Consider the following 55,533-nt stretch of genomic DNA (forward strand, 5'->3'; position numbering starts at 1 on the left):
CAGCCGCGGGCCGCAAAGCTGCACGTCGATGGGGTGCCGCATGCGCCGCAGGCGCATAGCCCACCTACGACACTTGCGCCGCCGCGGGTTCTCAGAGGCTTCCTGGCGAGGACGGCCCTGACGCCGTGTATTGGACATACATAAGTCAGGGCACCCACAGTCCAGGGAGCCTCTGAGGTTCCGCTACCCGCACCGCCACGCAAAACGAGGTTGGAAAAACCTCAATGGAAATTGCGGGGACCCCGGCGGGTGGTCGCGGCCGGTGAACTCTTCGGTAGGTTCGGGCCATGGCTACCGCACTCGTCACCGGCGCCACCGCGGGCATCGGGCGCGCCTTCTCCCGCCGACTCGCCGCCGAGGGCCACGACATGGTCCTGGTGGCCCGCGACGCCGGACGGCTCGCCGAACTCGCCGATCGCCTGCAGGCCCGGCACGGCGTCCGGGTCGAGGTGCTCCCGGCGGACCTCGCCCACCCCGAGCAGCGCGCCGAGGTCGAGCGGCGCCTCGCCGACCCCGACCGGCCGGTCGACCTGCTGGTCAACAACGCCGGGTTCGGCACGGCCGGGGCGTTCTGGGACACCACCGCCGCCGAGCTGCAGCGGCAGCTGAACGTCAACGTCGCCGCCGTGCTGGCGCTGACCCACGCCGCGGTGCGCGGGATGCGGGAGCGCGGCCAAGGCGACGTGATCAACGTGTCCAGCGTCGCCGGCTTCTTCCCGGTCGCCGGCTCCACCTACGGGGCGACCAAGGCCTACGTGACCGCCTTCTCCGAGGGCCTGTCGGTGTCGCTGACCGGCACCGGGGTGCGGGTCATGGCGCTGTGCCCGGGCTTCACCCAGACCGAGTTCCACCAGCGGGCCGGGCTGGAGATGGGCCGCCTGCCCAGGGCGTTCTGGCTGCAGGCCGACCAGGTGGTGCACGCGGCGCTGGCCGACCTGCGCCAGGGCAAGAGCGTGTCGGTGCCGGGCGTGCAGTACAAGGCGCTGGTCGCCATCGGCCGGCTGGTGCCGCAGAAGCTCCAGCGGATGATCGTGGCGCGCACCGTCCCGGGCCGCACCTGAGCATTCGAAGGGCGTCGGCCTGTGACCGCTTTGGGGTGCAACAGCGCCCCGGAACGCTCACGGACCCCGTCGCGGAAGTGGCCCGGAACCCGGCCGGTATGCTGAAAACTCGTGGTCAAAGTGGATGAACAGCAGCGCACCGAGCTCGCCCGCCTGGTCCGGGAGCTCGCCGTCGTGCACGGTCGGGTCACCCTCTCCTCCGGCAAGGAAGCCGACTACTACGTCGATCTCCGCCGAGCGACGCTGCACCACCAGGCGGCGCCGCTGATCGGCACGCTGCTGCGCCAGCTCACCGCCGACTGGGACTACGTCGCCGTCGGCGGCCTCACCCTCGGCGCGGACCCCGTCGCCACCGCGATGATGCACGCCGAAGGCCCCGGGCTGGACTCCTTCGTCGTCCGCAAGAGCAGCAAAACGCACGGCATGCAGCGGCTGATCGAAGGCCCGGACGTCACCGGGCGCCGGGTGCTCGCCGTCGAGGACACCTCCACCACCGGCGGCAGCGTTCTCACCGCCGTCGAGGCGCTGCGCGCGGCCGACGCCGAGATCGTCGGGGTGGCCACCGTGGTCGACCGCGACACCGGCGCGCGCGAGGCCATCGAGGCCGCCGGGCTGCCGTACCGCTCGCTGCTGAGCCTGGCCGACCTCGGGTTGGCGTGAGCGAGGAGCTCGGTCCCACCGAGTGGGGCACCACCGTCGGCGTCGGGCCCTGGCCGGGCCCGTGGCCGACGGACGAGCGCTACGACCCGGAGCTGCTGGAGCACGGCGACCGGCGCAACGTCGTGGACCACTACCGGTACTGGCGGCGCGAGGCGATCGTCGCCGACCTGGACCTGCGGCGGCACGACTTCCACGTGGCCATCGAGAACTTCCAGCACGACCACAACATCGGCACGGTGGTGCGCACCGCGAACGCCTTCGCCGCGAAGGCCGTGCACATCGTGGGCCGGCGGCGGTGGAACCGGCGCGGCGCGATGGTCACCGACCGGTACCAACACATCCACCACCACCCGGACCTGGAGTCGCTGCGCGGCTACGCGACCGAGCACGACCTGGCGCTGGTGGCGGTGGACAACACCGCGGGCGCGGTGCCGATCGAGCGGACGGCGCTGCCCCGCCGCTGCGTGCTGCTGTTCGGCCAGGAGGGCCCCGGCCTGCGGGAGGACTCGCGGCACGGCGCGGACCTGGTGGTGTCGATCGCGCAGTTCGGGTCGACCCGCTCGATCAACGCCGGGGTCGCGGCGGGCGTCGTGATGCACACCTGGATCGAGCAGCACGCCGATCTCGCCGACGCCTGGTGATCAGCGGCGCCCACCGATGAGTTCTCCGGCCGGGCGGGGTCTGTTCCGTTGTACCGCGAACAGACCCTGACCAGTTTGGGGAACCCATGACCAGCAACGCCCTACCGCCCGTCGTCGACGCCGAGACCTGGCAGCGCCGGCTCGATGAGCTGCGCGCCCGGGAGAAGGCCGCGACCCGGGAGCTCGACGCGATCGCCGCGCAGCGCCGCCGCATGCCGATGGTCGAGATGCCCGACTACACCCTCGAAGGCGAGGAAGGGCCGGTCCGGCTGGCGGACGTCTTCGACGGCGCGTCGCAGCTGATCGTCTACAACCACATGTGGTTCGCCGGCAAGGAATGGCAGTGCCCGGGCTGCACCGGGTTCACCTCGCAGTTCACCCGGCTGGAATTCCTGCACAACTACGACGCCCGGTTCGTCGTCGTCACCCAGGGCCCGATCGACGAGGCGCTCGCCTACAAGCGGCGCGTCGGCAACCAGATGACCTGGTACTCCACGGCGAACAGCCCGTTCGGCGCCGACGTCGGCGCACCGCCCGGCGGGGGATTCGCCGTCAACGTGTTCCTGCGCGACGGCGACACCGTCTACCGCACCTGGCACACCAACGGCCGTGGCTGCGAGCAGCTCAGCCACACCTTCGCGCTGATCGACCTGCTGCCGTACGGGCGGCGGGAGGAGTGGCAGGACTCGCCCGAGGGCTGGCCGCAGGAGCCCACCTACAGCCGGTGGGCCAGCTCCGAGGACATCGCCGCGCGCTACGGCGAGGCCTGATCCGGCCCGGGAAGCAGTTCGCGCGGATCCGGAGCACCGGATCCGCGCGAAGTGGCGACTGGTCAGCTCGCGGCGCCGCGGGCCTTCTCGCGGCGGCTCTTCATGTACTCGATGATGATCGGGACGACCGAGACCAGCACGATCAGGATGGCCATCGCTTCGAGGTTGTTCCTGATCCACGGGATGTTGCCGAGGAAGAAGCCGAGCACCGTCATGCTGACGGTCCACGCGATGCCGCCGATCGCGGAGTAGCTGAAGAACTTCTTCTGGTCCATCTGCGCGACGCCCGCGACGGCGGTGATGAAGGTCCGCACGATCGGCACGAACCGGGCCAGGATGATCGCGCGCGCCCCGTACTTCTCGAAGAACCCGTGGGTCTTGTCCACGTGCTCCTTCTTGAACAGCTTCGAGTCGGGCTTGTTGAACATCGACGGCCCGACCTTGCGGCCGATCCAGTACCCGGTCACGTTGCCCACGAACGCGCACACCGCCAGCAGCACGCACACCAGCCAGATCGGGGTGTCGATCGCGCCGGTGGCGACGAACAGGCCCGTCACGAACAGCAGCGAGTCGCCGGGCAGGAAGAACCCGATGAGCAGGCCGCACTCGGCGAAGATGATCAGGCACACGCCGATCAGGGCGAACGGCCCCATCGACTGGATGATGTGCTCCGGATCGAGCCAGTCCGGCAGCAGGGCGAGCGCGGGAGTGTTCGCGGCGGCGTCGACAATCGCGGGCAATTCGGTCGTCACGCTTGCCAACGGTACCGTGACCGCCCCCGCGCCAACCCCCGGGCGAGCAAGCCCGCCGAACACGCTGGGCAATCCCATGATCACCCGGAAGTGGGTATCGGCTCAGATCGCCAGGGGGAACAGCGTGAGCGCTCCGGCGATGGCTCCGGCCAGGAGCCCGACGATCAGCGCGAACAACAGCACGCCGACCACCGGGAGGCGCTTGCGCGGCGGAGCGGGCGGAGGCTGCGGAGCCGTGCCGGGGCTGCCCCCGGCCTGGGCGCGCAGCGCCGCCGACAGGAGGTGTGCTGGGTCGGGTCGGGTCACCCCCCGAGCGTAAGCGAGGGGCGACCGGCCCCACAGAGTTCCGGACGTGGGTGAACCCGCAGTTTCAATTGAAACTTCGGCCAGACCCCAGTTTCAATTGAAACTGTTATCGCGCTCTGAGCCCGGGACCGGAGGATGGGTCTGCCTCCAGTTTCAATTGAAACTGTCACCGGAACCGGAGCACCGGACCTGGGCACCGGGTGGTGCCCGTTCGGGTTACTTCGGTTCGGTCACCCAGGTGCCGTCCTTCATCACCGCGTCCAGCTCCAGGTCGGCGTTCAGCACGACCAGGTCCGCCGCGAGACCCTGGCGGATCTCGCCGATCCGGTCGCCGAGGCCGAGCAGCTGCGCCGGCTTCGTCGACGAAGCCGCCACCGCCGCCGGCACCGTCAGGCCGCAGCTGCGGACCAGGTTCCGGAACGCCACGTCCATCGTCAGCGTGCTGCCCGCCAGCGAGCCGTCCGCGAGCCGCGGCTCGCCGTCGGTCACCGTGACCGGCAGCTTGCCCAGCTCGTAGGTGCCGTCGCCCGCTTCGGTCGCGCTGATCGCGTCGGTGACCAGCACGGTCCGCCCGCTGCCCGCGTGCGAGGCGGCCAGCTTCACCACCGCCGGGTGCAGGTGCACCAGGTCGCAGATGAGCTCGACGGTCACCCGCTCGTCCTCCAGCAGGACGCCGATCGGGCCCGGCTCCCGGTGGTGCAGCGGGCGCATCGCGTTGAACAGGTGCGTGGCGACCGTCGCGCCCGCCTCCACCGCGGGCACAACCTGGTCCAGCACGGCGTCGGTGTGCCCGACGGCGGCGATCACGCCCTGGTCCACCAGCCGCCGGATGGCGCTCAACGACTCCGGCAGCTCCGGCGCCAGCGTGATCATCCGGACTGCTCCCCGCCCCGCATCCAGCAGCTGCTGGACGGCCGCGGCCTCCGGCGGGCGGAGGATCGCCGGGTCGTGCGCGCCGCAGCGCGCCGCCGACAGGAACGGCCCCTCCAGGTGGATGCCCGCCAGCGCGCCGTCGACGACCAGTTCGCTGAGCGCGCTGATCTGCTTGGCGAGGTCGGGCAGCGGCGCCGACACGAGGCTGGCCAGCATCGTCGTCGTGCCGTGCGCGCGGTGGGTGTTGATCGCGGCGTGCGACTGGTCGAGCTCGATGCCGGTGAAGGAGCCGCCGCCACCACCGTGGCAGTGGATGTCCACGAAGCCGGGCACCAGCCACCGGCCGGCCAGGTCGACGGCGGGACCGTCCGGCGCGGGGCCGCTGCCGACCGCGGCGATCTGGCCGCCGGAGACCCGGACCCAACCGCGGTCCAGCACTCCGTCGGCGGTGACGACCTGCCCACCGGCGAGGATCAGTTCGGGAGCGTTCACGTTGTTTTCAACCCTTCCGTCGCCAGCAGCGCTGCACCGAGGCAGCCCGCGGTGTCACCGAGCTCGGCCAATTTGAGGTGGGGGCGGCGGTGGTATGCCGCCAGCATGCCGTCCAACCGGGCGCGCAGCGGGTCGACGAGCAAATCGCCGGCCTGCGCGAACCCGCCGCCGAGCACGACGCACTCGGGCGCTGCGACCGTTATCAGCACCAGCAACCCCCTGGCCAGTGCGTCGATCGCGTCCTGCCAAACCGCCTGGGCGTCCGGATCGCCGGTCCGCACCGCGGCGGCGACGTCGGCGCCCGAGACGTCCCGCCCCGTCCGCGCCCGGTAGCGGCGGGCGACCGCGGCCGACGACGCCACGGCCTCGACGCAGCCGTTGCTACCGCAGCCGCACGGCTCGCCGTGCCCGACGTCGATGTGCCCGATCTCGCCGGCGAAGCCGCCGCCGGAGTAGAGCCGGCCGTCGAGCACCAGCGCCGCGGCGATCCCGGTGCCGATCGGCAGCACGACCACGTCGCGCATGCCGCGGGCGGCGCCCAGGCGTGCCTCGGCGAGCCCGCCGGCGCGGACGTCGTGGCCGAAGGCCAGCGGCAGGTCGATGCGGGCGGCGAGCCGGTCGCGCAGCGGCACGTCCCGCCAACCGAGGTTCGCGGAGAACACTCCGACACCGCGAGCCTCGTCGACCACACCGGGCATCACGACGCCGACGGCGTCCACCGAGTCCGCGCCGGAGCGCAGTTCGGACACCAGCTCGGCCACGGCCTCGACCACGAGGTCGGCGGTCGCTGCGCCGTCCGAGCCGCGCGGGGTCGGGCGGCGCGCATGGCGCAACTGCCGAGCGGTATCGCGGCCGACGGCCACCAGGGCGGCCTTCATGTCGGTACCGCCGACGTCTACGGCGATGGCGTGTGCGGTCACGCCGACGATCCTCCGCTACCAGCCACCCAATGGTCTACACCAAATCGGTGTGTCGTTCGACTGGGATTTCGCGGACCTCCCCGTCGATCAGTTGCCCATCAGCTTCTGCAGGGCCTCCAGGCCGCGGCTCGCGGTCGACTTCACGGTGCCCTTCGAAACGCCCGTGGCCTCGGCGATCTCCGCTTCCGTGAGGTTCCCGTAGTACCGCAGCACCAGCACCTCGCGCTGCCGGCGCGGCAGCTTGCCCAGCGACTCCACGACCGCCTGGTGCTCGGCCGTCAACATCGCCAGCGATTCGGCCGAACGGGCGTCGGCCTGGTGCGGCGGCTGGTACTCGCGGGCCGTCTTGCGGCGCCGCAGCACCGAGCGGCTGCCGTTGACGACCGCGGTGCGCAGGTACCCGATCGCGGCGCGCGCGTCGCGCAGCCCGGACCAGTTCCGGTACAGCCCGGTGAACGCCTCCTGCACCACGTCCTCGGCCGTCGCGGGGTCGTCGACCAGCAGGATCGCCAGTCGCACCATCCGCATGCGCTGCTGGCGGTACAGGTCTTCCATGGTCAGCGGTTGTGCCGTGGTGTCCACCGCCGCGCTGTCCAGCGCGCGCAGGTGTCCGAGGGTCTGCTCCACGCTCCGTGCGGTGCTGTGCGAATCACCGGCCATGATCGAACAACCTACCGGCTGGCCACTGGCGCGGATAACACGACCGGGTAGCGTCGATATCGATCGGTGATCTGCAGCGGAGGTGTCGGGAACATGGCCAAGTTCGTGGTCGAGCTGGTGTACGGCGAGGACGAGGAGCGCCGCCTCGAGGTGCGGCCCGCGCACCGGGAGTACTGCCGCGGACTCGCCGAGCGCGGCGTGCTGCTGGCCGCCGGCCCGTTCGCCGACAACCTCGGCGCCCAGCTGATCTACGAGGCCGCCGACGCCGACGAGCTCGGCGGGGTCCTCGCCGCGGACCCCTACACGGAGGCCGGCGTGATCGCCAAGACCACCGTCCGCGAGTGGAACCTGCTCACCGGCGCCTGGGCCTAGCCGCCACCAAGATCGAATCGGCGGGCTCCCTGGCCGCCGAACCTGCAGCGTGTGAGGATGTCCACAGGATTCGTCCCGTTCTGAATCCTGTCACCGGCTTTCCAAGACAGCCCCGTCTGGGGCACTGTGACGCGAAAGTGTGGCACCGGGCCGAACGGGCCCGCTGACAACGGGCATGAGCTCGTAGGATGCTGCGCGACTTCCCGTCACCAAGACCAAACTCCACCCCCGAGGAGGACGACCGATGCCCATCGCGACCCCCGAGGTCTACGCGGAGATGCTGGACCGGGCGAAGGCGGGCGAATTCGCCTACCCGGCCATCAACGTGACCTCGTCGGAGACGCTCAACGCGGCGCTGCGCGGGTTCGCCGAGGCCGAGAGTGACGGCATCATCCAGTTCTCGACCGGTGGCGCCGAGTTCGCCTCCGGCACCAAGGTCAAGGACATGGTCACCGGCGCGACGGCGCTGGCCGAGTTCGCGCACGTGGTGGCCGCGAAGTACCCGGTGAACATCGCGCTGCACACCGACCACTGCCCGAAGGACAAGCTGGACGGCTTCGTCCGGCCGCTGATCCAGATCAGCCAGGAGCGGGTCGACCGCGGCGAGAACCCGCTGTTCCAGTCGCACATGTGGGACGGCTCGGCCATCGACCTGGACGAGAACCTGGAGATCGCCCAGGAGCTGCTGGCCGCCGCCGCCAAGGCCAAGATCATCCTGGAGCTGGAGGTCGGCGTCGTCGGCGGCGAGGAGGACGGCGTCGCCAACGACATCAACGAGAAGCTCTACACCGCGCCCGGCGACTACGAGAAGACCGTGGACGCCCTCGGCAGCGGCGAGAAGGGCCGCTACCTGCTGGCCGCCACGTTCGGCAACGTGCACGGCGTCTACAAGCCGGGCAACGTCAAGCTGCGCCCGGAGATCCTCAAGCAGGGTCAGGACGTGGTGACGGAGAAGCTCGGCCTGCCGGCCGGCTCGAAGCCGTTCGACCTGGTCTTCCACGGCGGCTCCGGCTCGTTGCTGGAGGAGATCCACGAGGCGGTCTCCTACGGCGTGGTGAAGATGAACATCGACACCGACACCCAGTACGCCTTCACCCGCCCCGTCGCGGACCACATGTTCAAGAACTACGACGGCGTGCTGAAGATCGACGGCGAGGTCGGCAACAAGAAGGCCTACGACCCGCGCAGCTACCTGAAGGTCGCCGAGCAGGCGATGGCGGCCCGCGTCGCCCACGCCTGCGAGAACCTCAAGTCCGCGGGCCGCATGCTCGCGGGTTGATCTCTTCACCCGGAGGGCGCGCGACTTCGCGAGAAGTCGGCACCCATTGGACTGCGACGGCCCGTTCGCCTGGTGGCGGACGGGCCGTCGTCGTACCTGGAAGGATTGGGGCATGACGAGGAACCTGTTGGAACCGCCGGAGACCCTGCTGCCGGAGAACGAGGCCGCGCAGGGCGAGCTGGCCGCCGGCACCGACCCGGCCGAGGTCGCCGCGCACCACCCCACCTTCAGCGCCGCGTGGGCCGCGCTCGCGGAGGCCGCGCTCGACGCCGACGAGAACATCGCCGCCTACGCCTACGCCCGCACCGGCTACCACCGCGGCCTGGACGCGCTGCGCAAGGCCGGCTGGAAGGGCTTCGGCCCGGTGCCGTGGCGGCACGCCCCGAACCAGGGCGTGCTCCGCTCGATCGCGGCGCTGGCGAAGGCCGCGAGGGCGATCGGCGAGGCCGACGAGTTCGACCGCTGCCGCCAGCTGCTCGCCGACAGCGACCCGGCTTCCCTGGACGCGACCGGCCTGGCCTGAGCCGCGTGCGCGACCGGCAGCCAGGACCTTTCCGCCGGTATGCGCGGGTGAGCACGGGGCCGTGAGTCTTTTGGGCTGATATAGCAGCCCAAAAGACTCACAGCCCCGTTGCCGGCGGAAGTGCCTGCCGGGGCGTCCCGGAGGCGGTCGGCGCGCCCGGTCGCGCAGATCGAGCGAGGATCACTGCGGCGGCACTCGGATTGCGCCGCGATCTGTCGGACAATGTGGAGCGTGCACCGACTGCGCGAGGAACTCGTCCGCCGCTTGCGCCGCCTCATGCGCACCGGAGTTCCCATCGCCCAGTGCGCGATCGCGGCCGGTCTCGCGTGGTTCCTGGCCCGCCACCTGTTCGGCCACCCGGCGCCGTTCTTCGCGCCGATCGCCGCGGTCATCTCGCTCGGCGTCTCGCTGGGCCAGCGGATGCGGCGCGCCCTGGAACTCGTCGTCGGCGTCAGCATCGGCGTCGGGGTCGGCGACATCCTGATCTCGTTCATCGGCACGGGGAGCTGGCAGATCGCGCTGGTCGTCGCGCTGGCCATGAGCACCGCCGTGCTGCTGGACAGCGGCGTCGTGATCGTGCTGCAGGCCGCGTCGTCGTCGGTGCTGGTCGCGACGCTGCTGCCGCCGGCCACCGCCGGCGGGCTGACGCGGATGCTCGACGCCGCGATCGGCGGGCTGGTCGGCTTTATCGTCGCCGCGCTGCTGCCCGCCAACCCGCTCGCCGTGGCGCACCGCAACGGGCGGCTCGTGCTCGGCGCCCTCGCCGACGCGCTCCGCGGCGTCGGGAACGCGGTGGCGCGGCAGGACATCGAGCTCGCCGCCGACGTGCTGGCGAAGGCGCGCAAGAGCCAGCAGAACGTGGAGGAGCTCCGCGCGGCGCTGGAGGCCGGGCAGGAGATCGCGCGGTTCGCTCCTATCCGGTGGCGGCGGCGCGGCGACCTGGAGCGCTACGAGACCGCGGCGACGCCGATCGACCGCGCGCTGCGCAACACGCGCGTGCTCGCGCGCCGGGCGCTCGCCGCGTTGCGGGACGGCGAGCCGGTGCCGCGCCCGCTACCGGGGCTCCTGGAGGAGCTGGCGGGCGCCGTGGTGCTGCTGCGCGACGAGCTGGCCAGCGGCGTCGATCCGCTGCAGACCCGCGCGGCGGCCAGATCCGTCGCCAAGAAGTCCACAGTGGAACTCCTCGGCGAGGGGGACTTCTCGATGCAGGTGGTGGTGCTGCAGGTCCGCTCGATCGCGGTGGACCTCCTGCAGGCCACCGGTCTCAGCCGGACCGAGGCGATCGCCGCCCTGCCGCCCCTGCACCCGGAGGAGAAGCCGGGCTGAGCGTCAGCCCGCGGGGCGGTTCAGGACCGCGATCAGGGCGTTGTGCAGGGCTTCGTGATCGCGCGGGTCGTGGAGGTGGCAGTCGGCCGCCGAGAGCCGGTACCACTCCGCCGCGCCCGCGTAGCGGATCCACACCGTGACGTCGCCGTCGGCGCATTCGGTGGCCAGCTCCAGGTCGCCGGTGATGACCCCGACCTCGTCGGTCATCACCCCGCCCGGCGGCGCGGTCACCTCGGAGCGCCGCACCGCAGGCTCCGGTGCGGTCGGTTGATCCGGCTCTGCGTGGTCTGACATGGAACGGCCCTCCTCACGAGCTGCCCCAGTATGTCCCGTCCGGAGCGGCGCGGTCGGTCGCCGGTTTCGCGCGAGAACCGGCGGTGCCCCGCTCCCGCGCGGGGCACCGCCGGGCGGATCAGCAGCCGTCGAGGGCCTTCTGCAGCGCCGACTTCTCCGCGTCGGTGACGGTCAGGCCGTACTTGTGCTTGGTGCCGACCCACATCGACGCGTACGTGCAGTGGTAGCCGGCCAGCGGCGGCATCCACTCGTCCGGCGTCTGGTCGCCCTTCGCCTGGTTGACGTTGTCGGTGACCGCGATCAGCTGCGGGCCCTCCAGGTCGTTGGCGAACGCCTGGCGCTGGTCCTGGGTCCACTCCGCCGCGCCGGAGCGCCACGCGGCGGCCAGCGGCACGACGTGGTCGATGTCCAAATCGGACGGCTGGGTCCAGGTCTCGCCGTCGTACGGGCTGAGCCAGCTGCCGGAGGTCGGGTAGCAGTCCGAGCCGGTCTGGACGTCCTTGCCGTCGCGCTTGAGCACCGCCTCGCGGGTGTTGCAGCTGTCCGGGCCCTCGATCCAGTGCGGGAACTTCTCCCGGCTGTAGCCGTCCATCGAGCCCTCCGGGGCGACGGTCAGCTTCGACAGCTCGGACTTCGCCGTCGCGGGATCCGGGATGCCGGGCGGCTCGGCGCCGGCGGGCACGGCCAGCGCGAGGCCGAGGATTCCAGCCAGGGGTAGGGCGGTCAGGGTGGCGCGCAACGATCGGTGGCCTGTCATGGCTTCCCTCCGCATGGGCGTCTCGCCGATGTCCGTGCTGACCATTGCCCACGCAGTTGGCCGGGACAATGCCGGAGAGTGGCGAACGGGTGACTTGGCGTGAAATCGCCACCGATCGTGCCACTTACTGGTGAATTTCGCACCGACTGGAGCGGACGCGGCGCGTCTCCGATTCCAGGCAAAGATAAGAATCACATTTGCCGGGAATGGCGGATTTCGGCCGGGATCCGCCCGGGCGGTCAGCGGGCCAGTCGCAGGTCCTCGGTGTGCCGGTACCAGACCCACTTCTCCATCGGGCGCGGGTGGGCGACGCCGTCGTGGCGCACCGTCGCCGACCGGAACGACGCCTGCACCGCGCGCCCCCGCGCGACGGTGCGCCGGCTGCGCAGGATGCCGCGGCGGACGGTGGTGACGAGGATGCCGTCGGCGGCCGGGTCGAGCATGGCGTTCATCGGATCGGAGGTCGGCTCCGGCAGCGGCGCGGCTTCCGGGTCCGGCGAGATCGTGATGCTGGTCGCGGCGCCGTTGAGCACCTGCTCGTCGTCGCAGTACACCTGCCCGGTGATCGGCTCGATCGAGCCCTCGCCGAGCAGCACGCCACCCGAGTCGTCCCGGATCAGCGCCGCCGGCCGCGGCGCGGCGGTCAGCGCGCGGTCGAAGTCTCCGGGACGGAGCCCCCACAGCCGGGCGGCCGGCGAGTCGGCGACCGGGACGTAGCCGACGACCAGGTCGGCCAGCCGGTTCTTGCGGAGCAGGCGCAGCACCACCGATGCGAAGTCGATGTCGGTGCCGTGCACCACCAGCCGTTCCCGGGCGTCGGCGAGCAGCGGGTCCAGGTCGGCGCGGGCCGGTGCCGCCGGGACGTCGAACCATTGCACACCGTCACCGGACGGGCGCGCTGCGCGCTCGACGTTTCCGCAGGACAATGCGGTGGTACTCACGTTTCGCTCCTGGTTTACCCTGATCGACCGGCATACCCCGTGGTGGGAGCGGGCGAAGCGTGCGGTCACGCTGGCGACCACCCAGTCCAGGTTGGAGTTTCACATGCCGGCGATCGTGCTGATCGGCGCCCAGTGGGGCGACGAAGGCAAGGGTAAGGCGACCGACCTGCTCGGCGAGCAGGCGCAGTGGGTCGTCCGCTACCAGGGCGGCAACAACGCGGGTCACACCGTGGTGCTGCCGGACGGGCAGGACTTCGCCCTGCACCTCATCCCGTCGGGGATCCTCACCCCCGGCGTGACCAACGTGATCGGCAACGGCGTCGTCGTCGATCCGGGCGTCCTGCTGGAGGAGTTGGCCGGGCTGGAGGGCCGCGGCGTCGACACCTCGCGGCTGCTGGTCTCCGCCGACGCGCACCTGATCATGCCGTACCACGTGGCCATCGACCGGGTCACCGAGCGGTACCTGGGGAAGAAGCAGATCGGCACCACCGGTCGCGGCATCGGGCCCTGCTACCAGGACAAGATCGCCCGGGTGGGCGTGCGGGTGCAGGACCTGCTGGACGAGAAGATCCTGCGGCAGAAGGTCGAGGCCGCGCTGGACATCAAGAACCAGATCCTGGTCAAGGTCTACAACCGCCGCGCCCTGGACGTCGACGAGGTCGTGGACACCGTGATGTCCCAGGGCGAGCAGTTCGCGAGCCGGATCGCCGACACCAAGCTGCTGATCAACAAGGCGCTGGACCGCGGCGAGACGGTGCTGCTGGAGGGCTCGCAGGGCACCCTGCTGGACGTCGACCACGGCACCTACCCGTTCGTCACCTCGTCGAACCCGACCGCGGGCGGCGCCTGCGCCGGTTCCGGCATCGGCCCGACGAAGATCAACGCGGTGATCGGCATCCTGAAGGCCTACACCACCCGCGTCGGCGCCGGCCCGTTCCCGACCGAGCTGACCGACGAGGCCGGCGAGAACCTGCGCAAGCAGGGCGGCGAGTTCGGCGTGACCACCGGCCGCTCGCGGCGCACCGGCTGGTTCGACGCGGTGATCGCGCGCTACGCGACCCGGGTCAACGGGATCACCGACTACTTCCTCACCAAGCTGGACGTGCTGTCCGGGCTGGAGACGATCCCGATCTGCGTCGCCTACGACGTGGACGGCGAGCGGGTCGAGGAAATGCCGATGACGCAGACCGGCGTGCACCACGCGGTGCCGGTGTACGAGGAGATGCCGGGCTGGTGGGAGGACATCAGCGGGGCGCGCAGCTTCGACGACCTGCCGGCGAACGCGCAGGCCTACATCGCGCGGATCGAGGAGCTCGCGGGGGCGCGGATCTCGGCGGTCGGCGTCGGCCCCGGCCGGGACCAGACCATCGTCCGCCACACGATGGCGTGAGTTGAACCGCAATTTCAATGAGGTTTTTCCAACCTCGATTTGCGTGGCGGTGCGGGTAGCGGAACCTCAGAGGCTCCCTGGACTGTGGGTGCCCCTCCTGATGTATGTCCAATACACGGCGGAGGGGCCGTCCTCGCCAGGAAGCCTCTGAGAACCCGCGGCGGTGCAAGTGTCGTAGGTGGGTTATGCGCCTGCGGCGCATGCGACACCCCATCGACGTGCAGCTTTGCGGCCCGCGGCTGCGGGCCGGCCAGGATGAAAAACGCTCAATGGAAATCGGACCTCCGATTTCCATTGAAATTGCGGGAACCCGGGTCAGCGGTTGCGCCAGGAGCTGTCGATGGCGGCTTCCTGGAGGTCCAGTTCGCGCAGGACGCGGCGCAGCACCTCGTCGTCGACGTTGCCCGCGTCCCGCTCGTCGGCCATCGCCGACCGCTGCACCTCGATCAGTTCGCGGCGCAGGTCGGAGAACGCCTTGCTCGCCGTGTCCGCCCGTTCGTCGGGCGTGCGCCCGACCTGCTCCGCCGCGGCCATCCCCTGGTGCTCCACCAGGCCCTTCATCCGGCTGATCATCCGGTCGAAGTGCTCCGGGCTGGTGTGCAGGTCCTCGGGCGTGAGCCCGTCCAGGTAGCGCAGGGCGGCGTTGGTCGCGGTCACCCGCGCCTCCGCCTCCGCCTGGTCGTCGCGCGCGGCCTCCTCCGGGTCGGCGATGCCGAGCTTCCGGATCAGCCACGGCAGCGTGGTGCCCTGCAGCAGGATGGTGCCGACCGCGATCACGAACGCGATGAACTGGATCAGCTCGCGCGCCGGGAACGGCTCGCCGGTGCCGGTGGTGTGCGGGATCGCGCCCGCGGCCGCGAGCGTGACCACGCCGCGCATCCCGGCCCACGACAGCACGGCGGTGCGCCGCCACCGGACGCCACGCTTGGTGCTGGTGGCCAGCAGGTGCGCCAGGCCCGGCAGGTAGTTGGAGCCGAACATCCACAGGATCCGCACCGCGATCGTCGAGGCCAGGATGATCAGCGCGGACGCGAGCACCATGCCGAGGCTGCGCCCGGAGGTGACGATGGTGGTGATGACGGTCTGCAGCTGCAGACCGATGTAGGCGAACACCAGGCTTTCCAGCAGCAGGTTGATCGACGCCCAGACGGTGTGCTCCTGCAGGCGTCCGGCGGCCCGCGCCCGCGGCTGGTTGTGGCCGACGTACAGCCCGGCGGTGACCACCGCGAGCACGCCGGAGCCGTACAGCTGCTCGGCGGTGAGGTAGGCGATGAACGGCACGAGCACGCCCAGCACGGTCGCCACCTGCACGTCCGGCACGCGGGTCCGGGCGACCTGCGCGAGCATCCCGAACACCAGCCCGAGGCCGACGCCGACCACCACGGCCAGCACGAACACCAGCGCGCCCTGCGCCAGGGTCGGCGTGGTGCCGACGACCGCGGCGATCGCCATCCGGTAGATGGTCAGCGCCGCCGCGTCGTTGATCAGGCTTTCGCCGCCGAGGACCGTCATCATGCCGCGCGGCAGCTTCAGCTGGCGGCCGATCGCGGCGGCGGTGACCGCGTCCGGCGGCGCGATGACCGCGCCGAGCACGATCGCCGATTTCAGCGGCAGTTCCGGGATCAGCGTGAAGGCCAGCCAGCCGACCAGGAACGACGTGGCGACGACCTGCAGCACGCCGTGGTGCACGATCGGCGCGATCCGGGCCCGGAAGTTCGTGTAGGAGCTCTCCAGCGCGGCGGCGTACAGCAGCGGCGGGAGCACCACGGTCAGCAGCAGCTCCGGATCGATCTCCAGCCGCGCGGTGCCGGGGATCAGCGAGACGACCAGGCCGACCAGGACCAGCAGCAGCGGGGCGGCGATCTCGCGGCTGCGCGCGACCGCGGTGACCAGCAGTGCGCCTATCAGCACGAGCAGCAGTTGGGCCACCGGGCACCCCCGTCCATCATGGACAGGTTAGGCGTCGGAATGGCCCGGCGCGGCCGGCGGCTCGCGGCGGTGCCGACTGCAGTTTCAATTGAAACTGGCCCCGAAACCAGGGGGACCGCAGTTTCAATTGAAACTGCGGTCCCCGAGGGCGTTCGGAGCGGCCGTCAGCGGCCGGCGAACTCGTCGCGGGCGGTGACCGCGATGTCCGGGTGGTCGCTGAAGATGCCGTCGATGTCCTGCTCCAACAGCGCCCGGAAGAAGCCGAAGGCGTCGCCGAAGGCGGCCGGGTCGGCCGAGGAGCGGAAGTCCGCGGGCAGGAACTTGTTCTCCGCCCGGACCGTGTAGGGCACCACCTCGAGGCCGGCCGCGTGGGCGTCGGCCACGACGGTGGTCGGCGCGGTGAGGAAGCCGTCGGCGTTCACCGGCAGGATCACCTTGGTGTCCGGGCCGATCACGTCGGCGTAGGCCGCGATCTCCCGCAGGCCCGCCGGCTTGACCAGGTCGGCGTAGGTGCGCGGGTCGCCGGCCTCGACGAAGTCCTGCGGCGCGCCGGAGTTGCTGATCAGCTGCACGAGCTGCACCCGCAGCGACCGGTCGAGCTCCTTGAGGTTGGCCACCTCGAAGGACTGCACGGCGACCTTGGCGTCCGGCCGGTTCAGGCCGTTGCGGGTCAGCGCCTCGACGACGCCGGGCTCCAGCGCCAGGCCGAGCTTGGCGAAGTAGCTGGGGTGCTTGGTCTCCGGGGCGACGCCGATGTCGCGGCGGAGCTCCCGGGACAGCCGGGCGCGCAGGTCCAGGACCTCCTGGAACGTCGGCACCTCGTATCGGCCGTCGTAGATCGTGTTGTTCGGCCGGACGTCCGGGATGCGCTCCTTGGCGCGCAGCGTCTTGAGCTCCGCGAGGGTGAAGTCCTCGGTGAACCAGCCGGTGATCGAGCTGCCGTCGATGACCTTGGTGGTCTTGCGGCCGGCGAACTCGGGGTGCTCGGCGACGTCGGTGGTGCCGCCGATCTCGTTCTCGTGCCGCGCGACCAGCACGCCGTCCTTTGTGGACACCAGGTCGGGCTCGATGTAGTCGGCGCCCATCCGGGCGGCCAGCTCGTAGGAGGCCAGCGTGTGCTCCGGCCGGTACCCGGAGGCGCCGCGGTGCCCGAAGACCGCCACCTGGTCGGTGTCCTGCGGCCGGTTCGGTGCGGCGATGGCGGGCGCGGTGATCAGCCCAAGCGCCGCTGCGCCCGCGACGGACAGCGCCGTCAGGCGTACCCGGATGGTCATGTGCCCTCCTGTGTCTCGCGCAGCATGTCGATCAACGCTGCACATTCGGGCAAAACACTGACCGCCGCAATCGACCATTCGCGCAAGGCCGGGCGACCCCGCGACAACGGCCGGGTGAACTACCGGGATCGACCGGATGAGCTACCCCCGGCGAGGCATTCGCGCCAAAAAGGGCGGGGGCACCGCCGACGTGGCGTGCCGCACGCTCTACGCTCACGGCTTGTGCGAATCCTCGTGATCGGTGGCGGTGGCCGGGAACACGCGATCGTGCTGGCGCTGTCCCGCGACCCGTCCGTGACCGCGCTGGCCTGCGCGCCGGGCAACGCCGGCACCGCTGCGCTCGCCGAGACCTACGGCGTCGACGTCGCGAAGCCGGACGAAGTGGCCGAGCTGGCCACCAGGTGGAAGGCCGACCTCGTCGTGTTCGGCCCCGAGACGCCGCTGGTCGCGGGCGCGTCCGACGCCGTCCGGGCGGCGGGCATCGCCTGCTTCGGCCCGTCGAAGGCGGCCGCGCGCATCGAAGGTTCGAAGGCGTTCGCCAAGGACGTCATGCTCGCGGCCGGGGTGCCGACCGCGCACAGCGAAGTGGTCGACAACCCGGCGAAGCTGGACGCCGCGCTGGCCCACTTCGGCCCCACCTGGGTGGTCAAGGACGACGGCCTGGCCGCCGGCAAGGGCGTGCTGGTGACCGGCGACTTCGACGCGGCGCGCGCGCACGCGCTCAAGCTGCTCGACGGCGGGCACCCGGTGCTGCTGGAGTCGTTCCTGGACGGCCCCGAGGCCTCGCTGTTCTGCCTGGTCGACGGCACGACGGTGGTCCCGCTGCTGCCCGCGCAGGACTTCAAGCGCGTCGGCGACGGCGACGCGGGCCCGAACACCGGCGGCATGGGCGCCTACACGCCGCTGCCGTGGGCGCCGGACGACCTGGTGGAGGACGTGGTGCGCACCATCGTGCAGCCCACGGTCGACGAGCTGGCGAGCCGCGGCACGCCGTTCTCCGGACTGCTGTACGCCGGGCTGGCCCTGACCTCCAGCGGCCCGCAGGTGATCGAGTTCAACTGCCGCTTCGGCGACCCCGAGACCCAGGCCGTGCTGTCGCTGCTGCACACCCCGCTGGCGTCGTTGTTCAACGCCGTCGCGCGCGGTGAGCTCGCCGAGCAGCCGCCGCTGGAGTGGGAGCCCGGTGCCGCGGTGACCGTCGTGATCGCCGCCGAGGGCTACCCCGGGCGGCCGCGCGTCGACGACGTGATCCAGGGCGGCGACGCGCAGGGCATCCTGCACTCCGGCACCCGGCGCCGCGAGGACGGTGCGGTGCTGTCCGCCGGCGGCCGCGTGCTGTCGGTCGTGGCCACCGGTGAGGACCTGGCGTCGGCCCGCGAGGCGGCGTACCGCCGGGTCGCCGGCGTGCACCTGCCCGGCTCGCACTACCGCACCGACATCGCGCTCCGCGCGGTCGAGGGCGAGATCGCCATCCCGAACTCCTGACCAAAACGGAAACTTCGGCGAAAACCGCCCGGTGATGGGGAAATCCCGTCGCCGGGCGGTTTTTTCTGGTGTTCTTGCTCTGGCCGCGGGGAACCGCGGAGACCCGGCGCCGGAGGCGCGGGGGCGAGCACGAGGAGGCGTCTGTGACCCAGGCGGGCTACAACCTGGAAGCCATGGAGGACTGCCGGGCGTCGGTGGACGGCAAGGCCGGGCCGGTCGGGGCGGTGGGGGACGGCTTCGAGGGCCAGCACGTCGACGCCGCGATCTTCGGCGAGCTGGAGGCGGCGGGCTCGTTCGCCTCCGCGATCACCGAGTTCGACGCGACCGGCAAACGCGAGTTCGACGCCGCCGAGCAGCTGCTGCGCAGCGTCAGCGGCGCGCTCGACGCGGTGCGGACCACCGTCGACGAGACCGACCGGGCGAACGTCGAATCATTCCGCTGAGCTGGGGATCTGATGGGGATTTCGGGAGAGGTGGCGGGCAAGCCCGGTGGGGGCGAGCTCGCCGAGCAGCTGCGCAAGATCGAGAACAGCAGGCCGGACGACATCCGCGCGATCGGCAACCGCTGGCGCGACGCGGCCGGCCGCACCGGCGACCACGGCAATGACCTCGGCCAGGCGGTGCGCGGTCTCGACGGGGCGTGGGAGGGCGCGTCCGCGGACGCCTTCGTCGGCTACATGGGCAAGGTGACCGGCGGGTTCGACAAGGCACGCGAGGCGCTGCAGAGCTCCGCCGACGTGCTGGACCGGGCGGCGCAGGGCGTGCAGTCCGCCAAGGACGAGGTCAACGCGATCGGCGAGCGGGCGCTGTCGGACGCCCGGGCCGCCGAGGACGCGTACCAGAAGGAGATCGCCGGGGCGACCGACGACGCGGCCAAGGAAGAGGCGGCGCGCCGGCGCGACGACGCCATCACCAGGGCCATGAAGGAGCACGCCCAGGAGGCCAAGGGCAAGATCGACGACGCGAACGCGAAGCTCGGCGCGGCGCTGGGCGAGTTGCGCGGTGCCGGGGCGGGGCTGACCGGCGCGTTCTCCTCGTTGCCGAAGGCGGGCGAGCAGCCGTTCACGCCGGCCCCGGGCCGGCAGGTCGACTGGGACATGACGCCGCCCGAGGCGACCAAGCAGCAGTCCAGCACGCCCGGCGGCGAGTCGAGCTCGTCCGGCGGCTCGGGCGGTTCCGGCGGCGGCTCCGGTGGGGGTTCCGGTGGCGGCGGCGGTGAGTCCAGCGGTGGTTCCGGTGGCGGCGGTGGCGGCCTCGGGCCCAGCGGCGGCCCGCCCAGCGGTGGCCCGCCGCCCGGCAACGTCGAGGAGTGGATCCGCGAGGCCATCAAGATCCTGCAGGCCAACGGCGTCCCGGTCACCGAGGAGAACATCGACGAGATCTGGACGATCATCGAGAAGGAGTCGGGCGGCAACCCGCACGCGATCAACGACTGGGACTCCAACGCGGCGAAGGGAACGCCGTCGAAGGGCCTGATGCAGTGCATCGACCCGACGTTCCAGGCGCACAAGCTGCCCGGTCACGACGACATCTACAACCCGGTGGACAACATCATCGCGGGTGTTCGCTACACCTTCGACCGCTACGGCGGCTTCGAGGGGCACCCGGGCCTGAAGTCCATGGCGGGCGGCGGTGGCTACCAGGGCTACTGAGTTCCTGTTTCCAACGGCGCCGTGAGTCTTTTGGGCTGTTCTGGCAGCTCAACGGACTCACGGTCCCGTACCTGCGGGAACGCGGCGTCCGAGACGTGCTGGCGAGTGTCGGCCAGGTGTTCTGCATCGACCAGGCGCCTGGCAGGCTGTTGGCATGTTCGACAGCGCCACTGCACTTCGGGTCGCCGAGCGGGCGGCCGTTGAGCCGTTCCAGGTCATGGAGGTCCTGTCGGCGGCCGCCGCGCGGCAGCGGACGAAGGGCGACGTGGTCTCGCTGGCCGCCGGTCAGCCCGCCACGCCCGCGCCGAAGGCCGTGCGCGACGCCGCCGCGCAGGCCCTGCACCACCACGCGCTCGGCTACACCGAGCAGCTCGGCCTGCCCGAGCTGCGCGAATCGATCGCCGGGCACTACGACCGCGCCTACGGGCTCGCGGTGCAGGCCGACGACGTCGTGGTGACCACCGGCGCCTCCGGCGCCTTCCTGCTCGCGTTCCTCAGCGCCTTCGACGCCGGGGACCGCGTCGCGCTGGCCCGCCCCGGCTACCCGGCCTACCGGAACATCCTGGCGGCGCTGGGCTGCGAGGTCGTCGAGCTGCCGTGCGACGAGACGACCCGCTTCCAGCCGACCGTGGAGATGCTGGACGCGCTCGACGAACCGATCCACGGGCTGATCGTGGCGAGTCCGGCGAACCCGACCGGCACGGTCCTCTCCAGCGACGAGCTGGCCGGGCTGGCGCGGTGGTGCGGGTCCAACGGCGTGCAGCTGATCAGCGACGAGATCTACCACGGTCTCAGCTACGGGGACCCGCTGCACTCGGCCTGGGAGTTCTCCCGCGAGGCGATCGTGGTGAACTCGTTCTCCAAGTTCTGGTCGATGACCGGCTGGCGGCTGGGCTGGATGCTGGTGCCGCCGCGGCTGCGCCGCGCGGTCGACTCGCTGACCGGGAACTTCACGCTCTGCCCGCCCGCGCTGTCCCAGCACGGCGCGGTCGCGGCGTTCTCCCCGGACGCCTACGCCGAGGTCGACGCGCACGTCGAGCGCTACCGCACGAACCGCGAGCTGCTGCTGAGCGGCCTCGGCGAGCTCGGCATCACGCGGGTCGCCCCGGCCGACGGCGCGTTCTACGCCTGGGCGGACATCGGGCACCTCACCGACGACGCGACGGGGTTCTGCCGGCGGCTGCTGGACGAGACCGGGGTGGCGGTGGTGCCGGGCGTCGACTTCGACCCGGTGCTCGGCAACCGCTTCGTGCGGCTGTCCTTCGCGGGCAGCACCGAGGACATCGCCGAAGCCCTGGACCGCCTGGCCCGCTGGCTCCCCCGCTGACCACCCCCGGTCCGGAGGGCCACCCCGTTCCGGAGGGCCACCCCGTTCCGGAGGGCCGCTCCGGTCCGGAGGGCCGCAATTTCCATTGAAATTGAAGGTCCAATTCCAATGGAAATTGCGGCGTCGTGACCGGGCGGAGGGGCCGGCGGTCTCCGGGAACCCCTGAGTTTTCCCCGGTATCGGTTTCGGCGGGCCGATTCGGGCCGATGATCTGGCAGGCTGGACGCAGGACGGGGAACGGCGTGGTCGAGCTGAGGTGCGTGCGATGTTGTGGAAGGTGATCGGCGGACTGCTGCTGCTGTGGCTGGTGATCTCGGTGGCGGGCTTCGTCATCAAGGGGCTGTTCTGGCTCGCCGTCATCGGCGGCGTGCTGTTCGTCGCCACCGCCGCGATCGGCTGGGCCCGGGACCGCAAGCAGATCAAATCCTGAACCATTCGGCGGGGAGCGAGGGCGCCTTCGATCTGGACGAAGGCGCCCTTCGCGCGTTCAGGGCAGGATGCCGTGGGCCCGGAGGGTTGCGCGGGCCGCGTCCGCGCCCTGCCAGCGCTCCGCGTGGAGGCCCTCTTCGCGGGCGCCGTCGACGTTCTCCTGCCGGTCGTCGAAGAACAGGCACTCCGCGGCCGGCGCGTCGAGCGTTTCGAGCAGCACCCGGTAGATCGCCGCGTCCGGCTTCGCCAGGCGCAGGTCACCCGAGAAGATCAGGTGCTTGAACAGCCTCGCCCAGCTCTCCTGCTCCGCCGCGCGCCCGAACGACGACGGCGCGTTGGACAGCACCGCCATCGTGACGTCCTGCCGGTGCAGGTCTTCCAGCAGCTGCAGGGTTTCCGGCGCGGTCTCCAGCCAGCCGCCGGCGTCGGCGCGGGTCAGCCGCGCGGACAGCTCGGCGTCGACGTCCTTGCCCAGCCGCGCCGCGACCGCCCGCCAGTACTCCACATCGGACAGACCCCAGTCGTAGGCGAGGCGCTCGGCGAAGTAGGCCCGCTCGAACTCCGATGGCTCGACTCCGAGCAGCGCCGCGATGCCGGGCAGCGCAGCCGTGCGCCGGCTGATCACCTCGCCGTAGTCGAACACGATCCAACGCACCACGAGCCCTCCAACGGGAGTCCTACAGCCGGGCTCCGCCGATCCTGCGGAGCGCTTCCTCGATGTCGGTCTTGGACACGTCGCGGTGCGTCACGAACCGGACCTGCCCGCTCATCGGCACCGCCCGCACCCCGATCGCCTGCAAGCGTCGCAGGGTCAGCTGGACGTCCGGAACCGCCGCGAGAACGATGTTGGTCTGCGGTGGGGTGACGTCCCAGCCGAGCTCGGTGAGCCCATCGGCGAGCGCGCGGGCGTTGTCGTGGTCCTCGGCGAGCGCGTCGAGCCGGTCCAGCGCGACGAGCCCGGCCGCGGCGAGCACGCCGCCCTGCCGGACGCCGCCGCCGAGCATCTTGCGCACCCGGCGGGCCTCGCCGATGAATTCCTCGCTGCCCGCGACGACGGAGCCGACCGGCGCGCCGAGCCCCTTGCTCAGGCAGGCCTGCACGGTGTCGACGCCGACGGTCAGCGCGGCCGGCGGGACGCCGAGTGCGACCGAGGCGTTCCAGAGCCGGGCGCCGTCGAGGTGGACCTTCAGGCCGCCTTCGCGCGCGGCCGCCGCGAGCATGACGTGCTCGTCCGGCGGGACGACGGAGCCGCCCGCGCCGTTGTGCGTGTTCTCCAGGCACAACAGCGTGGTGTGCAGCATGTCGTAGGCGGCTGCGCCGCCCAGCTGGGCCCGCACCGCCTCGGCCGTCGGGCGTCCCGGCCCGGCGCTCCAGTCCAGCGGCTCCGGCATGCCGCCGGCCAGCCAGGCCGCGGAGCCGAGTTCGTAGTTCAGCACGTGGGCGCCGCGCGGCGCGAGGAACCGGTCCCCGCGTTTCAGGTGCAGCATCAGGGCGATCAGGTTGCCCATCGTGCCGCTGGGCACCCACAGGGCGGCGGCGGTGCCGAGCAGCTGCGCGGCGCGTTCTTCCAGCGCACGCATCGTCGGGTCGTGGTCGAGCACGTCGTCGCCGACTTCGGCCGCGGCCATGGCCGCGGACATCTGCTCGTCGGGACGCGTGACCGTGTCGGAACGGAGGTCGATCGGCGCCGTGTTGGTCACGAACAGATCACACCACACCGGCACCGGGTTCGGGCAGCAACCCTGCTGACACCGCTGCGGCGGCTGCGGTATCAATCACAGGTGGATCGTCGGGGCCGTGCAACGCCTGCGGCCGGCGATTCCGTCCGTACAGGTGCAGGCACAACGAGCGGAGAGTTCCGCGTGGACCAGCGCGAAGAGCAGGAGTTCGCGGAGTACTTCGCGGCTCGGCGGGAGGCGGTGCGTCGAATGGCGTACATGATGTGCGGCGATTGGCACCGCGCGGACGATCTCGCCCAGACCGCGTTCATCGCGTTGCACCGGCACTGGCGCAAAGTCCGCGACAAGGGCGCGCTGGACGCGTACGTGCGGCGCACCCTGACTCGCGCGGTGATCGACGAGTCCAGACGGCCGTGGCGGCGGGAGCGCGCCGCGGAGGTGCTGCCGGACCGGCCGGTGGACTCGCCGGACGTGGACAACTCGGTGGCGACCAAGCAGACCCTGCTCGCGGGCCTGCAGAAGGTGCCGCCGAAGCAGCGGGCGGTGTTGGTGCTCCGATTCCTGGAGGGGTTGGACGTCGCGGGGGTGGCGGCAGTCATGAAGTGCAGCGAAGGCAACGTGAAGAGCCAGTGCGCCCGGGGGCTGGCGGCGTTGCGGGAAGCGCTGGGCGATGAGCTCGGCGACCTGCGGTCGGCGTGAGGAGGTGCGGGTAGGTGGACGAACGCAAGCTCGAGGAGCTGTTCCGCGATTCGGTGCAGTCCGTGCCTCCGGCGTCGTTCGACGAGAGCGACGTGGCGCAGGCATCGCGGCGGATCACGGCGCGCCGCCGGATGGCGGCGTTGGGCGGCACGGTGGTCGCGGCCGCCGTGCTGGTGGGCGGCGTCGGCCTGGGGACCGGCATGTTCGGCTCGTCGTCGAGCAGCAACCTCGCGAGCCGGCCGGAGACCGCGTCGACCTCCCCGCGTGTCGAAGGGCCGGGCGTCCTGGGTGACCGCTCGGGCCGGTGCGGGCCCGACGCGCAGCTCGCGGCGGCCGTGACCAAGCAGCTGCCGGAGGCCGCCGGGATGGCGCCGGTCGCCCCGGACCCGTGCCCGTCCGGCGCGAAGACGGCTTCGTTCGTGCTGCGCGACGGGTCTTCGTCGGGCAGCGTCACGGTGATCGTGAGCCCGGTGGGCGCGGTGGCGCCGGAGCAGGCGACGCCCGGCGACGTGCGGCGCCCGGACGGCACCGAGCAGTCGGTGCGCAAGGCGCGCAGCGGCAAGCTGGTCGTCGTGCTCAGCGATCCGGACGCCGGCTCTCCGGCGGCGCCGTACGGCGCGCGGATCGCGTCGATCGCGGGCGGCCTGGCCGACCAGTTCTGATCGTTCGGCCTGATCAGCGCCCGTGCGCGTTTTGTGCCGCTATGGCAGCACGAACCACACGCGGGCTCTGAACTGCGGAAACGGTTCTCCGCGCGTCCCTCGTGTCCGGTATGTGGTGGCATCGCACACCAGAACGGTACTTCCGTACCAGATTATTGGTACGTTAGTACCAGACAGCGGGTGAGCGGCCCGGCTGCCGGATCGAGGGAAGGGCGACCAGCAATGATGGCCTGGATCATTCTGATGGTTTCGGGAATTTTCGAGGCGGGTTGGGCGATCTCGCTCAAGCTCTCGCACGGCTTCAGCCGGCTGATCCCGACGGTGTCGTTCTTCGTGCTGGCCGCCATCAGCTTCGCGGGCCTGGCGTACGCGATGCGGACGCTGCCCGCGGGCCCCGCGTACGCGGTGTGGACCGGCGTCGGCGCCGCGCTGACGGCGATCATCGGCATGGTCTGGCTGGGCGACGGCGTCTCCGCGATGAAGCTGGTCTCGATCGTGCTGATCGTCGCCGGCGTGATCGGCCTGAACCTCGCGGGCGGCGGCCACTGACCCCACGCACGGGGCATTTCTCGCGAAATCGCGCCGGTGGTCGTGAGTGGTGGTGGTCGCCCAGGCGGCCATTGCCGCTCACGACCGTTCGTGTGACCACGCCGTGCTCGCTGACGAATAGGATCGGCAGACATGACAGCGGCCAGTACTCCGAAGGGCGAGCGGCGGCGGCAGGCCTTGGTCGTGGCTGCCGCGCAGCTGCTGGCCGAGGGCGGCTTCGAAGCCGTGCGGCATCGTGCGGTCGCCGAGCGCGCCGGCCTGCCGCTGGCCTCCACCACCTACTACTTCTCGTCGCTGGACGACCTGGTCAGCGCCGCCGTCGAGTACGAGTCGCGGCAGGAGCTCGCCACCGGCCGGGCCCGGCTCGACGAGCTCGCCGAGCGCCCGCGCGGCACCGACGCGGTGATCGAGCTGCTGCTGGACCTCCTGCTGGGCACCGGATCGCGCGACGGCGGCGCGGAGCCGGTGCTGCTGCGCTACGAGCGGCTGGTCGGCTCGCCGCGCCGCCCCTACCTGGCGCCGTTGATGCGCGAGCTCAGCGCCGAACTGCACGACCTGCTCGCGGAGATCTTCGCCCGCAGCGGCATGGAGGTCGGCCGCGAACGGCTGCTCGAACTGATCGCGCTGGTGGACGGCGCGGTGGTGAACGCGCTGATCGAAAGCGACCCGGATCCCCGCGGCGCGGCGCGCCGGATGCTGCGCTCTCAGCTCGGCTGAGCCACCCGGTACAGCCGCGCGTACGAGCCGTCGGCGGCGAGCAGCTCCTCGTGGCTGCCCAGCTCGACGATGCGCCCGTCGGACATCACGGCCACCTGGTCGGCGTTGCGCGCGGTGTGCAGCCGGTGCGCGATCGCGATCACCGTGCGCCCCGCCAGCAGCGTCGAAAGCGCCCGTTCGAGCTCCCGCGACGTGACGTTGTCCAGCAGCGATGTCGCCTCGTCGAGGACCACCGTGTGCGGGTCGGCCAGCAGCACCCGGGCCAGCGCGAGCTGCTGCGCGCGGGCCGCCGGAACCGGGTGCCCGCCCGCGCCGAGGACCGTGTCCAGCCCGTCCGGCAGCGCCGACACCCAGTCGTGCAGCCCGACCGCCTTGAGCGCGTCGGTCAGCTGGTCGTCGTTCGGGTCGCCGTCGGCCAGCGCGAGGTTCTCCCGGAGCGAGCAGGCGAAGACGTGGTGCTCCTGGGTCAGCAGCACCACCTCGCGGCGCAGCCGCGCGGCGGGCAGGTCGGTGATCTCCGTGCTGCCGAAGGCGACCGATCCGGAGTCCGGCCGGCTGATGCCGGCGATCAGCCGGCCGAGCGTCGACTTGCCCGCGCCGGACGGGCCGACGATCACCAGCCGCTGACCGGCCGGGACGGTCAGGTCGATGCCGTGCAGGATCTCCCGGTCCTCCCGGTAGGAGAAGCGCACGTCGCGGATCACCAGGTCGCGACCCGGCTCCTCCCCGGGGCGGGACGCGTCGTCGTCGGCCACCGGGATCTCGCGGACGCCGAGGATGCGTTGCAGCGCCGTGTGCCCGGTCTGCAGCTCTTCGAGCCACATGAACAGCTCGTCGAACGGGTTCGACATCGCCTGCGCGTAGAGCACGACGGTGATGATGGTGCCGAGCTCGACGAGCTCCGCCTGGTACGCCCAGCCGCCGATGAGCAGGATCGCGCCGATCGGCAGCACGTACGACAGTTCCAGGAACGGCAGCCACACGGTGAGCAGGTTCCGGTGCCGCTTCTCCGACGCGGCGGCCCGGTCGAGCACCTGCTCGTTGCGCGCCCGGCGGCGCGCGCCCAGCCGCAGGGCCGCGATGGCCCGCGCGCCCTCGACGGATTCGTGCGTGCTCGACTGGACTTCCGACCAGTTCGCCGCGACCTGCTCGATGTTCGGCAGCGAACGCGGGAAGTACCAGCGGGTGCTGAAGACCATCAGCGGCACCGCGATCAGCATCCCGCAGGCGAGCAGTGGCGAGGTGATGATCATCGCCGTGCCGGTCAGCACGATGGTGATCAGCGCCGTGGCGATCTCGGGCGCGGCGTTGCGGATCGTGTAGTCGAGCCGGTCGACGTCCGTGGTCGCGCGGCTGAGCAGGTCGCCGGTGCCGGCCGCCTCGACGGTGCCCAGCGGCAGCCGCAGCGCGTGGCCGACCATGCTCTCGCGCGATTCCGCCAGCAGGTGCTCGCCGAGCATCGTCGCGCGCAGCCGGGCCGAACGAGCCAGCAGCGCCTGCACCACCAGCACCACGAGGAACATCGCGGCGAGCAGGTCGACGTATCCGGTGGTGGTGCCGGTGACCACCGAGTCGACGAGGGAACCGAGGATCTGCGGCCCGATCAGCCCGACCAGCGTCGTCAGGCCGAACAGCAGCATCATCGCGGCGAAGCGGCGGCGGTGCACCAGGAGCGTGCGCCACATCCAGCGGCGCACCGCGGTTCCGCCCGCCAGCGGCAGTTTCGTGCTCATGCGTCCGCTCCCGAGTGCCGCACCTGATCCGCCACGGCCATCCACAACGGACTTTGGCTCAGCACCACGGTGGTGCGTCCGCGGCGCAACTCGCCGACCCGCTCGGCGATCCTCGCCTCGGTGTGCGCGTCGACCGCCGAGGTCGGCTCGTCCAGGATCAGCACGTCGGCGTCCGAGCACAGCGCGCGGGCGAGCAGCAGGCGCTGCCGCTGACCGCCGGAGAGCGAGCGGGCGCGCTCGTCGAGCAGCCCGTCGGCGGGCAGGGCCGACATCACGTCGTGCGCATCGGACGCGTGCAACGCGGTTTCGACGTCCACATCGGACTCCAGGTCGATCTCGGTGCGGGCCGGTCCGGAGAACAGCTGGTCCTGGTTGTGCGCCAACACGATTCGGCGGCGCACCTCGGCCGGATCGACGTCGCGCAGCGGCACGCCGCCGGCGATCGCCGCGCCTGCGAGGCGTTCTGCGAGGGCCTCCGCGTGCTCGCCGGCGTCGATCACGGTCAGCTCGCCCGCCGGGATGCGCAGGCCGCTCTCCTCGTCGAACAGATCCAGCGGGCCCGGCGGCAGCGGCTTCGGGTGCTCCGGCGGCGCGGGCTCGGGTTCCAGCCGGAGCAGCGAGCCCATCCGACCGGCGGCGACCTGCGCGGACGCGAACGCGTAGGCCGCCTCGGTGGCGGTGCGGACGGGGATGACCAGGTACGCCGACACGCCGTAGAACGCGACGAGCTCGCCAACGCTGATGTCGCCGTCCAGCGCCAGCCGCGCGCCGATCCAGGTGACCAGCACCGTGACCAGGCCGGGCAGCAGGATCTCCGCGGCGGCCAGCAGCGCCTCGATCCGCCCGGCGGCCACCCCGGCGACCCGGACCCGCTGGGAGGCGTCGACGAACCGCGCGTGGAAGCGGGACTCGCCGCCGACGCCGCGCAGGATCCGCAGCCCGGACACGATGTCCGCGGCCTGCGCGCTGACCTGCGACAACTCCTCGCGCTGCGCTTCCTCGCGGCGGCGCAGCGGGGCCAGCAGCGGCCCGATGCCCACGGTCGCCAGCGGCACGCCGATCAGCACGATGACGCCCATCACCGGCGAGATCCACAGCACCGCCGCGGCGGCGACCGCGAAGGAGACCAGCGATCCGGTGGCCCGTCCGATCACCTCGAACACCCCGCCGATGCGGTAGATGTCCGTCGCGCCGACCGTGACCACCTCGCCCGCCCGGACCTTGCGGGTCAGCGTGCCGCCGAGCCCGATCACGTGGCCCAGCACGATCCGCTGGGATCCCGCCGCGCCGTGCAGCCAAAGCGTGTGCGAGGCCCAGTTCAGCGCGCCGGCGGTGGCCATCAGCGTGAGGCCGAGCGCCACCACGACCAGCACCCAGCCCAGCAGCGCGCCGTCGACGCCGTCGCGGATCCCCTCGTCGATCGCCCGGCCGACCACCAGCGGCATCAGCGCCGTCGGCAGCATCCACAACGCGCCGGAAATGGTCGCAAGCGTCAGCAGTCCCGGCCGTTGCGCCAGCAGGGACCACAGGAACCGGGGTGCACTCGAACCGCGCGAAGTCATGGTGACATCGACCGTAGTTCGCGCCGTGGGGCCCGGTCGACCGATTTTCCGCCGGTCTCCGGGGTGGTCAGAAGTCCCAGGTCGTTTCCGCGAAATCGCCCTCGGCGGCTTCCCGCGAGCATTCCGGGCATTTGTCGGTGACCGGTTTCGAGTTCGGTTCGCGCCCGCTCGGCGTGGGCTGCGGAACCTTCAGCGCGGTGCCGCACAGGGCCGGTATCGACTGCCCCGCGTACACCGCGCCGGGGCGAAACGTGGTGGCGTGTCTCAGGGTGAGGCCCATGCCGACGATCCAGAACACGTCCTGCCGCTCATCGCGGAACACGTCGATGGCCATCCGTTCGTAGTTCCTTTGTTCGCATCAACCCGGTGGTGCACCAACGATATGGTCGGGATTTGCCGCCGTCCAGCGAGGGCCGGGTCATTTAGGGCCGAATTAATGCACCGATCCGGTATCGATCGCGAATCCCGTGCCGCGCCACGGGATTACCTGCCGGGGTGGCGGTGGTCCTCGGGGATAACGAGTTGCGCGTTCGTGCAACCCCGCGCGGCCCGGCGCCGTAGACAGCGGCGGTAGCGCGAAAGGAGACCGATTCCATGCGGGCCGAACGGGAACAGGAGTTCCGCGAGTTCGCCGCGGCGCGTGCGCTGTGGCTGCGCCGCTCGGCGTACCTGCTGTGCGGGGACTGGCATCTCGCCGAAGACCTCGTCCAGAACACGTTTCTCAAGCTCTACCGGGCATGGCGGCGAGTCGATATGTCCACAGTGGATGCATATGCGCGGAAGGTGCTGTTCCGGGCGTGGCTCGACGAGAGCCGTCGACCGTGGCGGCGCGCGGAGCGGCGCGACGGCTCGCTGCCGGAAACCGGTGGCGACACGGCCGATCCGGCCGAGGCGGGACTGCGCTCGTGGAGCCGGGAATTTCTGCTGCGCGCGTTGTCCGAGGTCCCGCCGAAGCAGCGGGCGGTGCTCGTCCTGCGCTATTGGGAGGACCTGCCCATCGCCGAAGTCGCCGCGGCCCTCGGGTGCTCCGAAGGCACGGTCAAGAGCCAGGCATCGCGTGGACTGGAGAACCTGCGCGCCGCCATCGCCACATCCGATCCCGACCTGGCCTCGACGGCCGCGAGGAGGAGCGAGTGATGCAGGAAGAACTGCTGCGCGAGGGAATGCGGGCCGCCGTCGACGACGAGCCACCGCTGGGCTTCTCGCCGGACGACCTGGTCGCCGAGGGCAAGCGCCGGCAGCGCAGGCGGCGCGCCACGATCGGCGCCGTGGCGGCGACCCTCGTCGTCCTGGCCGGCGCGGCCACCGTGCCGGGCATGATGACCGGCCCGACGCCGATCGTCCCGGCGGCACCGCAGGTCAGCGCGGTCAAGCCGATCGAGTGGCCGCCGAAGGGCATTGCGCCGATGAGCCTGCCCGAATCGCAGCTGATCGCCGAGGGCGAGCGGATCCGCGGCCACCTGGCCGAAATCATCCCCGAGGTCGACACCGCGGCCTTCAACGTCACGACCACCCAGCCGCACGGCCTCGGACCGGGCTTCGGCACCGAGGCGCCCGCGACCGTCGTGGTGCGGGCCGGCTTCGAGTACGCGCTGGTGTCGATGGGAAAGGACGTCCGACTGCCGATGCAGCTGACGGTGGTGGTGCAGGGACCGGGCACGGCGCCGGTCCGACTCGCGCAGTCGTGCGGAGACAGCGAGCCGACGCAGGTGTTGCTCGGCTGCACCACGCGCGCGCTCGATGACGGATCGATCCTCGTGGAAGGCGCGACCAGCCTCGCCTCCCTGGGTGAGGACGGGCCGACGACGCACATCGTCCGGCACTTCCGGACCGACGGCACCGTTGTCTCGGCCACCGCGTCGCACACCGCCGGCCCGGAGGCCGCAGGCCTGGGGGCCTACCGGCAGCTGCACGTGGATCGCCTCGACCTGATCGCGACCGATCGGGAAATCGCGCTGAAGGGCTGATGCCCGCCGAACCACTTTCCAATTCGAATCGCCGGATCGGAAGAAATGTCCAATTCATTGGACTTTGTCCGAAGAACGAAGGGAAATGCAGGAATGCGCACCACGACCCACCGCGGTTCCCGGCTCGGCCGGGTGGCCGCCGCCGTCACCCTGGCCGCCACCTCACTGCTGGCGCTGCCGCTGTCGGCGACCGCCGAAGGCGCCGCGGACGTCCCGGACATCCAGTGGCCCCCGGCCGGGACGACCCCGCCGAACTACCCGCCGGAGGAGATGGACAAGCACGCCACCGCCCTGCAGCAGCGGATGGAGGCGGTGTTCCCGGCGGCCGTCCCGCACGCCGCGGACCCGGTGACGCCGAAGCCCCAGCAGCTCAGCGACACGCAGTTCCTGCACGGCACGACGGTCTTCCGCGACTCCATCGGCCGCACCGGGGTGACCATGCAGTACAACGCGCCGGGCGTGGTGCAGAAGTCGCCCAAGGAGTCGTGCGAGAACCCGGGCGGAACGCCGGTGACCTTCTGCGAAGGCCGGCTGCTCGAAGACGGTTCGGTGCTGGTGCACCTGCGCTTCGAGAGCGACGGCCACGTGGTCGCGTCGGCGTACCACTACATGCTCGACGGCAGCGTGACGATGGTCAGCAGCTACAACTACGACCCGATCATCGACGACCAGCAGGACCCGACGACGCGCCCGGAGGTCGCGGTGCCCTACGAGCAGCTCGACGTGCTCGCCGCCGACCCCGAGCTCGCCCTGCACTGATCCCCCACCTCCCGAAGGGCACCGGGGGACCGCAGTTTCAATTGAAACTGCGGTCCCCCCAGGTGCCCTCCGCCTCGTCCCACGAGTCCCACGCGTCGCGGTCGGGCGCGGCTTCCGGCGCGGCGCGACCGGGTGGGCCGAACGGCGGCGGGTCGCCGGTATCCTGGCTGTTCGTGACGGTCAAGCCCAGCATTCCGAACGTCCTCGCCGCCCGCTACGCCTCGCCCGAGCTGGTCGAGCTGTGGTCCCCGCAGCAGAAGATCATCCTGGAGCGCAAGCTGTGGCTCGCGGTGCTGCGCGCCCAGGCCGACCTCGGCATCGAGGTCCCCGAGAACGCGGTCGCCGACTACGAGCGGGTGCTGGAGCAGGTCGACCTGGACTCCATCGCCGCCCGCGAGCGCGTCACCCGCCACGACGTCAAGGCCCGCATCGAGGAGTTCAACGCCCTCGCCGGCCACGAGCAGATCCACAAGGGCATGACCTCCCGGGATCTCACCGAGAACGTCGAGCAGCTGCAGGTCCGGCTCAGCCTGGAGCTGGTCCGCGACCGCACGGTCGCCGTCCTGGCGCGGCTCGGCAAGCTCGCCGGCGAGTACGGCGAGCTGGTCATGGCCGGTCGCTCGCACAACGTCGCCGCTCAGGCGACCACGCTCGGCAAGCGCTTCGCCACCGCCGCCGACGAGCTGCTCGTCGGCTTCCACCGGCTGGAGGAGCTGCTCGCGCGCTACCCGCTGCGCGGCATCAAGGGCCCGGTCGGCACCGCGCAGGACATGCTCGACCTGCTCGGCGGCGACCCGGCGAAGCTCACCGAGCTGGAGCGCCGGGTGGCCGGCCACCTCGGCTTCGGCAGCACGCTGACCAGCGTCGGCCAGGTCTACCCGCGCTCGCTGGACTTCGAGGTGCTCACCGCGCTGGCCCAGCTCGCCGCCGCGCCGTCCAACGTGGCGACCACGATCCGGCTGATGGCCGGGCACGAGCTGGTGACCGAGGGCTTCAAGCCGGGCCAGGTCGGCTCCAGCGCGATGCCGCACAAGATGAACACCCGGTCCTGCGAGCGGGTCAACGGCCTCGCGGTGGTGCTGCGCGGCTTCGTGTCGATGGTCGGCGAGCTGGCCGGCGACCAGTGGAACGAGGGCGACGTGTCCTGCTCCGTGGTGCGCCGGGTGGCGCTGCCGGACGCGTTCTTCGCCTTCGACGGCCTGCTGGAGACGTTCCTGACGGTGCTCGACGAGTTCGGCGCGTTCCCCGCCGTGGTCGCCCGCGAGCTCGACCGCTACCTGCCGTTCCTGGCCACCACGAAGGTGCTGATGGCGGCGGTGCGGGCCGGGGTCGGCCGGGAGACCGCGCACGAGGCGATCAAGGAGAACGCGGTGGCGGTCGCGCTGGCGATGCGCGAGCAGGGCGCGGAGCGCAACGACCTCCTGGACCGGCTGGCGGCCGACGACCGCCTCCCGCTGGACCGGGCGGAGCTGGACGCCCTCCTGGCGGACCGCCTCGCCTTCACGGGAGCGGCGGCGGCCCAGGTCGGCGGCATCGTCGACCAGGTCGAGAAGATCACGACCCGCCACCCGGAGGCGGCGGCCTACACCCCAGCCGACATCCTCTGACGGCAGCCGGAGGGCGCCTTCGACCGGTCCTGGTCGGAGGCGCCCTTCTCGTTCCGGAGAACGTGGTGGGATGGCGTTGTGAGCCGCGCTACCGAAGAGAACAACCGCCGCATGCTCCGGGCGCGGGATGCGATGGACCGCGCCTACGCGCAGCCGTTGGACGTTCCGGCCCTCGCCCGGATCGCCCACGTGTCGGAAGCGCACTTCGCACGCACCTTCCGGGCGACCTTCGGCGAGACGCCGCACCGCTACCTGCAGCGCCGCCGCGTCGAGCGCGCGATGTTCCTGCTGCGGGAGACCGATCGCAGCGTGACGGACATCTGCTTCGCGGTCGGCTTCGGCAGCCTGGGAACGTTCAGCCGCACGTTCCACGACATCGTCGGCAGCTCGCCGCGGACGTACCGCAGGGAAGCGGTGGCCACGAACGTGCCGACCTGCTTCGTGATGGCGTGGGCGCGGCCGAGTTCCTGAGCCCGCCGATCGATCAGTTCTGGATAAGTTTTCCGGGGCCCGGCTGATTAGCGTGCTGTCCATGTTCAACGCCATCACGCACTCGCAGATCTACGTCCTCGACCAGGACGAGGCCCTCGACTTCTACGTCGGCAAGCTCGGCTTGGAGGTCAACGCCGACGTCGACATGGGTTTCATGCGCTGGCTGACCGTCAGCGTCCCCGGTCACCCGGAGCGTCAGATCCTGCTGGAGAAGCCGGGGGCTCCCTCGCTGTCCGAGGAGACCGCGCAGGAGGTCCGCGAACTGGTGACCAAGGGCGCGATGGGCGGGTGGTTCATCCTCACCACGGACGACTGCCACAAGACGTACGAGACGTTGCTGGCCAGGGGCGTCGAGTTCACCGAGGAACCCACCGAGCGCCCGTACGGGATCGACTGCGGCCTCCGCGACCCCTTCGGCAACCGCCTCCGCTTCACCCAGCTGACCTGAGCGCCGGGGCCGGACTCACCGCTCGTGTGCACCTTGGATCGCTATGGCGATCCAAAGTGCTCACGAGACCTGGCCTGGTCCGTCGTGATCCCGGCGAACAGGTCGTCCTCGGGGAGCGTCGTGTCGACCAGGGTGCGGGCCAGGTGGTAGTCCTCGGTCGGCCACACCTCCCGCTCGACTTCGCGCGGGTGCGCGAAGAACGGGTGGTCCGGGTCCATCTGCGTGGCGTGCGCGAGCGCCGCCCGGTCCCGGGTCTCGAAGTGCTCCGCGCACCGGATCCGGGTGGTGACGGCCAGGTTCGGCGCGGTGTCCGGCCAGTCGGCGAGCACCGGTGCGAACAGCGACTCCAGGCCGCGCGCCGTCATCGCCTCGTCCAGCGCCTCGAACCACGCCCGGGACAGCGCGGCCTGGTAGTACAGCTTCAGCGGCTGCCACGGCAGCCCGTCGCCGGGGTAGCGCGCCGGATCGGCGGCCGCCTCGAAGGCGGCGGCGGTCACCTCGTGGGTCCTGATGTGATCGGGATGCGGGTAGCCGCCGGTCTCGTCGTAGGTGATGACCACGTGCGGCCGGAACTCGCGGATCGCGGCGACCAGCGGCCGGGCCGCGACGTCGAGCGGCTGGACGGCGAAGCAGTCGTCCGGCAGCGGCTCGCCGTCGGCGGGCAGCCCGGAGTCGACGAACCCGAGGAACCGCTGCCGCACGCCGAGGATCTCCGCGGCGGCGGCCATCTCCTGCTTGCGGATCTGGGCCAGGTCCGCCCGCACCTCGGGGCGGTCCAGCCGCTTGTTGAGCACGTCGCCGCGCTCCCCGCCGGTGCAGGTCACGACCAGCACTTCCGCCCCTGCGGCCGCGTAGCGGGCCAGGGTGGCGGCGCCCTTGCTGGATTCGTCGTCGGGGTGGGCGTGCACGCTCATCAGGCGCAGGGTCATTTCGGCTCCTCCTTCGCGGCGGGCAGCAGGAATGCGGGGATCAGGCTCAACGCGGTGATGCCGAACGCCCACCAGAAGGTGTCGCCGAACGCGGCCGCCGGTTCCGGCGCCGACGAGCCCTGCAACACCACCACCAGCAGTGCGGTGCCCAGCGATCCGCCGATCCGGTTGAGCACGTTCAACGCGCTGGCCGCGCGGGGAACCTCGTGCCGCTGCACGCTCCGGTAGACCGCGGCCATGCCGGGGGCCATCGTCATGCCCATGCCGATCCCGCGCAGCAACAGGGAAGCGGTCAGCAACCAGCCCGGCGGCTGGGCGGCGAGCTGGGTGAACGACACCGTTCCGACCAGGGCCACGAGGATGCCGGTGAGCAGCAGCGGTCGCGGTCCGATCCGGTCGGAGAGCCGCCCGGCCGCGAACGTGGTGATCGCGGTGCCCAGCGCTTGCGGCGCGAGCAGCAGCCCGGCGGCGAGCGGTCCGACGTGCTGGACCTGTTGGTAGTAAAGCGGAATCAGCAGCATCGAGCTGTAGAGCGAGGCGCCGAGCAGGAACGAATTGCCGGTGGCGGCGGCAAATCCCCGGCGAGCGAACAGGCGCAGGTCGATCAGCGGCGTGCCCCGGCCCCGCAGCGCGTGCACGCCGTAGCCGATCAGCAAAGCCATGCCTGCGGCCAGCGAAGCCACCGTCCACATTGAACCGAACCCGCCGGAAGCCCCGGCCGCGGTGAACCCGTACACCACGGCGGCCAGCCCGGGCGAGAGCAGCAGCAGGCCGACGGCGTCCAGCCGGTTGCCGCTCGCGGTGCCCGGCTCGGACGGCAGCACCCGCACCGCGAGCCACAGCGTGACGAGCCCGATCGGCAGGTTGATCAGGAACATCCAGCGCCAGTCCAGGCTCTGCACGATCGCGCCCCCGAGGATCGGGCCGACCACCGGCGCGAGCATCACCGGGATCGACGTCACGCCCATCACGCGGCCGATCTTGGGTCCGGCGGCCTGGGCGACCATCGCCTGACCGATCGGCTGCATCATCCCGCCGCCGATGCCCTGCAGGACGCGGAACGCGACCAGCGCCGGGGCCGACCAGGCGATGCCGCAGAGCGCGGACCCGCCGACGAACAGGGCCACCGAGACCAGCCACATCCGCTTGGCGCCGAACCGCTCGGACGCCCAGCCGGAGATCGGCATCACCAGCGACACGGCCAGCAGGTATCCGGTCGACACCCACTGGATCGTGCTCAGCGGGCTGCGCAGCTCGCCGGCGACCGCGTCGATCCCGACGTTGACGATCGTGGCGTCCAGCCCGCCCAGCACCGCGCCGAGCAGCAGGACTCCGGCCATCCGCCACAGCTGCGCTGGAACCTCGTCATCCGGTCGCGCCGCCGGGGCGGCCTTCGCAACCGTCATCGCACCTCCTCGCATCGAGCAACGGAAGCTAACTTAGGTCGAACCCGATAATTAGGTCAAACACATTATTTGGGTGTGACCTAAGTCAGTAGCTAGGTTGGGCGGCATGAGTAGCCCTGTGCCAACCTCAGTCCTCCTCAACCGCACCCCAGGGGACCGTGACGCAAACCAGCCACGAGAAACCACGCGACGGGAGATCGGGCTGAACGCAACCACCACTGTGGATCGCGGAGAGGCGGACCAGTCATGAGCACGGAGGGACTGCGGGAACGGCGCAAGCGGCAGACGAGGCAGGAGATCTCGCACGTCGCGACGCGGCTGTTCATCGAGCACGGCTTCGAGAACGTGACGATCGCGCAGGTGGCGACGGCGGCCGGGGTGGCGAAGATGACCGTCACCAACCACTTCCCGCGCAAGGAGGACCTGCTCCTCGACATGCACGAGGAACTGGTCGCCGGGCCGGCGCAGGCGGTCTTGGAGCGCGAGCCGGGCGAGTCGGCGCCGGCGGCGCTGCGGCGCGCCTACTTCGAGGCGCTGGCCCGGCGCGACGCGCTGATCGGCTTCTCCGGAGCGGAGTTCGTCCGCGTGATCAGCGGAAGCCCGACGCTGCAGGCCCGGCTGCGGGAGATCCACGAGCAGCGGGAACGGGCGCTGACCGACGCGCTGGCGCCGGAACTCGCCGAGTTCACCGCGACGCTGCTGGCGGCACAAGCCACGACGGCGTACCGCGTGCTGCTGGAGGAGATCTTCAGGCGAACGCTCGACGGCGCGGACCACGAGGAGATCGCGGCGGCGATCGAACCCCTCGCCGAGCAGGCCTTCGACGGGCTGCAACGAGCCTTCGAGTGAGCCGGATCCAAGGCCAGCGGCCGTGAGCACTTCGTGTCGCTAGAGCAGCACGAAGTACTCACGGGGCCTGACCCGTCACTTCCAGTGGGCGTTGAAGAAGTCGAGCTCGCAGCGGGTCGCCTGCTGGAACACGCGCAGGCAGCGGGCCCGCTCGCGCTCGTCCAGGTCGGCGCCGATCCGGTCGAGCTCGCCGCACAACCACCGCACCCAGCCCTGGAAACCGGAGTTGTTGTGCAGCGTGATCCACTCCGCGTGCACGAAGTTCTCCGGCAGCGAGGCCGGCGCGCGCATCGCCCACTCCAGGTAGGTCCACTCCGCGACGGTCAGCACCGTCAGCACCTCGGCGTAGCTGCCGTTCGCGTTGGCGTCGCTCATCACGTCGCGGAACGCCACCGTCGCCTCGTCCAGCACCGGGCGCACCCGGTCTGCCTCGCCGACGCCCAGCGCGTCGAACGAGCGCTGGAAGTAGGTGTTCTCCTCGCTGGTGACCACGGCGATGCTGCCCGCGATCGCCAGCCGCGACGAGTAGCGATCCGCCTTGGCCAGCGCGGAACCCAGCAGCGCCAGGAAGTCGTCGACGAACTGGTAGTCCTGCACCAGGTAGGAGCGCATCGACTCGACCGGCACCAGCCCGTCGAACAGGGCCTCGGTGAACGGGTGCGTGACGACCGCGGTCCAGTCGGGCTCGCTGCGCTGGCGGAGCCAGTCGGTGAATGTCTCGGTCACGAAGTCCTCCTGTGCTCGATCGGGGCTGGTCCGGACGGCCCACGCCGGTTCTTACCACCGGCCCGCGTGCGAGTGCCCTGGCCCCGGTGCGAGACAATCCGCACGTGGTTGCACTCGCCGATTACCCCCAGATCGCGGCCGGCAAGGTTCGCCAGCTGCACGCCGTGGACGACGAACACCTGCTGCTGGTCGCCTCCGACCGCATCTCGGCGTACGACCACGTGCTCGACACCCCGATCCCCGACAAGGGCAGGGTGCTGACCGCGATGAGCGTGTTCTGGTTCGAGCTGCTCGCCGACGTGATGCCGAACCACCTGGTCGCCGCCGACGACCCGCGCATCCCTGGCGAGGTGCGCGGTCGCGCGCTGCTGGTGAAGCGGCTGGAGATGCTGCCGGTGGAGTGCGTGGCGCGCGGCTACCTGACGGGCTCCGGGCTCGCCGACTACCAGCGCACCGGCGCGGTGTGCGGCGTGCAGCTGCCCGGCGGGCTCGTCGAGGCGTCCGAGCTGCCGGAGCCGATCTTCACCCCGGCGACGAAGGCCGAGATCGGCGAGCACGACGAGAACGTGAGCTTCGAGGCGGTCGCCGCGCAGCTGGGCGCGGAGCGCGCCGCGGAGCTGCGCGACCTGACGCTGCTGGTCTACCGCCGGGCGGCGGAGCACGCGCGGGGCCGCGGCGTGATCCTCGCGGACACCAAGTTCGAGTTCGGCCTGGCCGGAGACGGTTCGCTGGTGCTCGGCGACGAGGTGCTCACGCCCGACTCGTCGCGGTACTGGCCGGCGGACGGGTACGAGGCGGGCAAGGTGCAGCCGTCGTTCGACAAGCAGTACGTGCGCAACTGGCTGACCTCGCCGGCGTCCGGCTGGGACCGCGCCTCGGACACCCCGCCGCCCCCGCTGCCGGCCGACGTCATCGACGCCTCGCGCGCCCGCTACGTCGAGGCGTACGAGCGGATCACCGGCCGCTCCTTCGCCGACTGGCTCGCCCCCGCGCAGTAACCCCGCACAACTCGGGAGGCGCTGCCTTCGGCCCGGTTTCCCCCGGTCGGAGTATGCGTCGGCGTGTCGGCGTCGTGCCGGGACCTGGCCTGCCGAAAGTGGCGGCGTGGAGGTTCGCCGGATTTGCGCCGGGGCGACACCTGGCCGTCAGGTCGTGGACACCCGGACCAGGCGGAATGAGGGACCGTGAGCACGCCGCTCGTCGTGTCGTTGTCCGGCCTTGGGCTCCGGGTGCTGGACCAGTGCGCGGAATTCGCCGCGGAACTGGACCGCCGCCAGGTCCCGCTGTCCCTGCTGATCTCGCCGCGCCCGGATCACCTCGAGGCGCGGAACCCGCAGTCCCCGCTGCTGCACTGGGTGGCCGAGCGCCTAGCGCGGCGCGACGCCATCAGCCTGCACGGCTTCGCACGCCTGTCCCCGGGGCTGCGCGCCCGCCTCGCCCCGGCCGCCCAGCTGCCGGCGCACGAAGCCGGGCTGCGGCTGGCGGCCGCGTCGGCGGTGCTCGAACAGGTCGGGCTGCGGACGAACAGCTTCATCCCGCCGCGCTGGCTCGCCTCGCCCGGCACGGTCACCGCGCTGCAGCGGCGCGGATTCTCCGTCTGCGCGGACGCGATGGGGGTCCGGGATCTCACGACCGGCCAGGTGCACCGGGCGCGGATCCGGATGCTCGGCCCGGGCGAGCGTGCGGAGCCGTGGTGGTGCCGGGCGCTGGTGCTGGGCGTCGAGCGGGCGGCCCGCCGCGGGCGACCGGTCCGGCTCGCGATGGACGCCGCCGAGCTGCGGAAACCGGCCGCGAGGCAGGCGCTCCTGGACGCCGTGGACCTGGCGTTGCACCACGGCGCGCGGCCGGTCACCTATGCCTCGTTCGTCCGCCGCTCCGCGACGTCGGCCCGTGGATGAGAACCCCTTCATTCGACCTTCAGGGCCGCCTCACGGTGGGCGCCCAAGCTGGTTCTCGTCAGGCGAAAGCGGCCAATGGAGGACGAGGACGATGCGGATTCGGAACACGAAGCGGACCTGGCTCGCGGCGGTGGCGGCGGTAGCGCTGGTGGGCCTCGGCGGAACCGGAGCCGCGCTCGCCGCGGACACCGGCACGGTCGAAACCCCGCGAGCGGCGACCCCGGTCGACCAGCCCCCGGTCGCCCAACCGGCCCCGGTCTGCTTCGACGACGACCCGGACGACCGGTTCGACGACGCCGACGACCGGTTCGACGACGACCGCGACGATGTCGACGACCGCTTCGACGACTGCGATGACCAGCTCGACCTGGACGACCGCTTCGACGACCGCGACGATCACTTGGACGACCAGCACGACGCCGACGACCAGGACGACCGCGACGACGACTGAACCTGCGGCCCCGCCGCGAGGCGCAACACGCCGGGGAGATGCCGGTTTCGCGCGGAACCGCCGCTTCGGTCGCTCCCGTTGCGGGGCGCAGCGAGTCTGCGGATGACGGTTTCACGCGAAACCGGCGGTCTCACGCGTGGCCGGTGACGGTTTCACGCGAAACCGGCGCCTCGCGCGGCGGGTCCGCCTCGGGACGCTTCGGCGTCCGCTGCCGGGTCAGACCGCGGTCTGGGCTCCCTTGGTCAGGACTTCGAGGGCGGTGTCCTTCGGGCCGAGCTGCTCGAACATGCGGTAGTGCATGTTCGGGTTCGCCAGCACCGCTTCGTGGATCGGCACCGCCGCTCGCGGCGCCACCGCGCGCAGGAAGTCGACCGCCTCGGAGAGCTTCAGCCACGGCGCCCCGGTCGGCACGCCGAGCACGTCGATCCGCTGTTCCGGCACGTAGAACGAGTCGCCGGGGTGGTAGAAGGCGCCGTGGTCGACGACGTAGCCGATGTTGTCGATCACCGGGATGTCCGGGTGGATCACCGCGTGCGTGCCGCCGACGACGTTGATCGACGCGCCGCCCAGCTCCAGCGACTCGCCGGGGCGCGCGGTGGTCGCGGCCAGGCCTTTCTCGGCGATCGCGGGCGCCGAGCCCGGGTCGGCCACCAGCCGGGCGTTCGGGTTGGCGGCGAGCAGGGCCGGGAGCCGGTCGAGGTCGAGGTGGTCGAAGTGCTGGTGGGTGATCAGCACGGCATCGAGGTCGCGGAGGTCTTCGAAGTCGGCGGAGAACGTGCCGGGGTCGATCAGCAGCCGCGCCGAGTCGGTCTCGATCAGCACGCACGCGTGTCCGAAGTGGGTGATCTGCACGGTGTTTCCTCCTAGATGAGCGAGCACGTCCACTCTTCCACGCTCGACCTACCTCGGGAGGAAGGCCGTCGACCCACCTCCCACGTCGACTCCCCACCCCTGGTGGACCGCAATTTCAATGGAAATCGGACCTTCGATTTCCATTGAAATTGCGGGAGTTGTCCACAGCCGTCGGAGTGTCGGGGTGCGACACGCCGATGATGCGCAGTTTCAATTGAAACTGCACCGGGATCATCACGTCTGAACCTGCGGTGAGGTGACGACGTCCGGCACGGTGCCGAGGTCACCGTGTCCGAGCCTTCGGCGAGATCACCTGGTCCGGTGGGGGAGGGTGGCGAGGAGTTCGGCTTCTTCCTCCGGGGTGAGCCCCGCTCGACGCTCTCGGTCCAGGCCCAGCGAGCGCTCGGTCTCCAGCGCCGCCGAAACCGTCTCGGCGAGCGGCCGAATGCGCAGGCCTGCGTCCAGGCTGGGGCGCGCGTTGCGAGCGACGATGCCCTGGTGGCTTTCCGGCAGCCAGAACGGCAGCGACTTCGGGCCTGCCCAGGGCTGCACGCCCGCCTCGGTCAGGTCTTCCGGCGCGACGGCCACGAGTTCGGTGCCCGGCGGCGCGACCAGCTCGGCGATCTGCGACAGCAGCTCGTTGAGCGGCGTGGTCGGGCTCGTGCCGTCGAAGGTGCCGGTGAGGCCCTGCTCGCCGGCATCCACGATCCACGCCGCGAGGTCGCGCACGTCGGCGTGCTGGGTTGGGTGGTCGGCGTCCGGCACGAGCACGCGTCCGCCGCGCGCCATCCGCGCCGGCCAGTAGCCGAACCGGTCCGAGGGGTCGTTCGGCCCGGTGATCAGGCCCGGGCGCAGCACGAAGGCCCGGTCCCCGACCGCGGCGCGCACCGCGTTCTCGCAGGCCACCTTGATCCCGCCGTAGGACTCGGACGTGCTCACGTCGTCGGAGTCGGTGATCGGCTCCAGCAGTTCGGCGTCGGTGCTCAGGCCGTGCGTCTCGTTGTCGGCGTAGACGTTGATGGTGGACACGAACGTCCAGTGCCCGGCCGTCGCGCCCAGGACGTCGAGGGCGTCCCGCACCCACCGGTAGTTCCGCGCCACGTCGACCACGGCGTCGAACCGTTCCCCGGCGAGAGAGCCGAGGCCCTGCTCCCGGTCCGCCAACACCAGCTTCGCGCCGGCGGGGATGTCGCCGCTCGTGCCGCGAGCCGCGCAGACGACGTCGTGCCCCCGCCGGAGAGCCTCGGCTGCCACCGCCTGCCCGAGGAAAACCGTTCCGCCCAGAACCAGGATTCGCATATCGGCACCCTGCCCCGACCGGCTCGGGCACCGCGACGGTTCTCGCTGCGGGTGAACGGGTTTATGCGATCAGCTGAATCCCGAGAGGGGCGCCCCCGGCCGGGGACGCCCCTCTCATCGCGACGTCACTTCGTGACGGTGATCTTCCGGCGCGTCACTTCGTGACGGTGATCTTCATGGTCGGGCCCGCGCCGCCGCCGATGCGGGTGTGCACGGTGTACTCGCCGGGCGCGACGTCGGCGATGGTGGCCACCGCCTCGGCGTTGCCGTCGCGGTCGTTCACGACCTGGGCCAGGCCCTCGTCCGCGTCGAACGGGTGCTCCCCGTTGCGCACGAACGCCGCCGACGAGATCCAGTTGACGCCTTCGGGGCCGTGCTCCAGCCGCAGGACCAGCGTGTTGCCCGCCCGGACCTGCGACTTGTCGGCGGTCAGCAGTGCGTTCTCGGCCGGTGCCACGGCCGCCGGGCCGGGGCTCGGCGCCGCCGTCGCCGGCACGGTGGTGGTCAGCGCGAGGCCGGCGAGCAGGCCGGCCGCCATCAGCGTCTTGATTGTGCGCATCGGTGTGCGTTCCCCCTAGGTAACCGCAAGCGGGGCCCGGGTTTTCGGTGCCCCGGTCGTAATAGACGTCCGACGGGCCAAAGGTTTAGACAACGTGCGAAAAATGTGGCGCAAGACACATGACGGGAAGGGTGTCGTGAGCCACGCCGCACCTCCGGCCCCTACCCGGCAGGGTGAACGCCCAGCTCAGTTACCCTTTGGCGGTACTGCTGGCCATCCGCCGGGGTCCCGGCGGATCTGCACGGAAACCGGGAGCAGCACCCGTGGCCCGAGTCGTTGTCGACGTCATGCCGAAGCAGGAAATCCTCGATCCGCAGGGACAGGCGGTGGCGAACGCGCTGCCCCGTCTCGGTTTCGACGGCATCACCGAAGTCCGCCAGGGGAAGCGGTTCGAGCTGGAGGTCGCCGACGACGTCGACGACGACACGCTCGCGAAGATCGCCGAGACGTTGCTGGCCAACCCGGTGATCGAGGACTGGACCGTCCGCCGGGTGGAAGCATGAGCGCGAAGATCGGCGTCATCACCTTCCCCGGCACCCTCGATGACGTGGACGCCGCCCGCGCTGCGCGCCGTGCCGGTGCCGAACCGGTCGCCCTCTGGCACGCCGACCACGACCTCAAGGGCGTGGACGCGGTGGTCGTCCCCGGCGGCTTCTCCTACGGCGACTACCTGCGCTGCGGCGCGATCGCCAAGTTCGCCCCGGTCATGACCGAGGTCGTCGAGGCCGCCCGCAAGGGCATGCCGGTGCTCGGCGTGTGCAACGGCTTCCAGATCCTGTGCGAGTCCGGGCTGCTGCCCGGAGTGCTGACCCGCAACGCGGGCCTGCACTACGTCTGCCGCGACCAGTGGTTGAAGGTGGAGAACAACAGCAGCGCCTGGACCACCCGCTACGACGCGGGCGCCGAGCTGCTGATCCCGATCAAGCACGGCGAGGGCAACTACGTGGCCGACGAGGCCGTCCTCGACGAGCTCGAAGGCGAAGGCCGGGTGCTGTTCCGCTACGCGGGCGAGAACCCGAACGGTTCGCGGCGCGACATCGCGGGCATCACCGACGCGCGCGGCCGGGTCGCGGGCATGATGCCGCACCCGGAGCACGCGATCGACCCGCTGACCGGCCCCACCGATGACGGCCTCGGCATGTTCCTGTCCGTTCTGGATGCACTGGTGGCAGCGTGACCAACATCGTGAACGTGGATAGCGTCGATCACGCGAAGTCCACACCCGACGTCGACCAGCCGTTCCGCGAGCTCGGGCTGAAGGACGACGAGTACGCCCGGATCCGCGAGATCCTGGGCCGCCGGCCCACGGACGCCGAGCTGGCCATGTACTCGGTGATGTGGAGCGAGCACTGCTCCTACAAGTCGTCGAAGGTGCACCTGAAGTACTTCGGCGAGACCACCACCGACGAGATGCGCGAGAAGATGCTCGCGGGCATCGGCGAGAACGCGGGCGTGGTCGACATCGGCGACGGCTGGGCGGTCACGTTCAAGCTGGAGAGCCACAACCACCCGTCGTACGTCGAGCCCTACCAGGGCGCGGCCACCGGCGTCGGCGGCATCGTCCGCGACATCATGGCGATGGGCGCCCGCCCGGTCGCGGTGGCGGACCCGCTGCGCTTCGGCCCGGCCGACGCGCCGGACACCAAGCGGGTGCTGCCCGGCGTCGTCGCGGGCGTCGGCGGCTACGGCAACTGCCTGGGCCTGCCGAACATCGGCGGCGAGGTCGTCTTCGACGAGTGCTACGCGGGCAACCCGCTGGTCAACGCCATGTGCGTGGGCGTGATGAAGGTCGAGGACCTGCACCTGGCGCACGCCAGCGGCAAGGGCAACAAGATCATCCTGTTCGGCGCGCGCACCGGCCTCGACGGCATCGGCGGCGTGTCGGTGCTGGCGTCGGAGACGTTCGACGGCGACGAGAGCGGTGGCGGCCGCAAGAAGCTGCCCAGCGTCCAGGTCGGCGACCCGTTCGCCGAGAAGGTGCTCATCGAGTGCTGCCTGGAGCTGTACCACGCCGGCCTGGTCGTCGGCATCCAGGACCTCGGCGGCGCGGGCCTGTCCTGCGCCACGTCGGAGCTGGCGTCGGCCGGCGACGGCGGCATGCGGGTCGACCTGGACCAGGTCCCGCTGCGCGCCACCGGGATGACCCCGGCGGAGATCCTCTCCAGCGAGTCGCAGGAGCGGATGTGCGCGGTCGTGGATCCGTCCAACGTGGACGCGTTCATGGAGGTGTGCCGCCGCTGGGACGTCACGGCGAACGTCATCGGTGAGGTCACCGACGGCGAGAACCTGGAGATCTTCTGGCACGGCGAGCTCGTGGTGGACGTGCCGCCGCGGACCGTCGCGCACCAGGGCCCGGTCTACGAGCGGCCGGTCGAGCGGCCCGCCGAGCAGGACCTGATCGTCGCGGACAGCGCGAACACGCTGGCCCGGCCGTCCACATCGGACGAACTGCGGGAGACGATCCTGCGGATGGCGGCGTCGCCGAACCTGTGCTCCCGGGCGTGGGTCACCGACCAGTACGACCGGTACGTGCGCGGCAACACCGTGCTGGCCCAGCCGTCGGACGGCGGCGTGCTGCGCATCGACGAGGAGACCGGGCGCGGCATCGCGGTCGCCACCGACTGCAACGCCCGCTACACCCGGCTCGACCCGTACGCGGGCGCGCAGCTGGCGCTGGCCGAGGCGTACCGCAACGTGGCGACCACCGGTGCCACGCCGGTGGCGGTCACCAACTGCCTGAACTTCGGTTCGCCGGAGGACCCGGCGGTGATGTGGCAGTTCCAGCAGGCGGTGCGCGGCCTGGCCGACGCCTGCCAGGAGCTGGGCATCCCGGTGACCGGCGGCAACGTCAGCTTCTACAACCAGACCGGTGCGAAGCCGATCCTGCCGACGCCGGTGGTCGGCGTGCTGGGCACGATCGACGACGTGACCCGCCGCATCCCCACCGGAATCGGTGGCGAGGAAGGCGAAACGCTGCTGCTGCTCGGCGAGACGCACGAGGAGCTCGGCGGCTCGGAGTGGGCGCGCGTCACCCACGACCACCTCGGCGGCGTGCCGCCGAAGGTCGACCTGGCGCGCGAGAAGCTGCTGGCGGAGATCGTGCTCGCGGGCTCCCGCGACGGCATGATCTCGGCGGCGCACGACCTCTCCGAGGGCGGCCTGGCGCAGGCGCTGGTGGAGACGGCGCTGATCGGCGAGTGCGGCGCCCGGGTGGTCCTGCCGGAGGGCGTGGACCCGTTCGTCTGGCTGTTCTCCGAGTCGGCGGGCCGGATCCTGGTGGCGGTGCCGCGCACCGAGGAGCTCCGCTTCACGGACATGTGCTCGGCCCGAGGCCTCCCGTGGGCCAAGGTCGGCGTCGCGGACGCGGGCGCGCAGTCGCTCGACATCCAGGACGTGGCGGACATCCCGCTGGCGGAGCTGCGCGAAGCCTGGGAAGGCACCCTCCCCAAGCTGTTCGGCTGATCCAGAGCTGACGCGAACGGCCCGTTCACCTCGTCTATCGAGGCGAACGGGCCGTTCGCGCATCCGCTAGCGGTCGAAGACGCCGCCTTGACGGCGCCGATGAACCGGGCGCCCGGCGCCCGGCCACCCCTTCTCGCGCTACGCGCGCACGGCTGTCCAGCCGTCGGGGAGGACGACTTCGCGGTCCGGGCTGGTCGTGATGCCGGTGTGCTGGGCCTCGTCGTGGAACGTCGTGCCGCTCAGGTCGGCGTCGTGCTCGAAGCGGACCGAGCGGAAGTCGGCCGGGCCGTGGAACTCCGCCCGCGTCATCAACACCGAGCCGGCGAACCGGCTGTCGGCGAACCGCGTCTGGCCGTGGAAGCGGGTCCGCCGGAAGCTCGCCCGGCCGTTGAACTCGACCCCGGGGAACCAGGCGCGCTGGTGGAAAACCGCGTCGTCGCAGCGGAACCGCCCGTACAGCCGCCCGGCGCCGACCGTCGTGCCGGTGAACCACACGTCCCCGTGGAACTCGCAGCGGCTGAAGTTGTTGTCGCTGAACAACTTCCCGTACCGCAGGATCAACGACCCGATCTTCCGGTCAGAAGTGTCGAAGTACTCCAGCGAGGCGTTGGTGAGGTCGAGGTCGTAGGCCGGGGCGGCCTCGTCACCGGCGGCCGGGAGCAGGTCGGCGATGAGCCGCTGCGCGGTCAGCCGCACCTGCAGCTTCCGCTCGGCGCCGTCCTTCGCGTCCCGGGACCACTGCACGGGCCCGTCGTCGGTGTTCAAAGGGGTTCCGGCGGACGCCGGGGCGTTATCGCTGTGGCGGTGGTGCCAGAACGGCCGCCGCAGGTACGAGCACAGCACGTCGAGCACGGTCTGGGTGTAGTCGGGATTGCTGCGGGCGAGCCCGGCGAGGGCGTGCAGCGCGCCGACGCGAACCTGATCGGCCTCGTGCCCGAGGAGTTCCACGGCGCGGGCGAAGCGCTCGTCGGCGACCCGGTCGCGGTCGAGGTCGGCCCGGCGGTTCTCCAACTCGTGGCGCTGCCGCTCGGTCTTCTGCCGCTCCTCCTCGACGCGCCTGCGCCGGTCGTTGAGCCAGAGCGCGTAGAGCGCGACGACGGAACCTGCCGCGAGCCCGCCGGTCCGCAGCGCGTCGGCGCCGGTGGTTCGCGGGTCGAAGGCCAGCAAGGCGATGCTGACGCCGACGAGGACCACGACGGCGACGGCGATCGTCGCGACCAGCCCGATCTTGCGCTCACCCATGCGAGGGATTCTGCCTGACCTCGTGCACCCGGATGCGTGCGCGATTCACATCTTGCAGGGCTCGAACGACCAGCCTTCCGGCACCTGGGCATCGGTCGACGTGTCGACCTCGGTGTTGTACAGGGCGACGCTGGGCAGCGGCTCGCCCACGCGGAGATCGACGCCGCCGTCGAAGCGCGCGTGCCGGAGGTCGAGCGTGGTGCGGAAGGACGCGCGCTCGAAGGAGACGTGCGCGATGCAGTGGGCTCCCGGCATGTCCACGGCACCTTCGAACTCGGCGCGCTCGAAGCCGCACGGTCCGTGCGTCGCGATCCCGCGCAGTTCCAGCCGCTGCCGGAACCGGGTCTTCTCCGCCCTGATCCGCCCCACGAAGACGCTGTCGCGGAGGTGCACCGGGCCGTGGAAGACGGCGCGGTTGAAGTTCGTGGTGTGCCGGAACCGGCACCGGTAGGCGGCGATGCGGCCCACGACCCGGTCGGACAGGTTGAACCGCTCCAGCCAAGCCCTGGTCAGGTCGAGCTCGTAGATCTTCGGATCCGGGTCGGCGGTGCTGGGCAACAGGTCCTGGATCAGGCGCTGCGCCGTCTGCCGGACGTACCGTTCGCCCTCCTGCTCGGGGCTGGCCTCCGGCCATTCGCCAGGATCCGCCGGCAATTCCGAGGCCGGTGTCCACTTCGGATGCACGAACGGTCGCCGGAGGTAGGAGCAGAGCACGTCGAGCACGGTCTGGGTGTAGTCGGGATTGCTGCGGGCGAGCCCGGCGAGGGCGTGCATGGCGCCGACCCGCACTTGGTCGGCGTCGTTGCCTAGCAGCTCGACCGACCGCGCGAAGCGCTCATCGGCGGCGCGGTCCCGGTCCTGGTCGGTGCGCCGGTCTTCCAGGGCCTGCCGCTGCTGTTCGAGCGCGTAGCGCTGCCGATCCAGCTCCTGCCGCTGGCTGTCGAGTTCCTGCCGCTTCTCCTCGACGCGTCGACGCCGGTCGTTGAGCCACAGGGCGTAGAGCGCGACCACCGATCCGGCCGCCAGCCCGCCGGTTCGCAGGGCATCGGCGCCGGTGGTCCGCGGGTCGAAGATCAGCAAGGCGACGCTGGCGCCGGCGAATACCGCGACGGCGACGGCGACGGTCGCGACCAAACCGATCTTGCGCTCACCCATGCGAGGGATTCTGCCCTGCGCGGAGCGCAGCACTCGGAGATCGCGCGGATAGGCACCTCACATCGGCATCCGCCCCGCCCGGCCAGAACCGCGCGGGCCTCGGGAAAGCCGACTACGCGGTGCCGGGCTGGCCGGCACCGCGCGAGTTGTGGCGTCAGCCGTTGGCCAGCGCTTGGAGGCGGTCGTAAGCGCCGTTGAACGTGTTCTTGTCCAGTGGCGACGACGTGTACTGCCAGATCGTCCAGATGCCCCACTTGTAGGGGAGCTGGCCGACGGTGCTCGCGTAGCGGGCGACCCACAGCGGGTTCGTCGAGCTGAAGTCGCCGTCCACGCACTGGTTCCACCAGCTCGTGCTGGTGTAGATGACCGGCCAGCGCCCGGTCCGGGCGTGGTAGGTGTCGCTGAAGTCCTTGATCCAGGCCGTCATCCCGCTCTTGGTCTTGCCGTAGCAGGTGGAGCCGTACGGGTTGTACTCCATGTCCAGCGCGCCCGGCAGCGTCTTGCCGTCCTTGGACCAGCCGCCGCCGTTGTCCACGAAGTAGTTGGCCTGCGCGGCGCCGCTGGAGCGGTCCGGCAGCGCGAAGTGGTACGAGCCGCGGATCATGCCCACGTTGTAGGAGCCGTTGTACTGCTGGGCGAAGTACGGGTTCTTGTAGCCGGTGCCCTCGGTCGCCTTCACGTAGGCGAACCGCATGCCCTGGCCCCACCAGGAGTTCCAGTCCACATTGCCCTGGTGGCCGCTGACGTCCATGCCGGCCACCGTGGCCAGCGGATCGACGACGGGGGTGAGCAGCGGATCATCGCCGCCGCCCTCGTGCTTGCGGATCTGCGAGCCCATCGGGGTGTCGGTCTCGGTTCCGCTCGGTGGTTCGCCGGTCACCTGCGTGCTCATCGCGCTTTCCCTTCCTGGAAGGGGTGTGCTGGCTTGCGCGGGCGAGCACAGGAGAAGAACGCCTGCGCAGGCAACCGATACTAAGGAGACCAGTGGTAATCGGCGACCACGTCCACTCGGAAGGTTCATCGATACCTCTCGGGGGTGTAGTTGCGGTGCGTCGTCGGGGGACCACGCGTCCTGCCCCGAAAGTGTGGCGAATGGTTTTCCAAAGATGTAGATCTTGTGTTAGTTTTTAACCAGAATGGCTCAATCCGGACACCGTGAGTGAACCGAGCGGTCTCCGGGGCGGAGTTCCGGGCCGCGCACAACCTCTCGGCGGGGCTGTGCGTCGAAAACATCAGATGTATCACGGCAGCCGCGCTTCGGCGATCGACTGGTTGCGGACGGTAGTCGCCCGCCGGGTGAGGCCCCCTGTATGGCCTGCTCGAATGAGGTGAGCGCCTACCCCGGGTGCCGTACCTGATGTTCGACCGCCGGACCGGTCCGGTCGTATGCTCCGAACGAACGGCCCAGGCGAGTAGGACGAGTGGAGGGCGCCCCAGGCATGACTGGCTGGACAGCGCCGGTGCCCAGCGCTCACGAGGTGGTCGCCGAGGTGAACCGAGCCGATCGACGACGCTTTGCCGCCGTTTGGGCGCAGGCCATGATGGGCACCAGTTACGTACCGATGACCAGCGCGGAGGTGGAAGGCCGCCTGTACGGCTACACCGACCGGCTGGTCGATGCGCTGCTCGGCGAGCCGTTCGACCCGTCCCCCGCGCGGTCGGTCGGCGTGGACCTGGTCGCCGTGCACTTCACCAGCGCGGAGTCCTTAGGCCGAACGATCGACCTCATCGGCGACGAGATCCTCGACGTCCTGCACCTGGACGACGGCCCGGTCTGGCGCGAACGCGTCGCCGCTCTGCAGGGCGCGCTGTGCGCTGGCTTCGTGCAGGCCGCGCGCAAGCGGACGCTGGACGAGCAGGAGGCCATCCGGCAGGCCGTGCTGGACGCGCGCGATGCCGTCGAACAGGCCCTGCGCACCAGCGAAGCCAGGTTCCGCGCGATCTTCGCCGAGGCCGCGATCGGCATCGGAATCGGCGACATGGACGGCCGGATCCTCGAGGTGAACGACTCGCTCGTGCGGATCATGGGCCGGCCCGGCGAGGAACTCCGCCGGATGTTGGTGCAGGACATGATGCACCCGGACGATCCCGACAGCACCTGGCGGCTGTACGAGGAACTGGTCCGCGGCGAACGCGACCAGTTCCGGGTGGAGAAGCGGTTCGTCCGCCCCGACGGCGGCACCGTGTGGACCGAGCTGATCGTCTCCCTGGTCCGCGGCGAGGACGGCCTCCCGCTGTACCAGGTCGCGCTGATCGAGGACGTCACCGACCGGCGGATGCTGCAGGAACGCCTGCGTCACCAGGCGATGCACGATCCGCTGACCGGGCTGCCCAACCGGGCGTTGTTCCTGGAGCGGCTCACCACGATCCTCGAGCAGCACGAACCCGACGAACGGGTGGCGCTGTGCTACATGGACCTCGACGGGTTCAAGGTCATCAACGACAGCCTCGGCCACCACGTCGGCGACGACCTGCTGCGGGCGGTCGCCGACCGGCTCGCCACCGCGGTGCACGGCGACGACAGGCTCGTCGCGCGGATGGGCGGCGACGAGTTCGTGATCGTGATCCAGAACTCGTTCGGCACCGACCAGGCCGTCGAGGTCGCCGACACCGTGCTCGACGCGCTGGTCCGGCCGATCCGCATCGGCGGCCACGAGCTGTCCGTGTCGGCCAGCATCGGCATCGTCGAGCGGCCGGTGCCCGGGCAGACCGCGGCCGAGCTGATGCGCGACGCCGACGTGACGCTGTACTGGGCGAAGTCCGAGGGCAAGGGCCGGTGGGCGCTGTTCGACCCGGACCGCAACGCCACCGAGGTCGCGCAGTTCCACCTGTCGGCGAAGATGCCCGCCGCGCTGGAGCGCGACGAGTTCTACGTGGACTACCAGCCGCTGATCGGGCTGCGGGACTTCAACGTCGTCGGCGTCGAGGCGCTGGTCCGCTGGGCGCACCCGGAGCTGGGCCGGCTGGGACCGGACCGGTTCATCGGGCTGGCCGAGGAGACCGGGCTGATCGTGCCGCTCGGGCGCTGGGTGCTGCGGCAGGCCTGCCGGCAGGCGAAGCAGTGGCAGGACGAATTCGGGGCGGCGGCGCCGTTCGTCAGCGTCAACCTGGCGGTCCGGCAGTCGCGGGACCCGAACCTGGTGTCCGACGTGGCGGAGATCCTGGCCGAGACCGGGCTGGCGCCGTCGCGGCTGCAGCTGGAGCTCACCGAGAGCGCGATCATGGGCACCGCCGACGAGCCGCTGGACGCGCTGCGCGCGCTGTCCCGGATGGGCGTGCGGATCGCCATCGACGACTTCGGCACGGGGTACTCGAACCTGGCTTACCTGCGGCACCTCCCGGTGCACGAGCTGAAGATCGCGGGCTCGTTCATGGAGGGCCTGCGGGACGCGGAGCGGGCCGACCCGGTCGACGCGCGCATCGTCGGAACGCTGGTGGATCTGGCGCACGCGCTCGGGCTGACGGTCACGGCGGAAGGCGTGGAGACCCAGGCCCAAGCCCGCCGGATGGCGGACATCGGCTGCGAAACGGGCCAGGGCTACCTCTTCGCCCGCCCGGGATCCCCGGCGGAGATAACGACGTTCATCACCGACCACCTCGACTGACACCCCACCTGGGTCCTGCCACCCGGGTTCTGCCGCAACTTCAATGGAAATCGAAGGTCCAATTTCCATTGAAATTGGAGAAGTTGTCCACAACCACCGGTGTGTCGTGGTGCGACACGCCGATGATCCGCAGTTTCAATTGAAACTGGGATCCAGTTTCAGCGGAAACCGGGTGCAGTTTCAATTGAAACTGCACGAGGTGCGGGGCTCAGGTGGTCGTGGCGGGGCCGTTGCGGCGGCTCTTGCGGTCCCGGGTGATGCCGCCGAAGAGGATCGCCGCCGAGTTCACCAGTGCCAGGTGGCTGAACGCCTGCGGGAAGTTGCCGGTGAACCGGCCGTTCGCGCCGTCGTACTCCTCCGCGTACAGGCCCAAGTCGTTGGTCAGGCCCACCAACTTGGCGAACATCCGCTCCGCCTCCGCGCGTCGCCCGCCGTAGGCCAGCGCGTCGACCAGCCAGAACGAGCAGGCCAGGAACGCGCCCTCCCGCCCGGTCAACCCGTCGACCTCGCTGCGCCGATCACCGGTGCTGTACCGGTCGACCAGCACCCCGTCGTGCTGCAGCTCGCGCTGCACCGCCTCGACGGTGCGCACCACCCGCTCGTCGTCGCCGGGCAGGAACCCGACCGACGGCATCAGCAGCGTGGCCGCGTCCAGCGTCGTCCCGCCGTAGTACTGGGTGAACGCGCCGACCTCCGGGTTCCAGCCCCGCTCCAAGACCTCCGCGCGCACCGTGTCGCGGATCGTCCGCCACCGCTGCACCGGGCCCGGCAGCCCGTCCTCCTCCACGGCGCGGACGGCCCGGTCGAACGCCACCCAGACCATCACCCGCGAATGCGTGAAGTGCCGCTCCGGGCCGCGCACCTCCCACAGCCCGCGATCCGGCTGCTGCCAGATCTTCTCCAGGTGCCGCAGCATGCCGCGCTGCAACGCCCAGGTCTCCTCGCTCTCCGGCAGCCCGCGCTCGCGGGCCAGGTGCAGCATGTCCAGCACCTCGCCGTAGACGTCGAGCTGGGTCTGCCGGAAGGCGGCGTTGCCGATCCGCACCGGCCCGGTGCCGCGGTAGCCGGGCAGCCAGTCGGCCTCCCACTCCACCACGTGCCGCTCGCCGTTGACGCCGTACATGATCTGCAGGTCCGCGGGATCGCCGGCGACCGCGCGCACCAGCCAGTCGCGCCATGCCGCGGCCTCCTCGGAGCAGCCGAAGTTCTCCAGCGCCAGCAGGACGAGGGTGGCGTCGCGCAGCCAGCAGTAGCGGTAGTCCCAGTTCCGGTCGCCCGGCAGGGCTTCCGGCAGCGAGCTGGTCGGCGCGGCGATGACGCCGCCGGTCGGCGCGTAGGTCAGCGCCTTGAGGGTGGCCAGCGATCGGTACACGGCGGCCGAGTGCGGCCCGTCGTAGCTGATCTTCCCGGTCCACTCCCGCCAGAAGTCCTCGCTGTCCTGGATTTCCTGCTCCGGATCCATCGGCGCGGGCAGGTCCCGCGCGTCCGGCGACCACTGCATCACCCAGGACAGCCGCTGCCCGGCGCGCACCGTGAGCACCAGCTCGTGCGCCCGCTCGTGATGCGCGCGCTGCGGCAGGACGTCGCCGCGCAGCACCGCGGTGTGCGGGCCGGCGACGGCGAGGATGTACTCGTCCAGCACCGGCTCGGTTTCGCGCACCCGGCGCACCCAGGGCACCGCGTCGCCGTAGGCGAAGCGGACCACCCAGCGGAGCTTGACGTCCACCTCGCCGTCGATGCCTTCGACGATCCGCACCAGGCAGGGCTGGTCGTGCTGGTTCTTCTCGTGCGGCGGCATGGTGTCGATCAACCGGATCGCCCCGCCGTCGGTGCGGAATTCCGTCTCCAGCACCAGGGAGTTGTCCCGGTACCGGCGGCGAACCTCGTGCACCGGCGCGGTCGGCGCGATCTGCCAGTGGCCGTCCCGCCCGTCGCCGAGCAGGCGCGCGAAGCACGATGGCGCGTCGAAGCGGGGCAGGCAGAGCCAGTCGATCGAGCCGTCCTTGCCGACCAGCGCGGCCGTGCGGAGGTCGGACAGCAGGGCGTAGTCCTCGATGAGCCCTGGCCCTTGATCGCCCGTCACCCTGCCGAGGCTAGGCACCTCGCCCCGCTC

57 protein-coding genes are annotated in these 55,533 nt (G+C 71.1%); 32 read left to right on the plus strand and 25 right to left on the minus strand.

All coding sequences use genetic code 11. The features are described from left to right. Positions 1 to 287 precede the first annotated feature (287 nt). The 4 genes from AB0H93_RS39115 (at position 288) to AB0H93_RS39130 (ending at position 3,132) form a co-directional block, all read left to right on the plus strand. On the plus strand, positions 288 to 1,061 hold the full coding sequence (locus AB0H93_RS39115; RefSeq protein ID WP_358580735.1) for an SDR family oxidoreductase: 774 nt from the start codon (positions 288 to 290) through the stop codon (positions 1,059 to 1,061). Positions 1,062 to 1,172: 111 nt separating this feature from the next. Next, positions 1,173 to 1,721: an orotate phosphoribosyltransferase gene (gene pyrE, locus AB0H93_RS39120; RefSeq protein ID WP_358580738.1), complete on the plus strand. Its 549-nt coding sequence runs from the start codon at positions 1,173 to 1,175 to the stop codon at positions 1,719 to 1,721. Then, positions 1,718 to 2,362: an RNA methyltransferase gene (locus AB0H93_RS39125; RefSeq protein ID WP_358580741.1), complete on the plus strand. Its 645-nt coding sequence runs from the start codon at positions 1,718 to 1,720 to the stop codon at positions 2,360 to 2,362. Before pyrE ends, AB0H93_RS39125 begins: the two co-directional genes overlap by 4 nt. Before the next feature lie 86 nt (positions 2,363 to 2,448). Continuing rightward, on the plus strand, positions 2,449 to 3,132 hold the full coding sequence (locus tag AB0H93_RS39130) for a DUF899 family protein (RefSeq protein WP_358580743.1): 684 nt from the start codon (positions 2,449 to 2,451) through the stop codon (positions 3,130 to 3,132). A gap of 62 nt (positions 3,133 to 3,194) precedes the next feature. On the opposite strand, the gene AB0H93_RS39135 is transcribed toward AB0H93_RS39130, so the two are convergent. The 5 genes from AB0H93_RS39135 to AB0H93_RS39155 all read right to left on the minus strand — a co-directional run bounded on the left by AB0H93_RS39135 (position 3,195) and on the right by AB0H93_RS39155 (position 7,135). Beyond that, positions 3,195 to 3,884 (minus strand): VTT domain-containing protein, encoded by a 690-nt coding sequence (locus AB0H93_RS39135; RefSeq protein ID WP_358580745.1) that lies wholly within the window; start codon positions 3,882 to 3,884, stop codon positions 3,195 to 3,197. Positions 3,885 to 3,986: 102 nt separating this feature from the next. Continuing rightward, positions 3,987 to 4,190, minus strand: a complete 204-nt coding sequence (locus AB0H93_RS39140) for a hypothetical protein (RefSeq protein ID WP_358580747.1) — start codon at positions 4,188 to 4,190, stop codon at positions 3,987 to 3,989. Between the two features lie 216 nt (positions 4,191 to 4,406). After that, positions 4,407 to 5,555 carry an N-acetylglucosamine-6-phosphate deacetylase gene (gene nagA, locus AB0H93_RS39145; protein ID WP_358580749.1) on the minus strand — a complete coding sequence of 383 codons (1,149 nt, stop codon included), beginning with the start codon at positions 5,553 to 5,555 and terminating at the stop codon, positions 4,407 to 4,409. Beyond that, positions 5,552 to 6,475 (minus strand): ROK family protein, encoded by a 924-nt coding sequence (locus tag AB0H93_RS39150; protein ID WP_358580751.1) that lies wholly within the window; start codon positions 6,473 to 6,475, stop codon positions 5,552 to 5,554. Before AB0H93_RS39150 ends, nagA begins: the two co-directional genes overlap by 4 nt. Before the next feature lie 87 nt (positions 6,476 to 6,562). Further along, positions 6,563 to 7,135 (minus strand): SigE family RNA polymerase sigma factor, encoded by a 573-nt coding sequence (locus AB0H93_RS39155; RefSeq protein WP_358580753.1) that lies wholly within the window; start codon positions 7,133 to 7,135, stop codon positions 6,563 to 6,565. A gap of 93 nt (positions 7,136 to 7,228) precedes the next feature. On the opposite strand from AB0H93_RS39155, the gene AB0H93_RS39160 reads away from it, so the two are divergent. The 4 genes from AB0H93_RS39160 (at position 7,229) to AB0H93_RS39175 (ending at position 10,635) form a co-directional block, all read left to right on the plus strand. Beyond that, complete coding sequence (locus AB0H93_RS39160) at positions 7,229 to 7,507, plus strand: YciI family protein (RefSeq protein ID WP_358580755.1); 279 nt, start codon at positions 7,229 to 7,231, stop codon at positions 7,505 to 7,507. 244 nt (positions 7,508 to 7,751) lie between these two features. Beyond that, positions 7,752 to 8,786 carry a class II fructose-bisphosphate aldolase gene (gene fbaA / locus AB0H93_RS39165; protein WP_132482065.1) on the plus strand — a complete coding sequence of 345 codons (1,035 nt, stop codon included), beginning with the start codon at positions 7,752 to 7,754 and terminating at the stop codon, positions 8,784 to 8,786. A 112-nt stretch (positions 8,787 to 8,898) separates the two neighbouring features. Beyond that, positions 8,899 to 9,309, plus strand: coding sequence for a DUF3151 domain-containing protein (locus AB0H93_RS39170; RefSeq protein ID WP_358580758.1), 411 nt, complete (start codon positions 8,899 to 8,901; stop codon positions 9,307 to 9,309). 222 nt (positions 9,310 to 9,531) lie between these two features. Further along, positions 9,532 to 10,635: an FUSC family protein gene (locus AB0H93_RS39175; protein WP_358580760.1), complete on the plus strand. Its 1,104-nt coding sequence runs from the start codon at positions 9,532 to 9,534 to the stop codon at positions 10,633 to 10,635. A gap of 3 nt (positions 10,636 to 10,638) precedes the next feature. On the opposite strand, the gene AB0H93_RS39180 is transcribed toward AB0H93_RS39175, so the two are convergent. The 3 genes from AB0H93_RS39180 to AB0H93_RS39190 form a co-directional block, all read right to left on the minus strand. Next, the gene (locus AB0H93_RS39180) at positions 10,639 to 10,929 is read right to left on the minus strand and encodes a hypothetical protein (RefSeq protein ID WP_358580762.1); all 291 of its coding nucleotides are present in this window, start codon (positions 10,927 to 10,929) and stop codon (positions 10,639 to 10,641) included. A 118-nt stretch (positions 10,930 to 11,047) separates the two neighbouring features. Next, complete coding sequence (locus AB0H93_RS39185; protein ID WP_358580764.1) at positions 11,048 to 11,686, minus strand: HNH endonuclease family protein; 639 nt, start codon at positions 11,684 to 11,686, stop codon at positions 11,048 to 11,050. A gap of 239 nt (positions 11,687 to 11,925) precedes the next feature. Beyond that, positions 11,926 to 12,627: a hypothetical protein gene (locus tag AB0H93_RS39190; protein WP_358580766.1), complete on the minus strand. Its 702-nt coding sequence runs from the start codon at positions 12,625 to 12,627 to the stop codon at positions 11,926 to 11,928. Positions 12,628 to 12,730: 103 nt separating this feature from the next. On the opposite strand from AB0H93_RS39190, the gene AB0H93_RS39195 reads away from it, so the two are divergent. Then, positions 12,731 to 14,017, plus strand: coding sequence for an adenylosuccinate synthase (locus tag AB0H93_RS39195; RefSeq protein ID WP_358580768.1), 1,287 nt, complete (start codon positions 12,731 to 12,733; stop codon positions 14,015 to 14,017). A 315-nt stretch (positions 14,018 to 14,332) separates the two neighbouring features. Here the strand turns inward: AB0H93_RS39195 and AB0H93_RS39200 are convergent, their stop codons facing one another. Together AB0H93_RS39200 and AB0H93_RS39205 are read right to left on the minus strand one after the other, a co-directional pair. Next, complete coding sequence (locus AB0H93_RS39200; RefSeq protein ID WP_358580771.1) at positions 14,333 to 15,946, minus strand: Na+/H+ antiporter; 1,614 nt, start codon at positions 15,944 to 15,946, stop codon at positions 14,333 to 14,335. A 164-nt stretch (positions 15,947 to 16,110) separates the two neighbouring features. Next, positions 16,111 to 17,220, minus strand: coding sequence for a glycerophosphodiester phosphodiesterase (locus AB0H93_RS39205; RefSeq protein ID WP_358580773.1), 1,110 nt, complete (start codon positions 17,218 to 17,220; stop codon positions 16,111 to 16,113). A gap of 222 nt (positions 17,221 to 17,442) precedes the next feature. Between AB0H93_RS39205 and purD the strand changes: the two genes are divergently transcribed. The 5 genes from purD to AB0H93_RS39230 all read left to right on the plus strand — a co-directional run bounded on the left by purD (position 17,443) and on the right by AB0H93_RS39230 (position 22,114). Then, positions 17,443 to 18,705: a phosphoribosylamine--glycine ligase gene (gene purD / locus AB0H93_RS39210; RefSeq protein ID WP_358580776.1), complete on the plus strand. Its 1,263-nt coding sequence runs from the start codon at positions 17,443 to 17,445 to the stop codon at positions 18,703 to 18,705. A gap of 143 nt (positions 18,706 to 18,848) precedes the next feature. Continuing rightward, entirely contained in the window at positions 18,849 to 19,148 is a 300-nt protein-coding gene (locus tag AB0H93_RS39215; protein ID WP_093264073.1) for a hypothetical protein, read from the plus strand. A gap of 12 nt (positions 19,149 to 19,160) precedes the next feature. Beyond that, entirely contained in the window at positions 19,161 to 20,357 is a 1,197-nt protein-coding gene (locus AB0H93_RS39220) for a transglycosylase SLT domain-containing protein (protein WP_358580779.1), read from the plus strand. Positions 20,358 to 20,511: 154 nt separating this feature from the next. Beyond that, positions 20,512 to 21,684 (plus strand): pyridoxal phosphate-dependent aminotransferase, encoded by a 1,173-nt coding sequence (locus tag AB0H93_RS39225; protein WP_358580782.1) that lies wholly within the window; start codon positions 20,512 to 20,514, stop codon positions 21,682 to 21,684. 265 nt (positions 21,685 to 21,949) lie between these two features. Next, positions 21,950 to 22,114 carry a hypothetical protein gene (locus AB0H93_RS39230; protein WP_358580785.1) on the plus strand — a complete coding sequence of 55 codons (165 nt, stop codon included), beginning with the start codon at positions 21,950 to 21,952 and terminating at the stop codon, positions 22,112 to 22,114. Positions 22,115 to 22,171: 57 nt separating this feature from the next. Here the strand turns inward: AB0H93_RS39230 and AB0H93_RS39235 are convergent, their stop codons facing one another. Next, the gene (locus tag AB0H93_RS39235; RefSeq protein WP_358580863.1) at positions 22,172 to 22,768 is read right to left on the minus strand and encodes an HAD family phosphatase; all 597 of its coding nucleotides are present in this window, start codon (positions 22,766 to 22,768) and stop codon (positions 22,172 to 22,174) included. 22 nt (positions 22,769 to 22,790) lie between these two features. After that, on the minus strand, positions 22,791 to 23,813 hold the full coding sequence (locus AB0H93_RS39240; protein WP_358580788.1) for a GntG family PLP-dependent aldolase: 1,023 nt from the start codon (positions 23,811 to 23,813) through the stop codon (positions 22,791 to 22,793). Positions 23,814 to 23,975: 162 nt separating this feature from the next. Here AB0H93_RS39240 and AB0H93_RS39245 point away from each other — a divergent pair, with 162 nt between their 5' ends. From AB0H93_RS39245 to AB0H93_RS39260, 4 genes are all read left to right on the plus strand, one after another. Next, positions 23,976 to 24,491 carry a SigE family RNA polymerase sigma factor gene (locus AB0H93_RS39245; protein WP_093264083.1) on the plus strand — a complete coding sequence of 172 codons (516 nt, stop codon included), beginning with the start codon at positions 23,976 to 23,978 and terminating at the stop codon, positions 24,489 to 24,491. A gap of 14 nt (positions 24,492 to 24,505) precedes the next feature. Beyond that, the gene (locus AB0H93_RS39250; protein ID WP_358580791.1) at positions 24,506 to 25,153 is read left to right on the plus strand and encodes a hypothetical protein; all 648 of its coding nucleotides are present in this window, start codon (positions 24,506 to 24,508) and stop codon (positions 25,151 to 25,153) included. Between the two features lie 225 nt (positions 25,154 to 25,378). Beyond that, a complete protein-coding gene (locus AB0H93_RS39255) occupies positions 25,379 to 25,702 on the plus strand; it encodes a multidrug efflux SMR transporter (RefSeq protein WP_358580793.1) in 324 nt (107 codons plus the stop codon). Between the two features lie 132 nt (positions 25,703 to 25,834). After that, positions 25,835 to 26,419 carry a TetR family transcriptional regulator gene (locus AB0H93_RS39260; RefSeq protein ID WP_358580795.1) on the plus strand — a complete coding sequence of 195 codons (585 nt, stop codon included), beginning with the start codon at positions 25,835 to 25,837 and terminating at the stop codon, positions 26,417 to 26,419. Here the strand turns inward: AB0H93_RS39260 and AB0H93_RS39265 are convergent. The 3 genes from AB0H93_RS39265 to AB0H93_RS39275 all read right to left on the minus strand — a co-directional run bounded on the left by AB0H93_RS39265 (position 26,407) and on the right by AB0H93_RS39275 (position 30,048). Then, on the minus strand, positions 26,407 to 28,152 hold the full coding sequence (locus AB0H93_RS39265; protein WP_358580797.1) for an ABC transporter ATP-binding protein: 1,746 nt from the start codon (positions 28,150 to 28,152) through the stop codon (positions 26,407 to 26,409). The genes AB0H93_RS39260 and AB0H93_RS39265 overlap by 13 nt on opposite strands. Next, on the minus strand, positions 28,149 to 29,714 hold the full coding sequence (locus AB0H93_RS39270) for an ABC transporter ATP-binding protein (protein ID WP_358580801.1): 1,566 nt from the start codon (positions 29,712 to 29,714) through the stop codon (positions 28,149 to 28,151). The genes AB0H93_RS39265 and AB0H93_RS39270 overlap by 4 nt, the downstream gene beginning before the upstream one ends. A 67-nt stretch (positions 29,715 to 29,781) precedes the next feature. Then, positions 29,782 to 30,048 carry a hypothetical protein gene (locus AB0H93_RS39275; RefSeq protein WP_358580803.1) on the minus strand — a complete coding sequence of 89 codons (267 nt, stop codon included), beginning with the start codon at positions 30,046 to 30,048 and terminating at the stop codon, positions 29,782 to 29,784. Between the two features lie 260 nt (positions 30,049 to 30,308). Here AB0H93_RS39275 and AB0H93_RS39280 point away from each other — a divergent pair, with 260 nt between their 5' ends. The 6 genes from AB0H93_RS39280 (at position 30,309) to AB0H93_RS39305 (ending at position 34,987) form a co-directional block, all read left to right on the plus strand. Next, on the plus strand, positions 30,309 to 30,851 hold the full coding sequence (locus tag AB0H93_RS39280) for a SigE family RNA polymerase sigma factor (RefSeq protein ID WP_358580805.1): 543 nt from the start codon (positions 30,309 to 30,311) through the stop codon (positions 30,849 to 30,851). Then, positions 30,848 to 31,681, plus strand: a complete 834-nt coding sequence (locus AB0H93_RS39285) for a hypothetical protein (RefSeq protein ID WP_358580807.1) — start codon at positions 30,848 to 30,850, stop codon at positions 31,679 to 31,681. Before AB0H93_RS39280 ends, AB0H93_RS39285 begins: the two co-directional genes overlap by 4 nt. 93 nt (positions 31,682 to 31,774) lie before the next feature. Next, positions 31,775 to 32,440, plus strand: a complete 666-nt coding sequence (locus AB0H93_RS39290) for a hypothetical protein (protein WP_358580809.1) — start codon at positions 31,775 to 31,777, stop codon at positions 32,438 to 32,440. Positions 32,441 to 32,613: 173 nt separating this feature from the next. After that, positions 32,614 to 34,047, plus strand: a complete 1,434-nt coding sequence (gene purB, locus AB0H93_RS39295; RefSeq protein ID WP_358580811.1) for an adenylosuccinate lyase — start codon at positions 32,614 to 32,616, stop codon at positions 34,045 to 34,047. Between the two features lie 111 nt (positions 34,048 to 34,158). Further along, complete coding sequence (locus AB0H93_RS39300; RefSeq protein WP_358580866.1) at positions 34,159 to 34,518, plus strand: helix-turn-helix transcriptional regulator; 360 nt, start codon at positions 34,159 to 34,161, stop codon at positions 34,516 to 34,518. Positions 34,519 to 34,579: 61 nt separating this feature from the next. Next, a complete protein-coding gene (locus AB0H93_RS39305) occupies positions 34,580 to 34,987 on the plus strand; it encodes a VOC family protein (protein ID WP_358580813.1) in 408 nt (135 codons plus the stop codon). A 41-nt stretch (positions 34,988 to 35,028) separates the two neighbouring features. Here AB0H93_RS39305 and mca read toward each other — a convergent pair whose 3' ends face one another. Both mca and AB0H93_RS39315 read right to left on the minus strand, forming a co-directional pair. After that, positions 35,029 to 35,916, minus strand: coding sequence for a mycothiol conjugate amidase Mca (gene mca, locus AB0H93_RS39310; RefSeq protein ID WP_358580815.1), 888 nt, complete (start codon positions 35,914 to 35,916; stop codon positions 35,029 to 35,031). Then, positions 35,913 to 37,322 carry a DHA2 family efflux MFS transporter permease subunit gene (locus AB0H93_RS39315; RefSeq protein WP_358580817.1) on the minus strand — a complete coding sequence of 470 codons (1,410 nt, stop codon included), beginning with the start codon at positions 37,320 to 37,322 and terminating at the stop codon, positions 35,913 to 35,915. Before AB0H93_RS39315 ends, mca begins: the two co-directional genes overlap by 4 nt. A gap of 246 nt (positions 37,323 to 37,568) precedes the next feature. Here AB0H93_RS39315 and AB0H93_RS39320 point away from each other — a divergent pair, with 246 nt between their 5' ends. Continuing rightward, entirely contained in the window at positions 37,569 to 38,171 is a 603-nt protein-coding gene (locus AB0H93_RS39320; RefSeq protein WP_358580820.1) for a TetR/AcrR family transcriptional regulator, read from the plus strand. A 75-nt stretch (positions 38,172 to 38,246) separates the two neighbouring features. On the opposite strand, the gene AB0H93_RS39325 is transcribed toward AB0H93_RS39320, so the two are convergent. After that, positions 38,247 to 38,897 (minus strand): TenA family protein, encoded by a 651-nt coding sequence (locus tag AB0H93_RS39325; protein WP_358580822.1) that lies wholly within the window; start codon positions 38,895 to 38,897, stop codon positions 38,247 to 38,249. Positions 38,898 to 39,001: 104 nt separating this feature from the next. Here AB0H93_RS39325 and AB0H93_RS39330 point away from each other — a divergent pair, with 104 nt between their 5' ends. From AB0H93_RS39330 to AB0H93_RS39340, 3 genes are all read left to right on the plus strand, one after another. Next, positions 39,002 to 39,895, plus strand: coding sequence for a phosphoribosylaminoimidazolesuccinocarboxamide synthase (locus AB0H93_RS39330; protein WP_358580825.1), 894 nt, complete (start codon positions 39,002 to 39,004; stop codon positions 39,893 to 39,895). 186 nt (positions 39,896 to 40,081) lie between these two features. Next, positions 40,082 to 40,795, plus strand: a complete 714-nt coding sequence (locus AB0H93_RS39335) for a DUF2334 domain-containing protein (RefSeq protein ID WP_358580827.1) — start codon at positions 40,082 to 40,084, stop codon at positions 40,793 to 40,795. A gap of 91 nt (positions 40,796 to 40,886) precedes the next feature. After that, complete coding sequence (locus AB0H93_RS39340; RefSeq protein WP_358580830.1) at positions 40,887 to 41,246, plus strand: ATPase; 360 nt, start codon at positions 40,887 to 40,889, stop codon at positions 41,244 to 41,246. A gap of 216 nt (positions 41,247 to 41,462) precedes the next feature. Here AB0H93_RS39340 and AB0H93_RS39345 read toward each other — a convergent pair whose 3' ends face one another. The 3 genes from AB0H93_RS39345 to AB0H93_RS39355 all read right to left on the minus strand — a co-directional run bounded on the left by AB0H93_RS39345 (position 41,463) and on the right by AB0H93_RS39355 (position 43,956). Further along, on the minus strand, positions 41,463 to 42,098 hold the full coding sequence (locus AB0H93_RS39345; protein ID WP_358580832.1) for an MBL fold metallo-hydrolase: 636 nt from the start codon (positions 42,096 to 42,098) through the stop codon (positions 41,463 to 41,465). Positions 42,099 to 42,407: 309 nt separating this feature from the next. Continuing rightward, a complete protein-coding gene (locus tag AB0H93_RS39350; protein ID WP_358580834.1) occupies positions 42,408 to 43,397 on the minus strand; it encodes an NAD-dependent epimerase/dehydratase family protein in 990 nt (329 codons plus the stop codon). 154 nt (positions 43,398 to 43,551) lie between these two features. Next, positions 43,552 to 43,956 carry a hypothetical protein gene (locus tag AB0H93_RS39355; RefSeq protein ID WP_358580836.1) on the minus strand — a complete coding sequence of 135 codons (405 nt, stop codon included), beginning with the start codon at positions 43,954 to 43,956 and terminating at the stop codon, positions 43,552 to 43,554. Positions 43,957 to 44,219: 263 nt separating this feature from the next. On the opposite strand from AB0H93_RS39355, the gene purS reads away from it, so the two are divergent. From purS to purL, 3 genes are read left to right on the plus strand one after another with little or no spacing between them, the layout of a single operon-like run. Further along, a complete protein-coding gene (gene purS / locus AB0H93_RS39360; protein WP_010312709.1) occupies positions 44,220 to 44,459 on the plus strand; it encodes a phosphoribosylformylglycinamidine synthase subunit PurS in 240 nt (79 codons plus the stop codon). Continuing rightward, entirely contained in the window at positions 44,456 to 45,133 is a 678-nt protein-coding gene (gene purQ / locus AB0H93_RS39365) for a phosphoribosylformylglycinamidine synthase subunit PurQ (RefSeq protein ID WP_358580838.1), read from the plus strand. Before purS ends, purQ begins: the two co-directional genes overlap by 4 nt. Continuing rightward, entirely contained in the window at positions 45,130 to 47,418 is a 2,289-nt protein-coding gene (gene purL / locus AB0H93_RS39370) for a phosphoribosylformylglycinamidine synthase subunit PurL (RefSeq protein ID WP_358580841.1), read from the plus strand. Before purQ ends, purL begins: the two co-directional genes overlap by 4 nt. 138 nt (positions 47,419 to 47,556) lie before the next feature. On the opposite strand, the gene AB0H93_RS39375 is transcribed toward purL, so the two are convergent. From AB0H93_RS39375 to AB0H93_RS39385, 3 genes are all read right to left on the minus strand, one after another. Beyond that, the gene (locus AB0H93_RS39375; RefSeq protein ID WP_358580843.1) at positions 47,557 to 48,660 is read right to left on the minus strand and encodes a pentapeptide repeat-containing protein; all 1,104 of its coding nucleotides are present in this window, start codon (positions 48,658 to 48,660) and stop codon (positions 47,557 to 47,559) included. A 45-nt stretch (positions 48,661 to 48,705) separates the two neighbouring features. Next, on the minus strand, positions 48,706 to 49,815 hold the full coding sequence (locus AB0H93_RS39380; RefSeq protein WP_358580845.1) for a pentapeptide repeat-containing protein: 1,110 nt from the start codon (positions 49,813 to 49,815) through the stop codon (positions 48,706 to 48,708). A 154-nt stretch (positions 49,816 to 49,969) separates the two neighbouring features. Beyond that, positions 49,970 to 50,836, minus strand: coding sequence for a lysozyme (locus AB0H93_RS39385; protein ID WP_358580848.1), 867 nt, complete (start codon positions 50,834 to 50,836; stop codon positions 49,970 to 49,972). Between the two features lie 541 nt (positions 50,837 to 51,377). On the opposite strand from AB0H93_RS39385, the gene AB0H93_RS39390 reads away from it, so the two are divergent. Continuing rightward, a complete protein-coding gene (locus AB0H93_RS39390; RefSeq protein WP_358580850.1) occupies positions 51,378 to 53,420 on the plus strand; it encodes an EAL domain-containing protein in 2,043 nt (680 codons plus the stop codon). A 208-nt stretch (positions 53,421 to 53,628) separates the two neighbouring features. Here the strand turns inward: AB0H93_RS39390 and AB0H93_RS39395 are convergent, their stop codons facing one another. Further along, entirely contained in the window at positions 53,629 to 55,503 is a 1,875-nt protein-coding gene (locus AB0H93_RS39395) for a glycoside hydrolase family 15 protein (RefSeq protein WP_358580852.1), read from the minus strand. Positions 55,504 to 55,533 lie beyond the last annotated feature (30 nt).

The sequence above is a fragment of the Saccharopolyspora sp. NPDC050642 genome (assembly GCF_040654735.1).
GTDB classification, from domain to species: domain Bacteria; phylum Actinomycetota; class Actinomycetes; order Mycobacteriales; family Pseudonocardiaceae; genus Saccharopolyspora; species Saccharopolyspora elongata.

Bases quoted from the DNA above. Each gene is read 5' to 3' on its own strand.
- AB0H93_RS39115 (WP_358580735.1), top strand. From the start codon at position 288: ATGGCTACCGCACTCGTCACCGGCGCCACCGCGGGCATCGGGCGCGCC.
- AB0H93_RS39130 (WP_358580743.1), top strand. From the start codon at position 2,449: ATGACCAGCAACGCCCTACCGCCCGTCGTCGACGCCGAGACCTGGCAG.
- AB0H93_RS39155 (WP_358580753.1), bottom strand. From the start codon at position 7,135: ATGGCCGGTGATTCGCACAGCACCGCACGGAGCGTGGAGCAGACCCTC.
- AB0H93_RS39160 (WP_358580755.1), top strand. From the start codon at position 7,229: ATGGCCAAGTTCGTGGTCGAGCTGGTGTACGGCGAGGACGAGGAGCGC.
- fbaA (WP_132482065.1), top strand. From the start codon at position 7,752: ATGCCCATCGCGACCCCCGAGGTCTACGCGGAGATGCTGGACCGGGCG.
- AB0H93_RS39170 (WP_358580758.1), top strand. From the start codon at position 8,899: ATGACGAGGAACCTGTTGGAACCGCCGGAGACCCTGCTGCCGGAGAAC.
- AB0H93_RS39175 (WP_358580760.1), top strand. From the start codon at position 9,532: ATGTGGAGCGTGCACCGACTGCGCGAGGAACTCGTCCGCCGCTTGCGC.
- AB0H93_RS39180 (WP_358580762.1), bottom strand. From the start codon at position 10,929: ATGTCAGACCACGCAGAGCCGGATCAACCGACCGCACCGGAGCCTGCG.
- AB0H93_RS39185 (WP_358580764.1), bottom strand. From the start codon at position 11,686: ATGACAGGCCACCGATCGTTGCGCGCCACCCTGACCGCCCTACCCCTG.
- AB0H93_RS39195 (WP_358580768.1), top strand. From the start codon at position 12,731: ATGCCGGCGATCGTGCTGATCGGCGCCCAGTGGGGCGACGAAGGCAAG.
- AB0H93_RS39205 (WP_358580773.1), bottom strand. From the start codon at position 17,220: ATGACCATCCGGGTACGCCTGACGGCGCTGTCCGTCGCGGGCGCAGCG.
- AB0H93_RS39220 (WP_358580779.1), top strand. From the start codon at position 19,161: ATGGGGATTTCGGGAGAGGTGGCGGGCAAGCCCGGTGGGGGCGAGCTC.
- AB0H93_RS39225 (WP_358580782.1), top strand. From the start codon at position 20,512: ATGTTCGACAGCGCCACTGCACTTCGGGTCGCCGAGCGGGCGGCCGTT.
- AB0H93_RS39230 (WP_358580785.1), top strand. From the start codon at position 21,950: ATGTTGTGGAAGGTGATCGGCGGACTGCTGCTGCTGTGGCTGGTGATC.
- AB0H93_RS39255 (WP_358580793.1), top strand. From the start codon at position 25,379: ATGGCCTGGATCATTCTGATGGTTTCGGGAATTTTCGAGGCGGGTTGG.
- AB0H93_RS39260 (WP_358580795.1), top strand. From the start codon at position 25,835: ATGACAGCGGCCAGTACTCCGAAGGGCGAGCGGCGGCGGCAGGCCTTG.
- AB0H93_RS39265 (WP_358580797.1), bottom strand. From the start codon at position 28,152: ATGAGCACGAAACTGCCGCTGGCGGGCGGAACCGCGGTGCGCCGCTGG.
- AB0H93_RS39270 (WP_358580801.1), bottom strand. From the start codon at position 29,714: ATGACTTCGCGCGGTTCGAGTGCACCCCGGTTCCTGTGGTCCCTGCTG.
- AB0H93_RS39275 (WP_358580803.1), bottom strand. From the start codon at position 30,048: ATGGCCATCGACGTGTTCCGCGATGAGCGGCAGGACGTGTTCTGGATC.
- AB0H93_RS39280 (WP_358580805.1), top strand. From the start codon at position 30,309: ATGCGGGCCGAACGGGAACAGGAGTTCCGCGAGTTCGCCGCGGCGCGT.
- AB0H93_RS39290 (WP_358580809.1), top strand. From the start codon at position 31,775: ATGCGCACCACGACCCACCGCGGTTCCCGGCTCGGCCGGGTGGCCGCC.
- AB0H93_RS39300 (WP_358580866.1), top strand. From the start codon at position 34,159: ATGCTCCGGGCGCGGGATGCGATGGACCGCGCCTACGCGCAGCCGTTG.
- AB0H93_RS39305 (WP_358580813.1), top strand. From the start codon at position 34,580: ATGTTCAACGCCATCACGCACTCGCAGATCTACGTCCTCGACCAGGAC.
- mca (WP_358580815.1), bottom strand. From the start codon at position 35,916: ATGACCCTGCGCCTGATGAGCGTGCACGCCCACCCCGACGACGAATCC.
- AB0H93_RS39315 (WP_358580817.1), bottom strand. From the start codon at position 37,322: ATGACGGTTGCGAAGGCCGCCCCGGCGGCGCGACCGGATGACGAGGTT.
- AB0H93_RS39320 (WP_358580820.1), top strand. From the start codon at position 37,569: ATGAGCACGGAGGGACTGCGGGAACGGCGCAAGCGGCAGACGAGGCAG.
- AB0H93_RS39340 (WP_358580830.1), top strand. From the start codon at position 40,887: ATGCGGATTCGGAACACGAAGCGGACCTGGCTCGCGGCGGTGGCGGCG.
- AB0H93_RS39350 (WP_358580834.1), bottom strand. From the start codon at position 43,397: ATGCGAATCCTGGTTCTGGGCGGAACGGTTTTCCTCGGGCAGGCGGTG.
- AB0H93_RS39355 (WP_358580836.1), bottom strand. From the start codon at position 43,956: ATGCGCACAATCAAGACGCTGATGGCGGCCGGCCTGCTCGCCGGCCTC.
- purQ (WP_358580838.1), top strand. From the start codon at position 44,456: ATGAGCGCGAAGATCGGCGTCATCACCTTCCCCGGCACCCTCGATGAC.
- AB0H93_RS39375 (WP_358580843.1), bottom strand. From the start codon at position 48,660: ATGGGTGAGCGCAAGATCGGGCTGGTCGCGACGATCGCCGTCGCCGTC.
- AB0H93_RS39380 (WP_358580845.1), bottom strand. From the start codon at position 49,815: ATGGGTGAGCGCAAGATCGGTTTGGTCGCGACCGTCGCCGTCGCCGTC.
- AB0H93_RS39385 (WP_358580848.1), bottom strand. From the start codon at position 50,836: ATGAACCTTCCGAGTGGACGTGGTCGCCGATTACCACTGGTCTCCTTA.
- AB0H93_RS39390 (WP_358580850.1), top strand. From the start codon at position 51,378: ATGACCAGCGCGGAGGTGGAAGGCCGCCTGTACGGCTACACCGACCGG.